The 57,671-nt window shown below is 46.0% G+C and carries 45 protein-coding genes and 1 other annotated feature (1 of these 46 running past the window's edge); of the genes, 30 read left to right on the top strand and 15 right to left on the bottom strand.

Features of this window, described 5'->3' with window-relative positions:
* From mtnN to gltB (KIT90_RS16520), 6 genes are all read right to left on the bottom strand, one after another.
* Positions 1-221, bottom strand: partial view of a 5'-methylthioadenosine/S-adenosylhomocysteine nucleosidase gene (mtnN, locus tag KIT90_RS16545; RefSeq protein WP_005436177.1) — the 5' portion only. The gene continues 475 nt to the left of window position 1, outside the view; the window shows 221 of its 696 coding nt (coding positions 1-221); its start codon is at positions 219-221; its stop codon lies off the left edge, out of view.
* Positions 222-286: 65 nt separating this feature from the next.
* Positions 287-715: a DUF1499 domain-containing protein gene (locus tag KIT90_RS16540; protein WP_285377608.1), complete on the bottom strand. Its 429-nt coding sequence runs from the start codon at positions 713-715 to the stop codon at positions 287-289.
* Between the two features lie 91 nt (positions 716-806).
* The gene (locus KIT90_RS16535) at positions 807-2,219 is read right to left on the bottom strand and encodes an FAD-dependent oxidoreductase (protein ID WP_020194019.1); all 1,413 of its coding nucleotides are present in this window, start codon (positions 2,217-2,219) and stop codon (positions 807-809) included.
* 20 nt (positions 2,220-2,239) lie between these two features.
* On the bottom strand, positions 2,240-6,703 hold the full coding sequence (gene gltB, locus KIT90_RS16530; RefSeq protein ID WP_285377606.1) for a glutamate synthase large subunit: 4,464 nt from the start codon (positions 6,701-6,703) through the stop codon (positions 2,240-2,242).
* A gap of 452 nt (positions 6,704-7,155) precedes the next feature.
* Complete coding sequence (locus KIT90_RS16525; protein ID WP_009703022.1) at positions 7,156-8,625, bottom strand: glutamate synthase subunit beta; 1,470 nt, start codon at positions 8,623-8,625, stop codon at positions 7,156-7,158.
* The gene (gene gltB / locus KIT90_RS16520) at positions 8,625-13,175 is read right to left on the bottom strand and encodes a glutamate synthase large subunit (RefSeq protein ID WP_005425388.1); all 4,551 of its coding nucleotides are present in this window, start codon (positions 13,173-13,175) and stop codon (positions 8,625-8,627) included. The genes KIT90_RS16525 and gltB (KIT90_RS16520) overlap by 1 nt, the downstream gene beginning before the upstream one ends.
* Positions 13,176-13,729: 554 nt before the next feature.
* Here gltB (KIT90_RS16520) and KIT90_RS16515 point away from each other — a divergent pair.
* The 4 genes from KIT90_RS16515 to KIT90_RS16500 all read left to right on the top strand — a co-directional run bounded on the left by KIT90_RS16515 (position 13,730) and on the right by KIT90_RS16500 (position 19,505).
* Entirely contained in the window at positions 13,730-14,674 is a 945-nt protein-coding gene (locus KIT90_RS16515) for a TIGR01212 family radical SAM protein (protein WP_005436190.1), read from the top strand.
* Positions 14,675-14,724: 50 nt separating this feature from the next.
* Positions 14,725-16,470: a diguanylate cyclase gene (locus KIT90_RS16510; RefSeq protein ID WP_285377603.1), complete on the top strand. Its 1,746-nt coding sequence runs from the start codon at positions 14,725-14,727 to the stop codon at positions 16,468-16,470.
* A 223-nt stretch (positions 16,471-16,693) separates the two neighbouring features.
* On the top strand, positions 16,694-19,054 hold the full coding sequence (gene arcB, locus KIT90_RS16505) for an aerobic respiration two-component sensor histidine kinase ArcB (protein ID WP_285377601.1): 2,361 nt from the start codon (positions 16,694-16,696) through the stop codon (positions 19,052-19,054).
* 1 nt (position 19,055) lies between these two features.
* Positions 19,056-19,505: a hypothetical protein gene (locus KIT90_RS16500; RefSeq protein WP_005436193.1), complete on the top strand. Its 450-nt coding sequence runs from the start codon at positions 19,056-19,058 to the stop codon at positions 19,503-19,505.
* A gap of 70 nt (positions 19,506-19,575) precedes the next feature.
* Here KIT90_RS16500 and arcA read toward each other — a convergent pair whose 3' ends face one another.
* Entirely contained in the window at positions 19,576-20,292 is a 717-nt protein-coding gene (gene arcA / locus KIT90_RS16495; protein ID WP_005436194.1) for a two-component system response regulator ArcA, read from the bottom strand.
* 361 nt (positions 20,293-20,653) lie between these two features.
* Between arcA and KIT90_RS16490 the strand changes: the two genes are divergently transcribed.
* Together KIT90_RS16490 and KIT90_RS16485 are read left to right on the top strand one after the other, a co-directional pair.
* The gene (locus KIT90_RS16490) at positions 20,654-21,061 is read left to right on the top strand and encodes a DUF3293 domain-containing protein (RefSeq protein WP_033005269.1); all 408 of its coding nucleotides are present in this window, start codon (positions 20,654-20,656) and stop codon (positions 21,059-21,061) included.
* 54 nt (positions 21,062-21,115) lie between these two features.
* Positions 21,116-21,598, top strand: coding sequence for a putative 4-hydroxy-4-methyl-2-oxoglutarate aldolase (locus KIT90_RS16485; protein ID WP_005436195.1), 483 nt, complete (start codon positions 21,116-21,118; stop codon positions 21,596-21,598).
* On the opposite strand, the gene KIT90_RS16480 is transcribed toward KIT90_RS16485, so the two are convergent.
* Positions 21,595-22,065: a hypothetical protein gene (locus tag KIT90_RS16480; protein ID WP_009707713.1), complete on the bottom strand. Its 471-nt coding sequence runs from the start codon at positions 22,063-22,065 to the stop codon at positions 21,595-21,597. The two genes, KIT90_RS16485 and KIT90_RS16480, sit on opposite strands and share 4 nt — an antisense overlap.
* Positions 22,066-22,507: 442 nt before the next feature.
* Positions 22,508-22,624 (top strand) — a sequence feature (Thr leader region).
* Positions 22,625-22,677: 53 nt separating this feature from the next.
* On the opposite strand from KIT90_RS16480, the gene thrA reads away from it, so the two are divergent.
* From thrA to KIT90_RS16460, 4 genes are all read left to right on the top strand, one after another.
* Positions 22,678-25,137 (top strand): bifunctional aspartate kinase/homoserine dehydrogenase I, encoded by a 2,460-nt coding sequence (gene thrA / locus KIT90_RS16475; RefSeq protein WP_078607835.1) that lies wholly within the window; start codon positions 22,678-22,680, stop codon positions 25,135-25,137.
* Positions 25,138-25,157: 20 nt separating this feature from the next.
* Positions 25,158-26,114, top strand: a complete 957-nt coding sequence (thrB, locus tag KIT90_RS16470; protein WP_010445935.1) for a homoserine kinase — start codon at positions 25,158-25,160, stop codon at positions 26,112-26,114.
* Positions 26,111-27,391, top strand: a complete 1,281-nt coding sequence (gene thrC / locus KIT90_RS16465; protein WP_061007749.1) for a threonine synthase — start codon at positions 26,111-26,113, stop codon at positions 27,389-27,391. The genes thrB and thrC overlap by 4 nt, the downstream gene beginning before the upstream one ends.
* A 140-nt stretch (positions 27,392-27,531) precedes the next feature.
* Positions 27,532-28,191, top strand: coding sequence for an NADPH-dependent FMN reductase (locus KIT90_RS16460; protein WP_285377597.1), 660 nt, complete (start codon positions 27,532-27,534; stop codon positions 28,189-28,191).
* Positions 28,192-28,301: 110 nt separating this feature from the next.
* Here the strand turns inward: KIT90_RS16460 and grcA are convergent, their stop codons facing one another.
* Positions 28,302-28,679, bottom strand: a complete 378-nt coding sequence (grcA, locus tag KIT90_RS16455) for an autonomous glycyl radical cofactor GrcA (RefSeq protein ID WP_005434930.1) — start codon at positions 28,677-28,679, stop codon at positions 28,302-28,304.
* Positions 28,680-29,005: 326 nt separating this feature from the next.
* Here grcA and nfo point away from each other — a divergent pair, with 326 nt between their 5' ends.
* The 3 genes from nfo to KIT90_RS16440 all read left to right on the top strand — a co-directional run bounded on the left by nfo (position 29,006) and on the right by KIT90_RS16440 (position 31,673).
* Positions 29,006-29,893 (top strand): deoxyribonuclease IV, encoded by an 888-nt coding sequence (gene nfo / locus KIT90_RS16450; protein ID WP_285377595.1) that lies wholly within the window; start codon positions 29,006-29,008, stop codon positions 29,891-29,893.
* A 404-nt stretch (positions 29,894-30,297) separates the two neighbouring features.
* Positions 30,298-30,978: a uracil-DNA glycosylase gene (ung, locus tag KIT90_RS16445; protein WP_009707708.1), complete on the top strand. Its 681-nt coding sequence runs from the start codon at positions 30,298-30,300 to the stop codon at positions 30,976-30,978.
* Between the two features lie 143 nt (positions 30,979-31,121).
* Complete coding sequence (locus KIT90_RS16440) at positions 31,122-31,673, top strand: hemerythrin domain-containing protein (protein WP_041057741.1); 552 nt, start codon at positions 31,122-31,124, stop codon at positions 31,671-31,673.
* A gap of 229 nt (positions 31,674-31,902) precedes the next feature.
* Here the strand turns inward: KIT90_RS16440 and KIT90_RS16435 are convergent, their stop codons facing one another.
* On the bottom strand, positions 31,903-32,088 hold the full coding sequence (locus KIT90_RS16435) for a DUF3545 family protein (RefSeq protein WP_009707706.1): 186 nt from the start codon (positions 32,086-32,088) through the stop codon (positions 31,903-31,905).
* 722 nt (positions 32,089-32,810) lie between these two features.
* Between KIT90_RS16435 and KIT90_RS16430 the strand changes: the two genes are divergently transcribed.
* The 3 genes from KIT90_RS16430 to KIT90_RS16420 all read left to right on the top strand — a co-directional run bounded on the left by KIT90_RS16430 (position 32,811) and on the right by KIT90_RS16420 (position 35,972).
* On the top strand, positions 32,811-34,247 hold the full coding sequence (locus KIT90_RS16430; protein ID WP_285377590.1) for a sodium:alanine symporter family protein: 1,437 nt from the start codon (positions 32,811-32,813) through the stop codon (positions 34,245-34,247).
* 110 nt (positions 34,248-34,357) lie between these two features.
* Positions 34,358-35,134, top strand: a complete 777-nt coding sequence (gene yaaA / locus KIT90_RS16425) for a peroxide stress protein YaaA (protein WP_009707704.1) — start codon at positions 34,358-34,360, stop codon at positions 35,132-35,134.
* A gap of 202 nt (positions 35,135-35,336) precedes the next feature.
* Complete coding sequence (locus tag KIT90_RS16420) at positions 35,337-35,972, top strand: alternative oxidase (protein ID WP_285377588.1); 636 nt, start codon at positions 35,337-35,339, stop codon at positions 35,970-35,972.
* A 60-nt stretch (positions 35,973-36,032) separates the two neighbouring features.
* On the opposite strand, the gene srmB is transcribed toward KIT90_RS16420, so the two are convergent.
* Both srmB and KIT90_RS16410 read right to left on the bottom strand, forming a co-directional pair.
* Positions 36,033-37,256, bottom strand: coding sequence for an ATP-dependent RNA helicase SrmB (gene srmB / locus KIT90_RS16415; RefSeq protein ID WP_005434916.1), 1,224 nt, complete (start codon positions 37,254-37,256; stop codon positions 36,033-36,035).
* Positions 37,257-37,363: 107 nt separating this feature from the next.
* Positions 37,364-38,083, bottom strand: coding sequence for a tRNA1(Val) (adenine(37)-N6)-methyltransferase (locus tag KIT90_RS16410; protein ID WP_285377586.1), 720 nt, complete (start codon positions 38,081-38,083; stop codon positions 37,364-37,366).
* 328 nt (positions 38,084-38,411) lie between these two features.
* Here KIT90_RS16410 and brnQ point away from each other — a divergent pair, with 328 nt between their 5' ends.
* Complete coding sequence (brnQ, locus tag KIT90_RS16405; RefSeq protein WP_009707702.1) at positions 38,412-39,725, top strand: branched-chain amino acid transport system II carrier protein; 1,314 nt, start codon at positions 38,412-38,414, stop codon at positions 39,723-39,725.
* 85 nt (positions 39,726-39,810) lie between these two features.
* On the opposite strand, the gene fldB is transcribed toward brnQ, so the two are convergent.
* Entirely contained in the window at positions 39,811-40,329 is a 519-nt protein-coding gene (fldB, locus tag KIT90_RS16400; RefSeq protein ID WP_033004989.1) for a flavodoxin FldB, read from the bottom strand.
* 158 nt (positions 40,330-40,487) lie between these two features.
* Between fldB and xerD the strand changes: the two genes are divergently transcribed.
* From xerD to KIT90_RS16365, 7 genes are all read left to right on the top strand, one after another.
* The gene (gene xerD, locus KIT90_RS16395; protein WP_285377583.1) at positions 40,488-41,405 is read left to right on the top strand and encodes a site-specific tyrosine recombinase XerD; all 918 of its coding nucleotides are present in this window, start codon (positions 40,488-40,490) and stop codon (positions 41,403-41,405) included.
* A 61-nt stretch (positions 41,406-41,466) separates the two neighbouring features.
* Complete coding sequence (dsbC, locus tag KIT90_RS16390) at positions 41,467-42,255, top strand: bifunctional protein-disulfide isomerase/oxidoreductase DsbC (RefSeq protein WP_009707701.1); 789 nt, start codon at positions 41,467-41,469, stop codon at positions 42,253-42,255.
* A 46-nt stretch (positions 42,256-42,301) separates the two neighbouring features.
* A complete protein-coding gene (gene recJ / locus KIT90_RS16385; protein WP_285377581.1) occupies positions 42,302-44,041 on the top strand; it encodes a single-stranded-DNA-specific exonuclease RecJ in 1,740 nt (579 codons plus the stop codon).
* A gap of 173 nt (positions 44,042-44,214) precedes the next feature.
* Positions 44,215-45,313, top strand: a protein-coding gene (gene prfB, locus KIT90_RS16380) for a peptide chain release factor 2 (RefSeq protein ID WP_096030938.1) whose coding sequence is annotated in 2 segments (ribosomal slippage) — positions 44,215-44,289 and positions 44,291-45,313 — 1,098 coding nt in all. Because the reading frame shifts where the segments join, the coding sequence is not laid out codon by codon here.
* A 35-nt stretch (positions 45,314-45,348) separates the two neighbouring features.
* Positions 45,349-46,881 carry a lysine--tRNA ligase gene (lysS, locus tag KIT90_RS16375; RefSeq protein WP_005434906.1) on the top strand — a complete coding sequence of 511 codons (1,533 nt, stop codon included), beginning with the start codon at positions 45,349-45,351 and terminating at the stop codon, positions 46,879-46,881.
* A gap of 246 nt (positions 46,882-47,127) precedes the next feature.
* Positions 47,128-48,462: a cyclic-di-GMP-binding transcriptional regulator VpsR gene (gene vpsR / locus KIT90_RS16370; protein ID WP_005434905.1), complete on the top strand. Its 1,335-nt coding sequence runs from the start codon at positions 47,128-47,130 to the stop codon at positions 48,460-48,462.
* Positions 48,463-48,966: 504 nt separating this feature from the next.
* On the top strand, positions 48,967-49,218 hold the full coding sequence (locus KIT90_RS16365) for a hypothetical protein (protein ID WP_005434903.1): 252 nt from the start codon (positions 48,967-48,969) through the stop codon (positions 49,216-49,218).
* 119 nt (positions 49,219-49,337) lie between these two features.
* On the opposite strand, the gene KIT90_RS16360 is transcribed toward KIT90_RS16365, so the two are convergent.
* The gene (locus KIT90_RS16360) at positions 49,338-50,372 is read right to left on the bottom strand and encodes an NADP(H)-dependent aldo-keto reductase (protein ID WP_285377579.1); all 1,035 of its coding nucleotides are present in this window, start codon (positions 50,370-50,372) and stop codon (positions 49,338-49,340) included.
* 154 nt (positions 50,373-50,526) lie between these two features.
* Here KIT90_RS16360 and KIT90_RS16355 point away from each other — a divergent pair, with 154 nt between their 5' ends.
* Entirely contained in the window at positions 50,527-50,838 is a 312-nt protein-coding gene (locus tag KIT90_RS16355; protein ID WP_285377577.1) for a DUF6482 family protein, read from the top strand.
* Here the strand turns inward: KIT90_RS16355 and mutH are convergent, their stop codons facing one another.
* On the bottom strand, positions 50,839-51,519 hold the full coding sequence (mutH, locus tag KIT90_RS16350; protein WP_045482319.1) for a DNA mismatch repair endonuclease MutH: 681 nt from the start codon (positions 51,517-51,519) through the stop codon (positions 50,839-50,841).
* 618 nt (positions 51,520-52,137) lie between these two features.
* Between mutH and rppH the strand changes: the two genes are divergently transcribed.
* Genes rppH through KIT90_RS16325 form a run of 5 tightly spaced genes read left to right on the top strand, consistent with a single transcriptional unit; the run spans position 52,138 to position 57,432 of the window.
* Positions 52,138-52,656, top strand: a complete 519-nt coding sequence (gene rppH, locus KIT90_RS16345) for an RNA pyrophosphohydrolase (protein WP_005434895.1) — start codon at positions 52,138-52,140, stop codon at positions 52,654-52,656.
* A gap of 9 nt (positions 52,657-52,665) precedes the next feature.
* Entirely contained in the window at positions 52,666-54,912 is a 2,247-nt protein-coding gene (ptsP, locus tag KIT90_RS16340) for a phosphoenolpyruvate--protein phosphotransferase (RefSeq protein ID WP_285377574.1), read from the top strand.
* 6 nt (positions 54,913-54,918) lie between these two features.
* Positions 54,919-55,710 (top strand): sulfite exporter TauE/SafE family protein, encoded by a 792-nt coding sequence (locus tag KIT90_RS16335; RefSeq protein WP_005434891.1) that lies wholly within the window; start codon positions 54,919-54,921, stop codon positions 55,708-55,710.
* Positions 55,711-55,749: 39 nt separating this feature from the next.
* Positions 55,750-56,571: a prolipoprotein diacylglyceryl transferase gene (gene lgt / locus KIT90_RS16330; protein ID WP_005434890.1), complete on the top strand. Its 822-nt coding sequence runs from the start codon at positions 55,750-55,752 to the stop codon at positions 56,569-56,571.
* A gap of 9 nt (positions 56,572-56,580) precedes the next feature.
* A complete protein-coding gene (locus tag KIT90_RS16325; protein WP_285377571.1) occupies positions 56,581-57,432 on the top strand; it encodes a thymidylate synthase in 852 nt (283 codons plus the stop codon).
* Positions 57,433-57,671 lie beyond the last annotated feature (239 nt).

Raw genomic sequence — 57,671 nt, 5'->3', positions numbered from 1 at the left:
GTGTTGATAACCACATCTGGTTGGTACTCGTCTAGCAGAATAGTTGTGCCTACTGCAGCCGCTACTTTACCGATGCCAGATTGAAGCAGTACCACATCAACGTCGTTAATCTGACCAGAGAAAAACGTACAACCTGCTTTGCTTACTGTTTGGCAGTTTGTCATTGCTTCTTTCAGGATGGTGACTTCTTGTTCCATCGCACCGATGATACCAACTTTCATAACACTCTCTTTCGATAAAAATTTAAGTTGGCGAGAGTATACCACTCTGCACCAATATGTGGTCGTTATTTGATTAACTCAGCATTCGCCAACAGTGAACGTAATTGTTCAGCACGCTTACGGTTCACGCCAAAGTCTGAATAGCCAACGCGAGATTCAGAACGAACAATAAGCTGGTCGCCTTCGATCTTAAGCTCTAAATCGTCCACAAAGCGCATTATTTTGGATGTGCATTCGATACGTAGGTAATTACCTTCTTTCACCGCTTTTTTCGCCCCCGGCAGTTCAAGCGCCACTTGCTCAATTGCATCGATGTTGGTGGATTCGGTTAGGGTGAATGGTGTTAGGTTGTATTCTTCACGCGTGTCTTGGGTGGAGACACAGTTTGGTTTGTCACCACAAGGTGATTGAGAACGATCAGTCATGGTTGTGACTCCTTGGCTACAAGCGGTTAAGCCGAGCAAAGTAATGGAAAGGAGAGCGGCTTTTTTCATTGGTTTTATCCCTTATCTTAGGAATTTAATTATATGTAATAAAAGAAAAAAGGATCCAATAGTAGGATCCTTTTTGAGACGTTAACAGTAATTAAACTTCAAGGTAATCGAGAATACCTTCTGCGGCTTTTCGACCTTCATCAATCGCGGTCACGACCAGATCTGAGCCTCGTACCGCATCGCCACCAGCAAAGATCTTTTTGTTGCTAGTCTGGAATTGGAACTCTTGTTTCGCAGGAGCTTTGATACGGCCCCATTGGTCCAACTCGACATCAAACGGCGCCAACCAATCCATTTTGTGTGGTTGGAAGCCAAACGCCATGATAACGACGTCTGCTGGTAGAACGTGCTCGCTGCCTTCTACTGGTTCTGGACGGCGACGACCCGCTTCATCAGGCTCACCAAGGGCAGTTTTCACCACTTTGACCCCTGAGACTTTGCCTGACGCATCCACTTCAATTCCTAAAGGCTGAAGGTTGAACATGAACTTCACGCCTTCTTCCTTAGCGTTTTTCACCTCGCGGCGAGAGCCTGGCATATTGGCTTCATCACGACGGTAAGCACATACAACGTTTGATGCGCCTTGGCGGATAGAGGTACGAACACAGTCCATTGCGGTATCACCACCACCGAGTACCACTACGCGTTGTTTTGCCATGTCGATAAAAGGTTTGTCGTGCTCCAAGCCCATGACCTTATACGTATTTGAAATCAAGAATGGCAGAGCATCGTAAACGCCCGGCGCACCCTCATTTTCTAGTCCCGCGCGCATGTACTTGTAAGTACCAACACCCAAAAAGACGGCATCGTACTCATCAAGTAGCTCTTGCATCTGCACATCTTTACCTACTTCGACATTCATCTGGAACTCTACGCCCATCTCGGTGAAGACGCGACGGCGGTTTTCCATCACGCCTTTTTCAAGCTTGAACGAAGGGATACCGAAGGTCAGTAGGCCTCCAATTTCAGGGTAGCGGTCAAATACGACAGGTTTCACACCATTTCGCACTAGGATATCGGCAGCAGCCAAGCCAGCTGGGCCTGCACCAATGATGGCAACCTTTTTATCGGTCCATTCCACCTTAGACATGTCAGGTTTCCAGCCCATTTCGAAGGCTTTGTCGGTAATGTATTTTTCAACGTTACCTATGGTGACAGCGCCAAAGTCCTCATTGAGAGTACAAGAGCCTTCACACAGACGATCTTGTGGACATACTCGGCCACAAACTTCAGGCAAGCTGTTAGTTTGGTGCGATAGCTCAACGGCCTCAAGGATACGACCTTCATTGGCTAACTTTAGCCATTGAGGAATGTAGTTGTGGACTGGGCACTTCCATTCACAATATGGGTTACCACAATCCAAGCAGCGATCCGCCTGCGCAGTCGCTTGTTGCTTGGTAAACGGTTCATAGATTTCAACGAATTCGATCTTACGAACTTTGATAGGCTTCTTCGCAGGGTCTACGCGTTGAACATCGATAAATTGATAAACGTTCTGACTCATGATTCAAACATCCTCCATGATTACTGGGCTTGAACGCGCAGTTCTGCGGTACTGCGACTCTGGTGACCAAGTAGCGTGCGCAAGTCCGCCGCTTGTGGTTTCACCAAGTAGAACTTTGGAATCCATTCATCAAAGTTCGCCAATATATCTTCTGCGTGGCTAGAGCCGGTTTCTTCAAGGTGCTCGGCAATCAGACCACGTAAGTGCTCTTGGTGGATGTAGAGATCCGACAGAGAAATCGCTTCAACCGATTCGTTGTTCACGCGACCTTGGAAGTCTTGATTCTCATCCAATACGTAAGCAAAACCGCCAGTCATGCCTGCGCCAAAGTTCACGCCTGTCGCGCCAAGAATGGCAACAATACCGCCTGTCATGTACTCACAAGCGTTGTCGCCAGCGCCTTCAATAACGGCAATCGTACCTGAGTTACGTACGCCGAAACGTTCACCGGCTTTACCTGCCGCAAATAGTTTACCGCCGGTCGCACCGTACAGGCAGGTGTTACCAATGATGGTCGCTTCATTACACTTAAATGCAGTGCCAAGGTGAGGTTTGATAACCACCTTACCGCCAGCCATGCCTTTACCTACGTAGTCGTTGGCATCACCAGTGAGGTAAAGCTCTACGCCCCCTGCGTTCCAAACGCCAAATGACTGGCCAGCAGTGCCATCCAAATGCAGTTTGATTGGCGTTGCCGCCATGCCTTGGTTGCCGTAGCGCTGAGCGATTTCACCTGATAGGCGAGCACCCACAGATCGGTCGGTGTTGATCACGTTGTAGAAGAAGCTAGCAGATTGACGTTTTTCAACCGCTTGTAGTGCGTCTTCGATAATCTTGTTGTTTAGCTCTGCTTTATCAAATGGTGTGTTTGGCTGCGTCCAGTAAAGAGGGTGTCCTTCTGGAGAGATTGGTGCTTCAAGGATATTCGACAAATCCAGCTTGGTTTGTTTTGCTGTCATACCTTCAACGGTTTCCAACAAATCGGTACGACCAATCAAGTCAGTTAGTTTTTCAACACCAAGTTCAGAGAGTAATCCGCGCACTTCGTCAGCCAGACCAATGAAATAGTTCATCACCATTTCTGGTAGACCTTTGAAGTACTCTTTACGTAGTGTCTCATCTTGAGTTGCAACGCCAGTCGCACAGTTGTTGAGGTGACAAATACGTAGGAACTTACAACCCATTGCCACCATCGGCGCAGTACCAAAACCGAAGCTTTCTGCACCGAGAATCGCCGCTTTCACCACGTCTAGGCCAGTCTTTAGACCGCCATCTACTTGCAGGCGAATCTTATGACGTAGACCATTAGCAACCAGTGCTTGTTGGGTTTCTGCCAGTCCCAATTCCCAAGGACTACCTGCGTATTTCACTGAGGTTAATGGGCTTGCTGCGGTACCGCCGTCGTAACCCGAGATGGTAATGAGATCAGCGTAAGCTTTCGCTACACCTGTTGCGATGGTGCCGACGCCTGGTTCAGAAACTAACTTCACCGAAACCAATGCGTTTGGATTGACTTGTTTTAGGTCGAAGATCAGCTGGGCTAAATCTTCAATCGAATAAATATCGTGGTGTGGAGGAGGGGAGATCAGAGTTACCCCCTGTACCGAATAACGCAGTTTTGCAATTTCTGCGGTGACTTTGTGTCCCGGTAACTGACCACCTTCGCCCGGCTTCGCACCCTGTGCGACCTTGATCTGCAGTACGTCAGCATTGGTTAGGTAGTGAGGGGTAACACCAAATCGCCCGGAAGCAATCTGCTTGATGCGCGAGTTACGCTCTGTACCGAAGCGACGAGGATCTTCACCGCCTTCACCTGAGTTGGAGTAACCACCAAGACGGTTCATCGCTGTTGCAAGTGCTTCGTGCGCTTCTGGACTAAGTGCGCCAATGGACATCGCCGCAGAATCAAAGCGTTTGAAGAGCTCAGTGCTAGGCTCAATTTGCTCTAAAGGTAGCGGTGAGTCTGATTTTTTCAGCGCCATTAAGTCACGCAGCATGGCAACAGGGCGTTGGTTCACCTGCTTAGCAAAGCTCTGATAATCGTTACTTTCGCCTGATTTAACCGCAGTTTGCAGTGTGCCAACCACGTCTGGGTTGTAGGCGTGATATTCACCACCGTGGACATATTTCAATAAACCACCATGCTCGATGGCCTTACGTTTTGCCCAAGCTTTACGAGAAAGGTTGTACAAATCTTGTTGGAAGTCGTCGAAGTTCGCGCCTTCAATACGAGTTGTAACACCTTTAAAGCACAAATCGACCACTTCTTGGCTCAAGCCAACCGCTTCAAACAGTTGCGAGCAGCGGTAAGAGGCGATGGTAGAAATACCCATTTTCGACATGATCTTGTACAGACCCTTGTTGATGCCGTATTGGTAGTTTTGCATCACATCGCGATAGTCTTTTTCTAGCGCTTTATCATCAATCAGCTTACCTAGTGCTTCATAAGCAAGGTATGGATAAACCGCAGTAGCACCAAAGCCAAGCAAGACAGCAAATTGGTGTGGGTCACGAGCTGTTGCGGTCTCAACAACAATGTTGGCATCACAACGTAAGTTGGCATCGATCAAGCAAGTTTGAACCGCACCGACTGCCATTGCTGCAGGAATTGGCAGTTTGCCTTTGACTAAAGCGCGATCTGAAAGCACGACTAGAACTGTGCCTTCACGTACGACCTGTTCTGCTTGTTCACACAGATCATCAATGGCTTGTTTGAGATCTTTCTGTTGTGGATCGTAGTTGATATCGAGAATGGTATTACGGTAGTGATCGTCACCAAGTTCAAGCAATTGCTGCATGTCTGAGTAAAGTAATACTGGCGAATCGAAGGTCACTCGGTAGGCGTGGCCATCGGTTTCACAGAAGACGTTCATCTCCTGACCAATACTGGTAGCCAGTGACATAACGTGTTTTTCACGCAATGGATCGATTGGCGGGTTGGTTACCTGAGCAAACTTTTGGCGGAAGTAATCAGTTACCAAGCGCTCTTTCGAGGACAGAACCGCCATCGGGGTGTCATCACCCATGGAGCCGACCGCTTCTTGTCCCATATCACCAAGGACACGCAGTACTTGATCGACTTCTTCATTACTCATGGCGAATTGCTTTTGATAAGTCTTAAGCAAGTCTTCATCAAAGCTGCGCTCACCCACTTGATCTTCAGGTAGTTGAGCAAAAGGTGTGAGTTTGCGAACGTTGTTTTCCATCCATTCGCGGTAAGGGTGGCGAGATTTCAGATCGTTATCGATCTCGCTAGACTGCCAAAGCTTACCTTTACGAGTATCGACAACCAGCAGTTCACCCGGACCAACACGGCCTTTCTCGGCAACTTCATCGGGAGCGTAATCCCAAATCCCTACTTCTGATGCTAGGGTGATAAATTTGTCTTTAGTAATCACATAACGTGCAGGGCGCAAACCATTACGATCTAGGTTACAGGCAGCGTAACGGCCATCGGACAGTACGATACCTGCCGGACCATCCCATGGCTCCATGTGCTTGGAGTTGAAGTCGTAAAACGCTCGCAGATCCGGGTCCATGTCTGGATGGTTTTGCCATGCAGGTGGCACAAGCATGCGCATGGCTCGGAAGATATCCATACCGCCAGAAAGGAATAGATCCAACATATTATCTAAGCTGGAAGAATCTGAACCTGTCTCGTTCACAAACGGTGCTGCGGTTTGTAGGTCTGGCAGCAGTGGTGACGAGAACTTGTAAGCTCGCGCTCGTGCCCATTGGCGGTTCCCTTCAATGGTGTTGATCTCACCATTATGAGCAAGGTAACGGAACGGCTGAGCTAATGGCCAACGCGGTTGAGTATTGGTAGAAAAACGCTGGTGGAACAGGCAGATAGCTGATTCCATGCGTAGATCAGCAAGATCAAGATAGAAGCGCGGTAAGTCCGCAGGCATGCACAAGCCTTTGTACACCAAAACTTGTGTCGACAAGCTACAGATGTAGAAATCAGGATCTTCAGTAATTTGTTTCTCGATGCGACGGCGTGCGATGTAGAGACGACGCTCAATGTCACGCTCGCGCCAACCTGCCGGAGCAGAGATAAAGACTTGTTGAATGTCTGGAAGTGAATCGGCGGCGATTGGGCCGAGTACTTCTGAATTGGTCGGTACTTCACGCCACCCTGCCACCGTCAGAGTCTCTTGTGCGAGCTCTTTGTTGATGATGTCTTTGGCGAGTTGAGCTTTCACCGGGTCTTGGTTGAAGAAAATCATTCCTATGGCGTATTGCTTGCCAAGGTTGAAGCCATTTTCTTCAGCGATAAGGCGTAAATAGGAATCGGGCTTTTGTAAAAGAAGACCACAACCATCACCGGTTTTACCATCGGCGGCGATACCACCACGGTGGGTCATGCGGTCAAGTGCAGAAATTGCTGTACGTACCAGCTTGTGACTTTGCTCGCCTTCCATGTGCGCGATCAAGCCAAATCCACAGTTGTCTTTCTCAAGACTTGGATCATAAAGAGCCATTGCAATTCTCCCTTTGCTTATCTGTCATCCCGACAGATATATCAACACTGCTCAAGTTGATAATGATGACTAACTATGCGTCACTTTCTAAGTTTTATGTATATCTATTCAATAAAATTCGTCAAATATATTAACAAAAATTGTGTGTTTTATTTTCACCAACTTCACAAGCTATAGCTTATTGTAAAAAAGGTCAAGTTATTAGTGAATCATCGCGTGAATATGCGATTTACCATTTAATTGGCTGAAATAGTTCAAGAAAAACAGTGAGATAGAAAAGTGATTGTTACAAAAAAGTAACATTTGATTCTGGCGGGAATAAAAAAGACCAGCACAAAATGCTGGTCAAAATAAAAAGATAGGAAGGAACTGTTTTCTTTCTTGACGACCAGCCATCGATAGTACTGATGGCTGGGTTTATGCCTCGAAAAGAGGAAGTGAGCGCACTCCCTTTAAGCAGAAAGCATCAGTGAATCTGCTTTTGCTTCTAGGTTTGTGCCACCCATTAGATAATCATCGATAGCACGGGCACATTCGCGGCCTTCATTGATACAACGAACCACCAAAGATTGGCCTGTTCGCATATCACCAGCAGCAAATACACCTTCTTGGTTAGTAGCAAAACCTTGAGTTGCTACGTTACCGCGGTCATCTAGCGCGATATCCAGTTGAGCAAGTACGCCTGTTGGTTCAGGGTGTAGGAAGCCCATCGCTAGAAATGCCATATCACATGGAATCACACGTTCGCTGCCTTCTACTTCTTTGAAGCTTGGACGCTCGCCTGGTTTCGCATCTTGCCAAACGATATCAGCTAAACGAAGGCCTGTAACTTCACCTTTGTCATTGCCGATGAACTCTTTGGTTAGGATGTTCCAGTGACGATCAACACCTTCTTCATGAGACGTCGAAGTACGCAGGATCATTGGGTACTGTGGCCATGGCATATTGGCAGGGCGTTTCTCTGGTGGAATCGGCATGATTTCAACCTGAGTGATGCTTGCTGCGCCATGTCGGTTTGAGGTACCTACACAGTCAGAACCCGTATCACCACCACCGATAACGACAACATGTTTACCCGCGGCGTGAAGTTCTTCACCTTTAAGATCCATGTCGTTGGCACGGCGGTTGTTTTGACCTAGGAATTCCATTGCGAAGTGAACGCCTTTTAGTTCACGACCCGGAACTGGCAAATCACGAGGAACGGTTGAACCACCAGTCAGTAGAACCACATCGAACTCTTGACGCAGCTGCTGAGCATTCACATCAACACCAACATGTTGGTTAACTTTGAATTCAATACCCGCTTCTGCCATCAGGTTGATCTTACGATCAATCACGTCCATACCCAGTTTGAAATCTGGGATACCAAAACGCAGCAGACCGCCTACTTTCTCGTCTCGCTCGAATACCGTCACAGTATGACCGGCGCTGTTTAGCTGCTCAGCAGCCGCAAGGCCAGCAGGGCCCGAACCGATGATCGCAACGGTTTTGCCAGTGCGAGAGCGTGGTGTTTTTGGCTTGGCGTACCCTTCACGATACGCCGTTTCTACGATGGTTTTCTCGATATTACAGATAGTGATTGGATCTTGGTTGATGCCAAGTACACAAGCACTTTCACACGGAGCAGGGCAAACACGACCAGTGAACTCTGGGAAGTTATTGGTTGAGCTTAGAATGTTCCATGCTTCTTCCCAGCTATCACGATAAACCGCATCGTTAAACTCTGGGATGATGTTACCGATAGGGCAGCCGTTATGACAAAACGGCACACCACAATCCATACAACGAGAAGCCTGAGTATTGATCTTGTCACCAAACTCCTCGTTCAGAACGAACTCTTTGTTGTTCTTGATGCGTTCAGCTGGGTCGATCTTTTGTGGTAGTTCACGACCATGCTCTAAAAATCCAGTAGGCTTACCCATTATACGGCCTCCACTTGAGTTTCGTTTCCTTGAGACTGTGCTTCAGCTTTACGCTTTTGAAGAACCGCTTTGTAGTCACGCGGCATTACCTTAACCATAGAGGCTAGGCTTGCTTCAAAGTTGTCTAGGAAAGACTGAGCGACTTCACTTCCTGTGAATTGAACATGCTTAGTTAGCATGTCGAGTAATAGATCTCTGTCTTCTTGCTCGATTGGATCTAGGTCTACTAGCTCTGGGTTCAGTTTGGACTCAAAGTCACCTGATTTATCCCATACGTAAGCCACGCCGCCACTCATACCTGCGGCAAAGTTACGACCTGTTGAACCAAGGATAATGGCTGCACCGCCCGTCATGTATTCACAACCGTGGTCACCGACGCCTTCTACTACGACTTTCGCACCTGAGTTACGAACACAGAAACGTTCACCAGCCATACCGCGAATGAAAGACTCACCCGAAGTGGCACCGTAGAAACACACGTTACCAACCACGATGTTGTCTTCCGCGACAATGCTTGATTTCGCATCTGGGTAAAGTACTAAGGTGCCGCCAGATAAGCCTTTACCCCAGTAGTCGTTCGCGTCGCCTTCCACTTCGAACTTCACGCCCTTAGCGAGGAATGCACCGAATGACTGACCCGCAGAACCTTTGAACTTCACGTTCATTGGCTGAGGTAAACCTGCATCTTTGTACACTTTCGAGATTTCGTTCGACAACATGGTACCTGCAGAGCGGTCCGTGTTGACGATAGGGAACTCGGCATTTACCGCTTCGCCTTTCTCGAGTGCCGGGATAGCTGCTTGAATCAGCTTGCGGTCTAGTACTTCTTCTAGGTTGTGGTTCTGCTGAGCTTGGTTGAATACGCCATCGGCTTCGCGTGGCTGTTCAACGTGGAGAACAGGAGACAGATCTAGGTTCTTGTATTTCCAGTGAGAAACGTCTTGGCGAATCTTCAGCTTCTGACCTTGACCGACCATCTCATCGATAGTGCGGAAGCCAAGTTCAGCCATGATTTCGCGTAGACCTTGTGCCATGTATTGGAAGAAGGTTACGACGTCTTCTACGCGACCATCAAAGCGCTCACGAAGTGTCTTGTTTTGAGTCGCGATACCGACAGGACAGGTGTTCTTATGACACTTACGCATCATGATACAACCTTCAACCACCAATGCTGCGGTTGCCACGCCCCATTCTTCTGCACCAAGTAGTGTTGCCACTGCAAGGTCGCGAGGTGTCTTCATCTGACCATCCGCTTGAACCACGATACGGTTACGTAGACCGTTCTTCAGTAGCGTTTGGTGCGTTTCTGCCAAGCCAAGTTCCCAAGGAAGACCGGTATGACGGATTGAAGACATTGGGGATGCACCTGTACCACCGTCGAAACCTGCGATAAGTACAACGTCCGCTTTCGCTTTCGCTACACCAGAAGCGATCGTACCTACGCCAGCTTCCGATACCAGTTTCACGTTTACACGTCCTGCGCGGTTCGCATTCTTCAAGTCGTAGATCAGCTGAGCCAAATCTTCGATTGAGTAGATATCGTGGTGTGGCGGTGGCGAGATAAGACCGACGCCCGGAGTTGAGTGACGTGTTGCACCGATCCAGTCGTCTACTTTATCGCCTGGTAGCTGACCACCTTCACCTGGTTTCGCACCTTGAGCCATTTTGATTTGCAGCTCTTCAGCGTTAGTTAGGTAGTAAGAGGTTACGCCGAAACGACCAGAAGCCACCTGCTTGATTGCAGAGCGTTCCCAATCGCCGTTCTCTTTGCGCTCGAAACGCATAGGGTCTTCACCACCTTCACCAGAGTTCGATTTCGCGCCAAGACGGTTCATCGCAACAGCTAGTGTGGAGTGTGCTTCGTAAGAAATAGAACCGAATGACATTGCACCCGTCGCGAAGCGTTTCACGATGCTTTCAATTGGCTCGACTTCGTCGATAGAGATAGAACCTGCTGGATTCTTAATAAACTCAAGTTGGCTACGCAGAGTTACCGCGTTGTCACCTTGTTTATCTACTGCTGTCGCGTACTGCTTGAACTGATCGTAGTTCTTGTTGCGTGTAGACTCTTGCAGTAGAGAAATGGTTTCTGGGTTGAATAGGTGCTTCTCACCACGCTGTTTCCATTGGTAAACACCACCAACATCCAGCATTTGAATTGGAATTTCGCGTTGTGGGTAACCGATGCGGTGACGGATCAGCACTTCTTTGGCGATATCATCAAGGGTTAGACCTTGGATACGAGAAACTGTACCTGTGAAGTATTTGTCGACCACTGATTTGTGGATGCCCAAGGCTTCGAAGATTTGCGCGCCGTGGTATGACTGTAGCGTAGAGATACCCATCTTCGAGAAGATCTTCAGAAGACCGCCATTGATCGCTTTACGATAGTTGTTGAACAGATCGCGAGGGTTCGCTTCTGGATCCAACTTCTTAGTACGTTGAAGCTCAATGATGGTTTCAATCACTAGGTATGGGTTAACTGCATTCGCACCGTAACCAAGTAGCGTTGCAAAGTGGTGTGTTTCACGCGCATCACCGGTTTCAACCACGATGTCACATTTCGCACGTAGACCTTTGCGGATCAAGTGGTGGTGCACTGCGCCAACTGCCAGCATTGCTGGGATCGCCGCGTGGTTTGAATTTACTGCACGGTCAGTTAATAGGATGATTGAGTAACCATCGATAACCGCGTCTTCTGCGTATTGGCAGATACGTTTTAGTGCACGCTCAAGCTTGCCTTGATCTTCATTAGCTTGGAACACGATATCCAGCGTCTTCGCTTGTAGGTGCTCGTTATCGATCGCACGCAATTTCTCAAGCTCAGAGTTCGCTAGAACAGGCGATTCCAATTCAACTTTCTGACAGTGAAGTGGTGTTTCAGTCAGAAGGTTTTGGTCTTTACCCAAGTAAGTGTTCAGTGACATAACCATACGCTCACGGATCGGGTCGATCGGTGGGTTGGTTACCTGTGCGAACAGTTGTTTGAAGTAGTTTGAAAGATGCTGAGATTGATGAGATAGAACCGCAAGAGGCCAATCGGCACCCATTGCTGACAATGGTTCTTTTGCGTCATTCGCCATTGGAACGATGATTTCGTTCACTTCTTCAGTGCTCACACCGAAAGCTTGCTGACGGTGCAACAAACGCTCTGGAGAAGGTTGGCTGAACTGGTTGCTCGCATCTGGCAGCTTCTTCAAGCTCAGTAGGTTTTCTTCTACCCACTTCTCGTAAGGCTGTGCCGTTGCGATGGTGTCTTTCACTTCTTCATCTGAGATGATGCGACCTTGCTCTAGGTCTGCAACGAAGATACGACCTGGTTGTAGACGACCGCGGAACTCTACGTTCTCTGGTTCAATATCCACAACACCAGATTCAGATGCCATCACTAGGAAGTTGTCTTTGGTTACTGTGTAGCGAGAAGGGCGCAAACCGTTACGGTCGAGTGTCGCACCAACTTGAACACCATCAGTAAAACATACTGAAGCTGGACCATCCCATGGTTCCATGATGTTTGCGTGGTACTGATAGAACGCGCGACGCTTAGGATCCATGTTTTTGTTTTCTTGCCATGCTTCCGGGATCATCATCATCAATGCGTGTGGCAGGCTGCGACCAGAAAGAACTAGGAGCTCAAGTGCCATGTCAAAGTTAGATGAATCCGAGCTGCCTTCCTGACAGATTGGAAGAAGCATGTCGATTTCAGCCTGAGTAAACAGGTCTGATTCTAGGATTGCTTCACGGGCTTTCATCCAGTTCAAGTTACCGCGAACTGTATTGATCTCACCGTTGTGGGCAATGTAACGGAAAGGCTGTGCAAGACGCCATTTCGGGAAGGTATTGGTAGAGAAACGAGAGTGTACCAGTGCTAGTGCAGTCACCATGGTCGGGTTTTGCAGATCAAGGAAGTACTGAGGTACTTGCTCGGTCGTTAACTGACCTTTGTACACCAATGTCTTGTAAGACATGGAGTTAATGTAGAAGTCGTCACCAATGTTCGAAACGCTTTCTAGGCAAACACGTACAGTGTAGTTACGAAGTACGTACAGTTTGCGCTCTAGCTCTTCAGGTGTGATGCCAGGGCCACCAGAGATAAACACATGCTCAAACTGAGGTTCTGTGCTTAGTGGGTCTGCACCGATCATCGAATTATCGGTTGGCAATACACGGTAGCCGATAACTTCAAGATCTAGACGCTGTGCGTTACGTTCTAGAATGTCACGACATTGTTCGCGTTTGTATTCGTCTTTCGGGAAAAGAACGACACCAACACCATACTTTTCAAACGAAGGCAATTTGATGCCTAACTTAACGGCTTCTTCTAATAGGAATTCATGAGGTTTTTGTAGCAAGATACCCGCACCGTCACCGCTGCATGGGTCACAACCTTGACCACCACGGTGTTCCATGCGAGCCAGCATATCCAATGCTTGAGTCACTACTTCATGAGATTTACGGTTTTTAAGGTGAGCAACAAAACCGATACCACAAGCGTCATGCTCCAGCTCCGGAGTGTACAGACCCTGTGAATTTTGCTCTCTATCTACCATAGATACATCCTTCCAGTTCAATGTCGACGCAAGAATCCCGGACAGATCTCGACTGCCTTAGGTGCGCTCTTTGCGTCTTGTCCTTTATATTTATGATTCGCCACTGGCCGAGGTTGACCAGTCTTGATTCCTTTCCGTATCTCGCAGGAAAAATTTTGCGAGAAAAACAATCCTTGGTGATATCCCTTTATTTATTGCCACAATTTAGTGACTTATATAGGTGGGAGCGGGGTATCGCCGACAATTCCCGCAGTTGATGTTGTAATAAAAGTCACAAAAACGACGGGGTTGTGTAAGTATCCTACAATTTTGTGACTTGAGAATGCAACGAAAAGTCGCTTTTGTGACCCAATTTTTTCGTTTAAATATTCACTTTTTGTTTAACATTTGCGCAACATTGCAGGTTTTAAGTTGGTTTTATGCAGTTTTATTGATTTCACACCGCTACCTGCTTGTTTGAATTGACTAGAATTATTTGTTTTTTCTTGCAGGGATGTAATTTAGTTACATGAATCGTAGTGAGATTTATTACGGTTTACTATTGGTGAGAATCTATGCAGTTACATGAGTTGGTCAACACATTAGGCCAAGACCTTCAGCGTCGTTACGGCGAAAAAGTCCATAAGCTGACTTTACATGGTGGCTTTAGTTGCCCAAACCGCGACGGCACGATTGGCCGAGGTGGTTGTACATTCTGTAATGTGGCTTCGTTTGCTGACGAAGAAGTACAGATCAAAAGCATCCACGATCAACTGAAAGATCGCGCGGGAGAGATCCATCGAGCGAAGAAGTATCTGGCATATTTTCAGGCGTACACCAGTACCTATGCAGAAGTACAAGTCCTAAAAAACATGTACGAGGAAGCTCTGAAGGCGGCAGACATTGTTGGCCTTTGTGTGGGCACTCGTCCAGATTGCGTTCCTGATGCAGTATTAGATCTGTTGTCGGACTATGTGAATCAAGGTTATGAGATTTGGCTAGAGCTCGGTCTTCAAACTGCCAACAATGACACCCTCAAGCGTATCAACCGTGGTCATGATTTTGAGTGCTATGCAGAAATCACCAAACGCGCTCGTGCTTTGGGTATTAAAGTTTGTACCCATCTGATCGTTGGTTTACCGAAAGAAACTCGCGACGACAACATTGAAACGATGCGTAAAGTACTCGAAGTTGGCACCGATGGCATTAAGCTGCACGGTTTGCACATTGTCGAAGGGAGCACCATGGCAAAAGCATGGCGTGCCGGAAGGTTGGAAGCGCCAGAGTTGGAAACTTACGTCGCAACTGCCAGTGAATTGATCCGCATGACACCAAAAGAGGTGATCTACCACCGTGTTTCTTCTGCTGCGCGTCGTCCAACCTTATTATCACCATTATGGTGTGAGAACCGCTGGTTGGCGATGACTGAAATTGGTCGTGCATTAGATAAAGATGGCGCACAAGGTAGCTTAACCGGCGATGCTTTCATCTATAGCAAACCAGAATTAAAAGCGGAATGATCGATTAAGAACTGTTATATTTCTTCCGATTTGCTTTAAAGGTCGGAAAAATGGATCAGTTACTCAATTGGCTCTGGGATGGGCAGGGCGACTACGGATTTGTGGTCCTGCTCTCTGTGGTATGTGTAATCGCTGTCACACTGATCTATATACGCTTCCAGTCCGGCTTGAAACAGCTGGTTACTGACTCTCCTTATCCCGTACTAGTGATCGATGCTAGTCACGGACAGTTATTGCTTTCTAATGACTCAGCCATGCAATTACTTGGCATTCGTTCATTAGGTTCTGGCTTTCTTTATCCTGCTTCCTTTCATACTGAAGAACTGGTAACACTACTTGATAGCTTTTCTAGTCGACACTTCCGTCAACAATTGTTCGGCTGGCGATTGTCCGAGACAGAGAGCATCAAAGTTGAGTTGTCGGGTCGAAAGAGTTTGCTTCGCGGTCACCGAGTTTGGATTGTGTATGCTCAGCCACATCAAGTGACTCATACAGAACACCAGCAAGAGCTTGAACAACTGGGCATAGCTCGCTCTGCTATCGACTCTCTGTCTGAGCTGATCTGTTTGCAAGATCAACAAGGTAAAGTATTAACGACCAACCGCGCATTTGATCTGTTTTGGGAAGGACGCAGAGAAGAGGCGTGTACGTCTAAAGCTCGCCCACTCGCGACTCGTAAAAGTGAACGCCGTTGGACAACCGATCCTCAGGGCCGAAGTTGTTTACTTGAAGTGAACCAAAGCTCGCTGGTTTCGCAAGCCGGTGAGATGATCGGCACGCTATCCATCAGCCATGACGTGACGGAATGGCACAAGATGCAACAAAACCTTCGTGATGAAATGGAGCGTCGCAAAGACACCGAAGTAGCGTTGGCACAGCGTGATACGATCCTACAAACGATTCTAGACGCGAGTCCTGATTCTATTGGTATCTTCAATGAGAACATGGTTTATCAAGCTTGTAATAAACCATTCGTTAATGCACTCGGGATTCCTGATGTGAGCGACCTTATTGGTAAGCGCCTACAAGACGTTATTCCTGAAGATATCTACATCCGCTTAGAAGCCAGTGATTTGCAAGCTTTGAAGCAAACTCAGCCTATACGCTACATCGATAAAGTGAGCAGCAGCGATGGCTACTACACATGGTTTGATGTGGTGAAGTCGCCATTCAAAGATAAAGCGTCCGGCACTAATGGTGTGCTGATCATGGCTCGTGATATCTCAGAGCGTTATCTTGCTGAGCAGAAACTCGAAGAGGCGAATCTTGAGCTAGAGAAACTGAGCTTCTCTGACAGTCTTACCAAAGTGGCCAACCGTCGTCGTTTTGATGAGCAGCTTCATACCCTTTGGTATCACCACATTCGTGAGAAGTTACCACTGACAATCATGTTATGTGATATCGATTTCTTCAAAGATTACAACGACTGTTATGGTCACCAGCAAGGTGATGAAGCCCTCGTCAAAGTGGCTGCGGTATTCCAACAAGTGGTGAGTCGCTCTTCCGATTGTGTGGCTCGATACGGCGGAGAAGAGTTTGCTTTTATCCTGCCAAATACAACCACGGAGGGGGCGCATAAAGTTGCTCAACGTATTCACGAACAAATTCACGAGCTGGCAATTGAGCATGGTTGTTCGAGTGTTTCAAATCGACTGACGGTCAGTATTGGCTTCGTTTCTTATGTCCCTCATCATGGTGATGAACCTGAAATGGGTGTCGCCATGGCCGACAGTGCTCTTTACCAAGCGAAAGCAGATGGTCGAGATCGGACCCATCTTCACCCAAGTTCTTACTAACGCTTTGTGACCGCTTGCTCTAAGTTGAGAGCAGGCGGTTTAAATCACCGTATTAAACACGCTAAACTGCAACTACATAGTATGAGGCGTTGAAGAGCCCTGAAGCATCGCTATTTCATCTGTGTGTATTTCAAACATTTAAACCGTGGAGACACCGTTTCTTTGCGGTTTTACTTTTCCAATCATCAGGGCTCGGTATCTAGCTTGTTCCATGGAGTAGTGAATGAAGCCCATGAAAAATCTCGCCCAGTATTACGTTGACCTTTTGGTTAAGCTGGGGATTGTCCGTTTTTCGATATTACTGGCGCTTGCGCTGGTCGCCTTAGCTGTCGTGGTGCAAGTGGGTATTACCCTCGCGCTCAAAGGCAATGTCGATGACATCGATATCGTTCGTTCGGTATTCTTTGGTCTTCTTATTACGCCGTGGGCGGTTTACTTCTTATCAGTGGTTGTCGATCAACTAGAAGAATCACGTCAAAGGTTGACGAAACTTGTCTCCAAACTGAAAGACATGCGTTCGCGTGACCAAGAGCTGAACTTTCAACTGCAGCAGAACATTGAAAAGCTCAACCAAGAGATTGAAGAGCGTATTAAAGCAGAAGAAGCACGCGAAGAAGCGATGCAAGACCTCGAGAATGAGGTGTTCCAACGTGAACGCACTCAGCTAGAGCTTGCCGAGCGTACCGCACTGTTACGTTCTTTTATTGATGCCTCTCCAGACTTGATTTATTACCGTAACGCTGACGGTGTTTTCTCTGGCTGTAACCGTGCAATGGAAGAGCTAACTGGTAAGAAAGAGCACCAGTTAGTCGGCTTGAGCCCGTGGGATGTCTATAGCAAAGAAGTGGCTGAACACATCGTCGATACCGACCAAAAAGTCTTTGCTGACAATCAAGCGATTACTTACGAGCAATGGCTGGAATACCCAGATGGACGTAAGCATTACTTTGAACTGCGTAAGGTGCCGTTCTACAGCAAGGATGGCCGCCACCTTGGTCTGGTTGGGTTCGGTCGTGATATCACTGAACGTAAACGCCATGAAGAGTCTCTAGAAAAAGCCAGCCGAGATAAAACCACGTTTATTTCTACAATCAGTCATGAACTTCGTACGCCATTAAATGGCATCGTTGGTCTGAGCCGTATGTTGCTTGATAGCCAGTTGACGGACGAGCAGCGCAAGCACATGCAAACCATCAACGTCAGTGCCATTACTTTGGGCAACATCTTCAACGACATCATCGACATGGACAAATTCGACCGTCGCAAATTGGAGCTGTTGCCTGCGCCGTTGAACTTTGAAGACTTCGTCGCTGAAATCGAAAGCATCTCAGCACTGATGGCAGAGCAAAAAGGCCTGCGCTTTGACCTAGAGCGTTTAAGTTCATTGCCTAAAGCGATTGAAGTCGATGCCACACGTCTGCGTCAGGTCATTTGGAACCTTGTCAGCAACGCTATGAAGTTCACCAAAGAAGGTGGTGTGGTGATGACGGTGAGCGCCGATGTTGAAGAAGATTACGCGACCATCATTATGGAAGTGGAAGACACCGGTATTGGTATTCCAGACGAAGAGCTCGATAAGATCTTTGCGATGTACTACCAAGTGAAATCAGGCAAAGACAACCTGCATGCGGTTGGTACAGGCATTGGTTTGGCGGTATCTAAGCAGTTGATCAATATGATGGATGGCGACATTACGGTAGCGAGTGAAGAAGGCTTTGGTAGTACCTTTACCGTATCGATTCATGTACCTATCGTTGAGTTAGAAGAGCCAATTATCGATGCTAAGCGCGATAAAGTGCACCTCAACATCTTTATGGTCGAAGACATCGAACTTAACGTGACTGTTGCTAAGTCCTTGCTTGAGAGCTTAGGTCATACCGTTACCGTAGCAATGACCGGTGAAGAGGCGCTAGTGAACTTTGTGCCGGATGAATATGACTTAGCACTGCTAGACATCCAATTGCCAGACATGACGGGCTTCGATGTAGCTAAGTACTACCGCGAACACTACGACAACTTACCGCCGCTGGTGGCTCTCACTGCGAATGTGATGAAAGATCGTCGCGAGTACCTAGATAACGGCATGGACGATGCCATCAGCAAGCCACTTGCAGTCCAAGCAATGCAAGCCGTGATTGATAAGTTCTTTGTTGAACGTATTGAGAGTGAGCAGGAAGTGGTTGCTGAACCTGAGGTGATCGAAGAAGTTACCCCAACGCCATCACCAGTGCTCAATACGCATTTGCTCGATTTAGATATGCTCGAATCTTACGTGGATATCGTTGGAGTGAAGCCTGTTTACGATAGCATCAAGATGTTTGAAGACATGATGCCAGATTACATTGAAGTGCTTGATTCAAATATGACGGCCAAAGACCAAGATGGCATTGTCTCTGAAGCACACAAAATCAAAGGTGCCGCAGGCTCAATTGGTCTTAAACACATTCAAAGCGTTGCACAGAAAGCGCAGTCTCCAGATATGCCCGCATGGTGGGAGAACATATCTGATTGGGTAGAAGAAATTAAAAACGAGTATCAAAACGATATACAAGTATTAAAAAGTTGGTTGGAACAGAGGAAATAACATGAAGAAATTTGCATCAGCAGCATTGGCAATTGCACTACTGGCAGGTTGTAGCTCTGCTCCTCAAGTGGATTGGCAAGAAGACAGTCAAATCACCATGAATAAGATGAATGTTGAGTTGAAAAGCAACTTATGGGTAAATCTGATGCCAACCATTGGTGAAGTTCAAGAACAGAATGTGCATGGCGCATTGTACTTGAAGGCCGATAAAGAACTTCCAGCAAACTTGACCGTTGATTCGTTGATCATTAAGCAAGGAGACTCTGAGTGGGAAATCGATGGAGACTTGCTAGAGCTGCGCACGCACAGTGAGAATCAGTGGGAAGTGGCATTCGTATGGCAAATTGAAGCGGATATGGAAAAGCGCGTTGATTTAGCACTGCTGCTTGATGATGCAGGCAAGAAAGGTTGGTTGGTCGAGAAAGGCATTAAGATCGACAAAGTTTACTAACATCGCTAAACGGTAGATAGAAAAAGGGCTTGCTCATAGAGCAAGCCCTTATTGTTTATGCTGAGGCGGATTAGTCTTCTAGATCGCCACAGAAGCGGTAACCTTCACCGTGAATTGTCGCGATGATTTCAGGTGTACCTGATACAGATTCAAAGTGCTTACGAATACGACGAATCGTTACGTCTACAGTACGGTCGTGTGGCTTAAGCTCACGGCCAGTCATCTTCTTAAGAAGATCAGCACGAGTTTGAATCTTGCCTGGGTTCTCACAGAAGTGCAGTAGTGCACGGAACTCAGAGCGAGGTAGTTTGTAGCTATCACCAGCAGGGCTCACTAGAGAGCGGCTGTTGATGTCTAGAACCCAACCGTTGAATTCGTATTTTTCTACCGAGCGTTTCTCTTCTTGTACTGCGTTAGTGCTCATAGAGCGGCTTAGCAGGTTACGAGCACGGATAGTCAATTCACGTGGGTTGAATGGTTTAGTGATGTAGTCATCAGCACCGATTTCAAGACCTAGGATCTTGTCTACTTCATTGTCACGACCAGTTAGGAACATCAGAGCGATGTTCGCCTGTTCGCGAAGTTCACGTGCTAGAAGAAGACCATTCTTGCCTGGAAGATTAATGTCCATAATTACCAAGTTGATTGAATTTTCAGACAACACTTGGTGCATCTCTTCACCGTCACTGGCTTCAAAAACAGCGTATCCCTCTGCTTCAAAAATACTCTTAAGAGTGTTACGAGTTACTTGCTCATCTTCTACGATAAGAATCTGCGGGGTTTGCATTGGCGGTACCTAAATTTGTGACAAAATTGTGCTAATAGAATAAATTCTAGGCAAAAATATAACATACAGGTAATGTGATTTTGATAATAAATCAAGTTGATCAAAAAAACACTTCTTTCAGTTATCCGCCTTCCTTGGAATTTTGCCAACTCACCAGTATCCGATGGCGACGTTTATTCTATAGGGCTTGTTTACCTTTCGATTCCCTGTATTTACGGGGCCTGAAACGTAAACACCCTAAGATATGGAGCGGATTTTATATTGTTAACAGCATGCTAACAATGCTCAAATGTTAATTCCATTCACTTTGTTGATTTACATCAATTGATGAAATGTAACTGTTATTAATCGTTTAAGAGTTATGATAGAAAAAAGTAATACGAACATAGACGCATCGTTATGGAATGCTTATTCAGAATCTTTCTTTCGTTTTCATGCCGAATGGAAGGTTACCAGCTACGCAGTGATAACTGCTTGGAACCCTTACAGTAATTTACGGTCAAAAGAAGAGAATTGCATAAGTAATCATAAGCTCGAAAAACAATTAAACCACGTTAAATACGTGCCTGTCACGGTAGGCGATCAAGCTTTTGAATGGTTTGAGGAGAGTTACGCAGCGGAGCTCACTCCAAAAGCAGCGATAGCATTGGCGAATCAGTACCAGCAAAATGCCATCTATTACGTCATTGATGACGAACTTTACCTGATTGCTTGTGCTAACCCAGAGGTGATGCACAAGCTAGGAGCGATAACACTGCGGCTCGTATAAAAGGATATTACTCACTTGAGCAACAGCTTGAGTGGGACAATTCACGGAGGAACTATGAGAGACATAACACCAGACATTTGTGACCAATTTGAAGACCAAGTCACCTTGCTAAATTTACCGTTGCAGAACTTCGGTCAACGTACCGCTTTCCATGGCGAAATTGTTACTGTGCGCTGCTACCACGATAATTCAAAAGTGCGCGAAGTTCTTAGCGAAGACGGTACCGGAAAAGTGTTGATAGTGGATGGCCACGGCTCTTGCCAAAAAGCGCTGCTTGGCGACCAACTGGCAATTCTAGGGATTGAAAATGGCTGGGAAGGCATCATTGTTTACGGCGCAATTCGTGATGTGGCGCAGATGTCACAAATGGATATTGGTGTTCAAGCGTTAGGGACTTGTCCGTTTAAAACGGAGAAACGCGATGTGGGTGAAGTCAATGTCACTCTGACAATGCAGAACCAGATCGTCCAGCCTAAGCATTACGTGTATGCGGATTGGAATGGGGTATTGATCTCGAAAGAGGCGTTGGATTTCTAGAAGCGGAAACCTAACCCAACTTCGAAGCCTTGTTGCCAATCTTGATAGTCAAGTGTGGCGTGAAGATCTAAATTTTCAGTGATTTTTACGCGGCTAGAGACTTCCGCAGCAAGGCTGCTTTCTTCTTCTCGGATACCTTCTGTTGTTTCGCCTTTATAAGAACGAACTGTACTCTTCACCGTTACACGATCATTAAAGTGGTAGCTGATACCACTAAGAAGACCACTTTGGTTTTGAGTGGGTGAGTTATTAACGCGAGCACCCACATAAAGATCAACGGAATCAAACAGCTCGTATGCGTAGCCGCCATCTATATTCCAAACATCAAAACTGTCGGCTTGGTAGTTTTCACTAGAGATGAAAAGTTTGTGTGGGGACGAAGATGTTTTGCCCGGAAGAGGCGGAAGATCAGTCGCTAGACAAACGCTAGGCACAGCGAACAGTAACAGAAAAATCCATTTTTTCATGTTGACCACTCCTTGTGTCTAACTTTGTTATTAGTATGTGCTAAAAGCTTCTCACTATTAAAGCATAGAATATGAAAGCTAGCTCACTTATTTTCCTTTTAATTCGATCCTAGGAACATTGATCACAGTTAAGTGTTTGTTAATTAGTGTCAGTAAAGATCGACACTTTGATCTTACGCGCAGCGTAGAGGATCAGATGAAAGATGGTTAGAAGACTCGGTTTTAAGTTAGATGAGTGGGTTGTAGAAAAAAGTCATCTTTAGTGTCACCTTGGTAAATCATTGTAATTACATTGAAATATCAATGACATTGCGTAGCATAAATCTCTACAAGGCCGGAAAATAAACAATTTTTTGTTGACTCTGTTTACGAAACTCGGTAAACGTAGAGTTAAGCAAACACATAATTATCGTTGAATATTTATTTATGACATCTCACAGCCAAGTAGTAATGACCACAACCATTATTATTACCGACACGACCAATGTTGGGACAGGCTGCTGAGCGAAAGAAATTCACAAAAAAGGCCTGTATCCAACAAGATACAGGCCTTTTTTTATGCTTTTTTATACAGAATTTAGACAGATCTAAGAAGATACATCGGAGGAAGGGATGCGAGTATTAAAGTTTGGCGGTTCATCATTAGCAGATGCAGATCGCTTTTTGAGAGCGGCGGATATCATCGCCAATAATGCGCAACAAGAAGAAGTCGCAGTCGTACTTTCTGCACCAGGTAAAACGACCAATAAGCTGGTGGCGGTGATTGAAGGCGCACTCCGTAATGGTGAAGCTGAGCTGCAAATCAATGAGCTAGAAGCTTCTTTTAAAGCTCTGTTTGGTGATATTCAAGCAGTGTTGCCAAACATTGATGGCGCAGCGTTTGACAACCAAGTTAAAACGTCGCTTTCTCAGCTACGCCAGTTCGTTCATGGCATCAACCTTCTTGGCATGTGCCCAAATAACGTCAATGCACGCATCATCAGCAAAGGCGAACGCGTTTCGATTCAATTGATGAAGGCAGTGCTTGAAGCGAAAGGCCAACCTGCGCATCTTATCGACCCAGTCGAATACCTCTACGCTAAAGGCGATCACCTAGAAGCCATGGTCGATGTTGAAGTTTCTACTCAGAACTTCCGCCAGAATCCTCTTCCTCAAGGTCATGTGAACATCATGCCTGGTTTTACTGCCGGTAACGAGAAAGGTGAACTAGTTACACTAGGTCGTAATGGTTCAGACTACTCAGCGGCGGTTCTTGCGGCGTGTCTGCGCGCAGATTGCTGTGAGATCTGGACAGACGTAGATGGTGTGTACAACTGTGACCCTCGTTTAGTCGAAGATGCTCGCCTGCTTAAATCGCTTAGCTACCAAGAAGCGATGGAGCTTTCTTACTTCGGTGCTTCCGTTCTGCACCCGAAAACCATCGCTCCAATCGCACAATTCCATATCCCATGTCTGATCAAAAACAGCTTTAACCCACAAGGCGCGGGTACGCTGATTGGTCAAGACACAGGCGAAGATAACCTAGCCATCAAAGGCATCACGACACTAAACGATCTGACAATGGTTAACGTGTCTGGCCCTGGTATGAAGGGCATGGTTGGCATGGCAAGCCGAGTATTCGGTGCAATGTCATCAGCGGGCGTGTCTATTGTACTTATCACTCAGTCTTCTTCTGAATACAGCATCAGTTTCTGTATCGAAGCTCAAGACAAGGCAAAAGCGCAGCAAGTGTTAGCGGATGCATTTGAGTTGGAACTGAAAGACGGCCTTCTTGAACCCGTCGATTTTATTGATGATGTTTCTATCGTGACGCTAGTGGGTGATGGTATGCGTACCTCTCGTGGTGTTGCATCTCGCTTCTTCTCATCTCTTGCTGAAGTGAACGTAAACATTGTCGCTATTGCTCAAGGTTCATCTGAGCGTGCTATCTCAGCTGTGATTCCTGAAGACAAAATCTCTGAAGCAATCAAAGCGTGTCACGAGAACCTATTCAACTCTAAGCACTTCCTAGATGTCTTCGTGGTTGGTATTGGTGGCGTTGGTGGTGAGCTTGTGGATCAGATCGAGCGTCAACAAGCGAAGCTTGCAGAGAAAGGCATCGTGATCCGCGTGTGTGGCTTGGCAAACAGCAAAGGTCTTCTGCTTGATAGTGAAGGTCTGCCGCTAGAGCATTGGCGTGACCGTATGTCGGCTTCAACTGAAGAATTCAGCCTAGCGCGCCTGATTTCACTGGTGCAACGTAATCACATCATTAACCCAGTGTTAGTTGACTGTACTTCAAGTGAGAGCATTGCGAATCAATACGCTGACTTCCTAGCTGCAGGCTTCCACGTCGTAACACCAAACAAGAAAGCAAACACAGCCAGCATGGCTTACTACCATCAACTTCGCGATGTAGCGCGCAGCTCTCGTCGTAAATTGATGTACGAAACAACCGTAGGCGCAGGTCTACCAGTTATCGAAAACCTACAAAACCTAATTTCAGCGGGTGATGAATTAGAGCGATTCAGTGGCATCCTTTCAGGCTCTCTGTCATACATCTTCGGTAAGTTAGATGAAGGTATGAGCCTGAGTGAAGCGACAAACATCGCGAAACAAAACGGCTTTACGGAACCAGATCCGCGTGACGATCTATCGGGTATGGATGTGGCGCGTAAGCTTCTGATCCTTGCTCGTGAAGCTGGCATGTCTCTAGAACTAGAAGACGTTGTGGTTGATCAAGCTCTGCCACCAGGTTTTGATGACTCAGGCAGTGTTGAAGAATTCATGGAACGCCTGCCAGAGGCGGATGCATACTTTAAAGAGCTGTCAGCTAAAGCAGCGGAAGAAGGCAAAGTACTGCGCTACGTGGGTGAAATCGTTGACGGTAAATGCACAGTAAGCATTGCTGCAGTCGATGAAAACGACCCGATGTTTAAGATTAAAGACGGTGAAAACGCACTGGCATTCTACAGCCGCTACTACCAACCAATTCCACTGGTATTGCGTGGTTACGGTGCGGGTACAGAGGTTACGGCTGCTGGCGTATTCTCGGATGTGATGCGTACTTTAGGTTGGAAGCTAGGGGTATAACAACAATGAGTTCAAGTGATATGGATGTAGTGGTTTATGCCCCAGCATCAATTGGTAATGTAAGCGTTGGTTTTGATGTTCTGGGGGCGGCGGTGTCCCCAGTTGATGGCACTCTTTTGGGAGACCGAGTGTTGGTTAAGTCTGGGGCTGAGCCGTTCAGTCTAAAGACGGCGGGTGACTTTGTTGAGAAACTGCCAACCGAGCCGAAAGAGAACATCGTTTACGATTGTTGGGTGGTGTTTGCTCGTGAGCTAGACAAAAAAGGTGTCGAGCTAAAACCACTTGAGATGACGCTAGAAAAGAACATGCCAATTGGCTCTGGTTTAGGCTCAAGCGCATGTTCTATCGTTGCGGCATTAGATGCATTGAACCGATTCCATGGGCAGCCACTTAACGAGACAGAGTTACTGGCACTGATGGGAGAAATGGAAGGCAAGATCTCTGGTGGTATTCACTACGACAACGTCGCACCGTGTTACCTTGGCGGTGTGCAGTTGATGCTTGAAGAGTTGGGTATCATCAGCCAAGAAGTGCCTTGCTTTGATGATTGGTACTGGGTGATGGCGTATCCGGGTATCAAAGTATCCACAGCAGAAGCGCGTGAGATCCTACCATCTCAATACCGTCGACAAGATATCATTGCTCATGGTCGCCACCTTGCAGGCTTTATTCATGCGTGTCATTCTGGTCAGCCAGAACTTGCTGCAAAAATGATCAAAGACGTGATCGCAGAACCGTATCGTGAGAAACTGCTTCCGGGTTTTGCGAATGCACGTCAATACGCAGCGTCTGCGGGTGCATTGGCTACCGGTATTTCTGGCAGTGGGCCGACACTGTTCAGTATTTGCAAAGAGAAAGATGTCGCTGAGCGAGTTGCTCGCTGGTTAGAACAGAACTACGTACAAAACGAAGAAGGATTCGTCCACGTTTGTCGTCTAGATAAGCAGGGTTCGAAAGTAACAGGAAGTGAGCTATGAAGCTTTACAATATAAAAGAAAATGATGAACAAGTTTCCTTTGGCCAAGCCGTTCGCCAAGGGTTAGGTCGCAATCAAGGCCTATTTTTCCCATCGGAATTACCAAAATTTGAAGATATCGATGCGCTGCTTGCAGAAGACTTTGTCTCTCGTAGCACTAAGATTCTATCAGCGTTAATTGGCGATGAACTTGCAGAAGAGCAAGTGAATGCTCTTGTTGATGCTGCATTCCAATTCCCTGCGCCTATCAACCAAGTAAAAGACGGTGTTTACGCACTGGAACTGTTCCATGGTCCAACGCTTGCGTTTAAAGACTTTGGTGGTCGCTTTATGGCGCAATCTCTTGCTGCGGTTTCGGACGGCGGCAAGATCACCATTCTGACGGCAACGTCTGGCGATACTGGCGCAGCCGTTGCGCATGCTTTCTACGGTATGGAAGACATCAACGTTGTGATTCTTTATCCGAAAGGCAAAATCAGCCCGCTGCAAGAGAAGCTATTCTGTACGCTTGGTAAAAACATTCACACTGTTGCGATCGATGGTGACTTCGATGCGTGTCAGGCTCTGGTTAAGCAAGCTTTTGATGATTCTGCACTGCGTGAAGAGATCGGTCTGAACTCTGCAAACTCGATCAACATCAGCCGTTTGATGGCGCAAATCTGTTACTACTTTGAAGCAGCTGCGCAAATGAGCAAACAAGAGCGTGAAAACCTAGTCGTGTCTGTACCAAGTGGTAACTTTGGTAACCTAACTGCTGGTCTACTGGCAAAAGCGCTGGGCTTGCCTATCAAACGCTTTATCGCTGCAACGAATGCCAATGACACGGTTCCTCGCTACCTAGAAACAGGTAAGTGGGAGCCAAAACCAACAGTCGCAACAACATCGAACGCGATGGACGTGAGCCAACCAAACAACTGGCCTCGTATTGAAGAGCTGTGTCGCGTGAAAGAGTGGGGCTTGGAGACGCTAGGTAAAGGTGCAGTATCTGATGAGCAAAGCGCACAGTCAGTAAAAGATCTATACAGCATGGGTTACCTGTGTGAACCGCACGGTGCGATTGCTTACCGCGTTCTTGAAGAACAATTGCAAGACGGTGAAACCGGTCTGTTCCTATGTACTGCTCACCCTGCGAAGTTCAAAGAAGTGGTGGATGATATTCTAGAATCAGACATCGACCTTCCTGCGCCACTAGCGAAGCACGCTGCGATGGAGCTGCTATCGGAAGATCTCGACGCAGACTTTGACGCACTGAAGCAAGTACTGCGCCGCGTGCAGTAAGCTTCAAAAATACAGTCAGTATCAAAAACACAAATAACGAGAGGTGAATGAGCAATCATTCACCTTTTTTATTGCCGGTAAGTTTTAACTCTCTTTATGATTGAGAAACGAACTTAACTAAATGAGATGGAAAGAGAAGCATGCATTTTTTGATTTTTCTAGGTTCGGTGAGAGACAGCACGCCACCACGACCAGCCCGTTTAGGAATGCGAGTCAGTAGAGCGTGTGAAAAACTCATCGTGAGTCAGCATTCGCAACATACTGTCGAAATTATTGACCCATTGGACTATGACTTTGGCGATGTGTTTAAGCCCGAGTTTGCTTATCACCGCTCTAAAGTGCCGGAGCACCTAAGCGAGCTGGCAAACAAAATCAAACATGCCGATGGTTATGTGATGGTTAGCCCGGAATACAACCATTCGATGAGTCCTGCCTTGGCAAACATGCTTAACCATTTTGGCAGTTCACTGTTTTCCTATAAGCCAAGTGCTATCGTGACCTACTCTGCAGGGCAATGGGGTGGCGCTCGTGCTGCAGTGTCGATGCGTACTTTCTTATCCGAGTTGGGGTGCTTGCCAGTGTCGGCAATGATCCACATTCCGAAAGCACAAGAGGTGTTTGATGAACAGGGTGTGGCTGCGGATGAGTCGGAGCAGGCGCAGTGGGACAGCTATATGAATCGCACTATGTATCAACTGATTTGGTGGGCAGAAGGGGCGTCACTGCAAAGAGATAGGCTTGATCCAACCTCCTTAGCACAAGCGTTTCAGAAAGATCCTTCGCAAAGAAATGCACCTTAGAGGCGAGTTGTTTCTACTGTCGGAAGGGTTTAGAAGGATCCAGAAACAAAAAAAGCTTGGTCATTGTTGACCAAGCTTTTTAAATTCTAGCAAGCTAGTTTACTGAGAGATTATAGAGACTCAGTAAAAGTACGAGCGATTACGTCACGTTGCTGTTCTGGAGTTAGCGAGTTGAAACGTACTGCGTAACCAGAAACACGGATAGTTAGCTGTGGGTAGTTCTCTGGGTGTGCAACTGCGTCTTCTAGAGTTTCACGCTTAAGAACGTTCACGTTTAGGTGTTGACCACCTTCGATGCGAGGAGCAGTTTCGATTGCTACTTCACGGCTTTCGTATTCACCTAGGTCGCTGATTGCGATAACTTGGTCAGCTTCGTAAGTTGATGCTGCTGCAACACAACGCGCTTCGTTCTTCTCGCTATCTAGTAGCCAGATTGAGTTTAGTAGTTCGTCGTTAGCTGCTTTAGTAATTTGGATACCTTGGATCATCACTATCTCCTAGACCACTTACGTGGTGATTATTGGTGTTAATTTTCGAATTTTTGTCGAGCTAAGTATTATATAGCCAATATCCATTATTTTAATATTGATTTAAGTCAAAAAACAACCAAAAACCTTAATTTTTTGAAGGTGATTTTCTTGAGTTAAATCAATAAAACGTTTGAAAACATACTATTTACAATTTATTTGATAATATAAAAAATATTTAAAAGTTAATTTTGTTGTAAATTTACTACAAAATGAGTTCAAAACTTAACCTTGTTTACGCAACTGCCTGTATTTAGGTAGCCATACTGAAAGTCTAAAGTGATTAAATGACAAACATGAAAAACAAGTTTAGAAACAAATTTATTGGTGCTCACGTATCTGCGGCTGGAGGGGTCGATCAAGCGCCTCTTCGTGCTCGTGAAATTGGTGCGAATGCGTTTGCTCTGTTTACTAAGAACCAACGCCAATGGGTTGCAAAACCACTCGAAGAAAAAACCATTAGTGCGTTCAAAGCAAACTGCAGAATGCTTGGTTTCGGCGCCAAACACATTCTTCCCCATGACTCTTATCTGATTAACTTGGGCGCTCCAGAAGAAGAAAAGCTGAATAAATCCCGCGCGGCATTTATTGATGAGATGGAGCGTTGTAATCAACTTGGGTTAACGCTGCTGAATTTCCATCCTGGTAGTCATCTAAAGAAAGTTTCGGAACAAGAGTGTTTGGCGACGATCGCCGAGTCGATCAACCTCGCGCACAAAGCAGTGCCGAATGTGATCGCTGTGATTGAGAATACGGCAGGTCAAGGCACTAACTTAGGTTGGAAGTTTGAGCATTTGGCTGAAATCATCGATCAAGTGGAAGACAAAGAACGTGTTGGCGTATGTCTCGATACTTGCCACACGTTTACCGCAGGTTACGATCTGCGTACCAAAGAGGATTGCGAGCATACCTTTGCTGAGTTCGACCGTATCGTAGGCATGCACTATTTAAGAGCAATGCATCTAAATGATTCAAAAGTCGAATTCGCTAGCAAGGTTGACCGTCACCACTCATTAGGCAAAGGCGAGATCGGCTGGAGCTGTTTTGAGTACATCGTTAAAGATCCACGTTTTGATGGTATCCCTCTGATTTTAGAAACAATTGACCCAGATATTTGGCAGCAAGAAATCGACACCTTACGCCAATTCCACATGGAAGAAATGGTTAATTCCTAACGGGATGGCAAAGTTGGCATCCTTCTTTCTTAGCTAAAACCATTGAGCGGTTATGCGCTTGTTTTAAACGCCTGAACTCAACGTTGTAGTTAGGCGAAGCTAGTTAGGAGGATGACAATATGTCTCGACCAGTTTCTTTTATCCCAGCGACACACTCTCGACGAGTATTACGTTTACCTACTCCAAACCGCCATATATCAGGACAAGGACACTTTCGAACGCCGCAGCGTAATTAGCGTCATCATTATTAGTATTGGTTACTTTGGTTTTAGCCAAACCAGCAAGGTCAATGCGGATTGTCTGTTCATCAGTTTTTGAGAAGCCGTCTCAAGCTGGTGGTAAGTTTTTGTTTGTTTGAGTTTCGCTCGTTAGAATAGAGGGAAACATTAGGACAGGAACTTTCCATGAATCAGTTACCCACTTGGCACGATGTGATCGGCGAAGAGAAAGAGCAGAGCTACTTTGTCGATACTTTGAATTTTGTTGAAGCAGAACGAGCGGCGGGCAAAGCCATTTATCCGCCAGCGAAAGACGTATTTAATGCGTTTCGTTTTACCGAGTTCAAAGACGTTAAAGTAGTGATTCTGGGGCAAGACCCTTACCACGGTCCTAATCAAGCGCATGGTTTGTGTTTCTCTGTGCTGCCTGGCATTAAAACGCCACCGTCTTTGGTGAATATGTACAAAGAACTGGCGCAGGATATTGAGGGTTTCCAAATTCCTCAACATGGCTTTCTACAAAGCTGGGCTGAACAAGGGGTGTTGCTACTCAATACCGTGTTAACAGTAGAGCAGGGCAAAGCACACTCACATTCGAAAACCGGCTGGGAAACTTTTACTGACCGTGTTATTGAGGCCATTAACCAGCATCAAGAAGGTGTGGTGTTCCTGCTGTGGGGCTCACATGCGCAGAAGAAAGGTCGTTTTATCGATCGCAATAAACACCATGTCTTGGCAGCGCCGCATCCATCGCCGTTATCGGCGCATCGTGGATTCTTTGGTAGTAAGCCATTCTCGCAAGCGAACCAGATTCTGCTTCAGCAAGGTAAAGAAGCCATCAATTGGCATTTACCTATGACGGTGTAAATCTCAATTTCCTTCTTATATATAGAGAAATAAATCAGTACAGCGATCGTGGGAAGACGATCGCTGTTTTTTTGAACACCGTCGAGTCAGGTATTGGGTTTCTCATATACACTTATAAAAAGTAGGTGTTAAGGAGAGACGCTATGATGATCGAAAGAATTCGACGCGAACACGGCTATATGGTCCGTCTGCTGGCGATATTGCGCCACAAATTAAATGAGATTAAACAAGAACGCGCCATCAACTATGCGTTGGTGAGTGAGATCGTGGATTACCTCTCTAACCATTCTGAAAAAATTCACCACCCTAAAGAAGATATCCTCTATCACTATTTCCTCGAACACTATGGTCAGCAAAAGACCATGGAAGACTTGGAGTTAGAACACCAAGTGCTGGCGAGCAAAACCAAAGAGTTCTCACTGTTGATAGAGATGATCTTGCAGGATGCGGTTGTCCCTCAAGAAATGTTCATAAACCAGCTAGAAGACTTTATTGTGACGCAAAAACGCCACCTTGAGTTGGAAGAGCGCCAGGTTTTACCTTTGATTGAAGAGTTATTTACTTCCCAAGATTGGCAATACGTTGAAAGCTTGTGGCATGAGAATGAAGATGACCCAGTCTTTGGTAACACCATCGCGGATCGATATAAACAACTTGCCGCTCGAGTGCATCAAAACGATGTTGAGTTCGTCTAAACCAGAAAAATGGCAAAGTAAACGATTGCGTTTGTGTGGTTTATTTTGCCGCTTTCTTATTTGGTGAGAATTGTTTGGAAATTACTTCGTTACAAATATGAGTGAAAACAGAGGGAAATTCTCAATAGGTAAGAATGGGTGACATGCTTATGAAACTCGCATAAAAGTCACCCAATTTTGCTGTATCTATAAAAGACAAAAGGCACCATTGAGGTGCCTTTTGCGCAAATTATAGTTTGATGTCATCCAGAGTGATGTCGTGACAGACGTCCAGTTCACGCAGCTCCTTGAGCAAGTTGCGTCTATCGTTCATTTCTTCAATTTCTCGCCACTTACGCTTCACTGGTTTCGCGCGAGATTTGCTTGTTGAGGTAGTATCCAGACCAAACAGGTCGTCGAGTTGAAAGCCTTCCATAAGCCACCTTTACCTTTTTCTATCTAAACTGTTGTAACCAGTCCTTGTGGAGCTTTTTTAGTACCACAATAGGCGTGAGGATAACCATGATATATTTCGCATTTGTGTCGGTAACATGACATTTTCGTGCAAAAATACTTACAGAATCACATTTTGCATGCGTTGAAAATGCACAAAAAATAAGCGAACGATCTCACGAAAACGATTAAATGAAGAGATTTGGTATGTTAATTCGAACGGCTTATTTTACTCAATTTTTGAATACTAAGGTTGCATAGCATCGCTTTGATGAAAATGTATCCAATGGTAACAAACCAACACAGGAAATTTTTATCAGATACCTTGTGATTACTAGCCTCATCAAAAATAAATGGTATGTCATTTTGTTAACGGTGTTGGTGCTTTTTATGTTGAGTTTTGATAAACAAGATGTTGCTGTTTGTGAGCGTTAAGTTTTCCTTTTATGTTAACTTTTGGTGACTTTATAGTGAAAAATAACAAGGTTATTTTACTGGTTGCATATTGATTTTTGCTTGTTGAGGCTGCATTATCCGCCCGTCAAAAAATACGCTGGTACGTAAAATGGATGCATGAAGCGACGTTTACGATTCTAGATTGCGCAATAAACATTATTCAAAAAGCTAAGCAGACTTTGACACTTAGCATGCAATCTGGTGGATGGCTCGGAAGCAAAGACCGGCGCAACTCACTTTGAGGTACACATGACAGACTTAATCAATTTGATGAACGACCTCCTTTGGGGCTCGATTCTTGTTTATCTTCTTGTTGGTGTAGGAATCTACTTCACCGTTCGATTGGGATTCATTCAATTCCGCCATTTCGGCCACATGTTCTCTGTTCTAAAGAACAGTCGTAAAGCAGACAAAGCTGGTATCTCTTCTTTCCAAGCGCTTTGTACTAGTCTTGCTGCACGTGTTGGTACGGGTAACATGGCGGGTGTTGCAGTTGCACTGACTGCGGGTGGCCCTGGTGCAATCTTCTGGATGTGGTTGATTGCGATGCTTGGTATGGCGACGTCGTTTGCAGAAAGCACACTGGCGCAGCTATACAAAACCAAAGATGATGATGGCAACTACCGCGGTGGTCCTGCTTACTACATGGAAAAAGGCTTGGGCATGCGCTGGATGGGCGTGTTGTTCTCAATTTTCCTAATCATCGCTTTTGGTTTGGTATTTAACGCCGTTCAAGCAAACTCTATCGCGAATGCAATGAGCAACGCATTTGGTTGGGATGACCTTTACGTAGGTATCGCAGTTGTTGCTTTGTCCGCTGTCGTTATCTTTGGTGGTATTAAGCGTATCGCGAAAGTTGCTGAGTTGGTTGTTCCTGTAATGGCTCTGGCTTACCTCGTTCTTGCGATGTTCGTGATGCTTTCTAACTTAGAGAAACTACCAGACGTTCTAATGCTTATCTTCAAGAGCGCATTCGGCCTGCAAGAAGCAGCTGCTGGTGGTCTTGGCTATGCCATCGCACAGGCGATGATCAACGGTATCAAACGCGGTCTGTTCTCGAACGAAGCTGGTATGGGTTCTGCACCAAATGCAGCAGCATCTGCAACCCCTTATCCACCGCACCCTGCATCTCAAGGTTACGTTCAGATGCTAGGCGTATTCATGGATACGATTGTTATCTGTTCTGCGACAGTGGCTATCATCCTTATGTCAGGTGAGTACGTTGGTCAAGCAACGGAAGTGACCGGTATTGAGCTAACTCAGCGTGCATTGAGCTCACAAGTTGGTGATTGGGGCAGCATCTTTGTTGCTGTTGCGATCTTCTTCTTCGCATTTACTTCGATTATTGCGAACTACTCGTACGCTGAAACAAACCTAATCTTCCTAGAGCACAACCACAAAGCGGGTCTAGGTATCTTCCGTATCGTTGTACTAGGTATGGTTATGTTTGGTGCGCTAGCTTCTCTACCTGTGGTTTGGTCACTTGCTGACGTCTCTATGGGGCTGATGGCGATTGTGAACTTGGTGGCGATCATCTTGCTATCTGGCATCGTGATTAAACTGGCGAAAGACTACAACCGTCAGTTAAGCGAAGGCAAAGTACCAACGTTTGATCCGAATGATTTCCCTGAGCTGAAATCTCAGCTAGAGGAAGGTATCTGGGATAACAACAAGAAAGATAGCTAAGTGATGTCCAATCATCGTTGAAAGCTATCAACACGATTCAAAAAGCCATGCAGACAATGCATGGCTTTTTTTGTACCCTAATGGAAAACAAAATTAGGGAAGTTAAAGTCATGCTTATCGTCGTTTCTCCAGCTAAAACGCTTGATTACGAGTCTCCACTTGCAACCGAGAAGTTTACTCAACCAGACTTGGTTAGCTATTCAAAAGAGCTGATCGAGGTATGCCGTAAATTAACACCTGCCGATGTTTCATCACTGATGAAAGTGAGCGACAAAATCGCTGATTTGAACGTTGGTCGTTTCCAAGAGTGGAGTGAAACCTTCACTACCGACAACGCGCGCCAAGCGATTCTTGCGTTTAAAGGTGATGTGTACACTGGTCTTGAAGCGGAAACTCTTTCTGATGCCGATTTCGATTACGCGCAAGATCATCTACGAATGCTATCTGGCCTTTACGGTCTGCTTAAGCCGCTTGATTTGATGCAGCCATACCGTCTTGAAATGGGCACTAAGCTAGCAAACGACAAGGGTACTAACCTTTACCAGTTCTGGGGTAATGTCATTACCGATAAGCTGAATGAAGCGATTGCTGCGCAAGGCGACAACGTACTGATCAACCTAGCATCGAACGAATACTTCAAAGCGGTGAAGCCAAAGAACTTGGATGCACAAGTGATCACGCCAATCTTCAAAGATTGTAAGAATGGTCAATACAAGGTGATCAGCTTCTACGCGAAGAAAGCGCGCGGCATGATGGCTCGCTACATCATCGAAAACCGTATCGAAAGCGTTGCTGACCTCACTAAGTTTGATGTTGCGGGTTACTACTTCGTTGAAGAAGAGTCGACCCCAACTGATTTGGTGTTCAAACGAGAAGAGCAAAACTGATTTAAGTAAGTTAATCGCGAGTGGATGACTCAGCGAAGTAAAGTACGCCAAAAAGCCGGATAGTTATCCGGCTTTTTTATGCCTGTTCGATCTGATCTTAATCGAAGTTTTTACATAAAAAGTTTATATCTTAAAAAATAGTTGAGTAATAAGGTTTGAAGTTGTATTTTAAATGCAACTTTAAAAATAAAGGAGTTCTCCTATGTCAGACTTCAAGCTCACACATAAAAAAGCCTCTAAGTTATCGGAGTACATTGCACTGCGTATTACCAAGTTGCTGAAATTCACTCTGAACATCTTTTATGGCAAGAAATACGCGAAGCGCGCTGTGATTCTCGAAACGATCGCTGCTGTGCCAGGTATGGTGGCTGGGATGTTCAATCACCTTAAAGCGCTACGTCGAATGAAAGACGATGAAGGTTGGATCCGAGAACTCCTCGACGAGGCCGAAAACGAGCGCATGCACCTAATGATTTTCCTCGATATTGCCAAGCCAAGTTTGGTTGAGCGTTTGTTGGTGTTGCTGGGACAAGGTGTTTTCATTGTTGTGTACAGCGTCATCTATCTGCTGTCTTCTAAAATCGCGCACCGTGTTGTGGGGTACTTCGAAGAAGAAGCGTGTAATAGCTACACTGAGTACCTAGAGAAAATTGATAGCGGGGAAGTGGAGAACGTACCAGCTCCGACTCTGGCGATCGATTACTACAAGCTGCCTGCCGATGCGATGCTAAGAGATGTGATTTTGCGGATTCGAGAAGATGAAGCGGGGCACCGTGATCGCAACCATGGCTTCGCTGATGCCTATGAAGACAAAACTCTTCCAGCTCATCAGCTATAGATGAAAAACAAAAAGAGCCGCGATTGCGGCTCTTTTAGATTTGGAATCAATCAGACGTGATTACTTCTTCTTCGCGGTTTTCTTTTTCGCTACTTTCTTCTTGTCGTCTTTTTTCTTTTTCTTCTTAAACACTGGTTTTTTGTGTTTAGGGCGCATTTCTTTCACGAAACGCTCTTTGATGTCTTCTTTCACGTAACGTGCAACGCGATCCATCATTGGTTGGTCGTGCGCTTCTACGATTGAGATAGCATTACCTTTCTTACCTGCACGAGCCGTACGGCCGATACGGTGAAGGTACACGTCCGCCGTGCGTGGCATGTCGTAGTTGATTACGTGTGATACATCTGGAAGGTCGATACCACGTGCAGCTACGTCTGTCGCTAGTAGCACGTTTACAGTACCTTCACGGAAACGAGCAATGGCGTTGTTACGACGATCTTGAGGCATTTCACCTTGAATCCAAGAACATGGAATTTGTGCGCTTTCTAGTTGAGCACGAAGCTCTGCTAAACGCTCACGAGTCTTCAAGAACACGATAGTGCGTTCTGCTTGCTCTGTGATGATGTGTTTTAGCAGGGCAAGTTTATGCTCAGCGTCATCAGCACGGTGGTACCACTGTGCAATCTTCTTACGCTCACGCAGCGGTGATTTTGCGTCGATCTCTGCTGGTTCGTTCAGTAGGTCTGCTGTGAAACCTTCTACGCCTTTGCCTTCTAGTGTTGCAGAAAACAGAAGGGTTTGTTTACGCCAGCGACATTCGTTAGACAGACGGTCAACCGTTGGCGCAAAGCCCATGTCTAGCATGCGGTCTGCTTCATCAAGGATTAACCATTCAATCGCACGACAATCAAAACGCTCTGCGTCAATGTATTCGCGTAGACGACCTGGTGTTGCTACCACGATATCTTGTGTGGTTGCTAGGATGTCTGCGTGCTCTTGGTATTGAACGCCACCAGTGATGGTGAAGATGTTTAGCTTGGTGTTTTTCGCCAGAGCGCGAGCTTGATCCGCTACCTGCATCGCAAGTTCACGAGTTGGCGTTAGGATCAGAATACGTGCAGGCCCAGGTTTACGACGTGGGAAATCTTGCAGGTATTGCAGTGCTGGCAGGACGAACGCTGCCGTTTTACCAGTACCAGTTGGTGCTGACGCTAGAATGTCACGACCATCTAACGCTTGTGGAATCGCTTCTGCCTGAATTTTAGTTGGGCGTTCGTAGCCCATCTCTTCGATGGCTTCTAGTAGGTTTTGGTCTAGATCAAGTTCAGCAAAGGTTCTGATCACAATGAGTTCTCCACAAGCAAAGCTTGGTTAATGGTTCGCCACAGCAGCATAGAATATAAAAAGGTCGCACATTATAAAGTGATTGGTGACAAGGATCACATGTTATTTCACATCTTAAGATAAAACTCGCGAGTTAGCTGAGTAAAGTCGTCGCTATAACCCTCGCTTGAATGGATGATCAAATGCGTTTCCTGAGTATCACAAGCTTGTTTGGCTAATTCAAACAGTAAACGGTGCACGGGCTTTTTCTGTGATGGTTGCACGCGACAGATACGCGATAAGTGCCACCCTTGTTGTTGCGCCATAGCAATAAATTGTTCGCCCTCGGTAATTGGTAGAACGAAACTGGCGCTACCATCTTGTTCAAGTAACTCATAACAGCGTTTGAGTAATGCGGCGTGTTGCAAGGTATCAGTGTGTCTTGCCGTTGCTCGTTGGCTTTGTTTCGATTGCTCGCCACTGTTGAAGTAAGGCGGGTTGCAGATGATGTGTTCAAAGCGCTGTTTCGATTCAAACTGCAACACATCGGTGTGGCGAACGCAGAGTCTGTCTGACCACGGAGATTGGGCGAAGTTTTTCTGTGCTGCTTCGACCGCCGAGATTTCAATATCAAGGGCAGTGATCTGTGCGTTAGGAAACCGCTGAGCGCACATTAATGCCAACAACCCTGTGCCAGTACCAATATCCAAAATTTTACTCTGTGGTGGACAGTTTGCCCAAGCGCCGAGCATCACGCCATCGGTACTGACGGGCATGCCGCTCTCGCCACCGTGAATGGAAAATTGCTTGAACTTGAAGCCCTTAGTCTGGAATCTTTCGCTCTTCATGATTGTTTTATATTTACTCAATAATGGAGATAAATGCTCTATTGTTTCTTAATTGTATGGATTGTTATCTTGTTGGTTATTAAATTGTATTCTCAATTGATCGAGACAAAGAACTAGTCATAAAACTCAAGCTAGTGATTTCCACTGCTTTTAAGTTGGTGAACTAAATTAATATGGTGTTTTTTTCTTAAAGGTTGCCAAATGATGGTTACTTCGTCATTATGCGGCGGAAATTTATAGATTGAACCACAGGTACTCATTAACCTTGGGTATACAAAAAGTGGTCGATGCATACACAACATTCATCAATTCAGAAAAAGGGTTATCTGTGAAGCAGACGTTAAAACTAACAGATATTATCGCAGTAGGCTTTATGCTATTTGCGTTCTTTTTGGGTGCCGGCAACATCATTTTCCCACCACTAGCGGGTCAGCTAGCGGGTGATCATCTGATGCCAGCAATGTTCGGTTTCTTGCTAACAGCGGTAGGTCTACCTCTTATTACTATTGTTGCTATTGCTGTAGCGGGCGGCTCTTGGGATCACTTGACTCAAGATCTTCCTAAGAAAGCAGCGGTTCTGATGGCGGCGTTGATCTTCATCATCATCGGTCCTGCATTTGCTGCGCCTCGTACTGGCCTTGTGGCTTACGAGATGGCAGTGAAACCATTCTTCCTAGATGCTTCTCAAGCGCATCTGACGTCATTCTCAATCTTGTTCTTCGCGGTAGCAATGACTTTCGCTTGGTTCCAAGGTCGTTTGATTGACTTGATTGGTAAAGTGCTAACGCCTGTGCTTTTCCTTGGCCTTATTGTTCTAGCAATTGCGGTATTCGTTGACCCGCAAGGCGAGATGATGGGTGCACACGGCGAGTACCTAACTCAGCCGCTGACCAAAGGCTTCCTTGAAGGCTACAACACCATGGATACGTTCGCATCGTTGATGTTCGGTATGCTAATGGTAGACGCACTTCGTAGCAAAGGCATCACTGAGCGTGCAGCAACGACAAAATACCTAATCTGCGCAGGTTGTATTGCAGCAGCAGGTCTTGCGTTCGTTTACATCTCATTGTTCTACCTAGGTGCGACGAGTGCAACTATCGCAGCAGGTGCAGACAACGGTGGTGCAGTACTAAGCCAGTACGTTCAAGCGTTATTTGGCCCTTATGGCCAGATCGTACTTTCAATCATCGTATTGCTTGCATGTTTGACGACGGCTATCGGCCTTATCTCTGCATGTTCAGATTTCTTCAGCTCTAAGACGAAACTGACATACAAGCAGTGGGTTATCATCAACGGTGCTGCTTGTGCACTGATTGCAAACGTAGGTCTGTCTCAGCTAATTTCACTATCAGTTCCTGTACTGTTTGCGTTGTACCCAGTTGCAGTAGCCTTGGTTGCGCTAACATTCGTACGCAGCAAGCTACCAAACCCGCGTGTAGCGTACCGCTCTGTATTGCTAGTATCACTGCTGTTTGCATTGATTGATGCAGCGAAAGTAGCAGGTCTAGACGTTTCAGCATTTAACATGCTGCCACTGTTCGAAGTGGGCATGGGTTGGGTTCTACCAACGTTTGCAGCGATTGTTTGCATGTTCTTTGTTGCTAAATCTTCTCAACCTGAGTTGACAGAAGAAGCGGCATAATTGCTGACTCGCAAGATTAAAAAAGCCCGGTGAAGCGATTCACCGGGCTTTTTGTTTGTCGGTCGTTCAGTAAGTTGATACCGACTTATAGCGTGTCGTGAAACTCAACCAACACTTGCTCACACCATTTCTCGATGCGTTCGTCACTCAGTTCGTATTGGGAATCTTCATCCAGCGCTAAGCCGACAAATTGGCTGCCATCTTCAGTCAGTGCTTTCGATGCTTCGAACTCATAACCTTCATTTGGCCAGTAACCGATAAATTGCGCGCCTGTTGCTTTTAGCTCGTCATGCAGTAGACCCATCGCATCAAGGTACCATTCGCCGTAGCCTTCTTGGTCACCCAAGCCAAACAGGGCAACCACTTTGCCTTTTAGTGGCGTAGTTGCAATGTTTTCCCAAATGGCACTCCAGTCCTCTTGGATTTCACCGAAGTCCCAAGTCGAGATACCAATCAGCAGTAAATCGTAGTCTGCCATCAGTGACAGCGGTGTCTCTTTCACGTTGTGAATGTCGACAAGGTCTTCACCAATGATATTGCGAATTTTCTCTGCTGCCATTTCTGTGTAGCAGGTTGTTGAGCCGTAAAAGAGTCCGATTTTCATTATATTCGTCGTTTTTTGTGTTGCTGTTGTGGCAGATTCTAACCATAAAACGGGGAAGATTGCAGCGAATATCCCGAGGGAGATGATTTTTTTATGGTATTGGTTGGGCACTTGCCTTACTCTCAATACTGTAAATATAAACAGATAAGGAAGCGTTCATGACGGCACAACAGCCTGTCAATCAACAAGATTTTGGTCTTGTTGAGCAATTCTTAGATGCGATGTGGATGGAGCGTGGTCTATCGGAGAACACGTTGGCTTCCTACCGAAATGATTTAATGAAACTGCTCACGTGGATGGAGCAACACAGCTACCGACTTGATTTCATCAGCCTGTCTGGCTTGCAAGAGTACCAAAGCTACCTAGTTGATTTAGATTATAAGCAGACATCCCGCGCGCGCATGCTGTCGGCGATTCGCCGTTTGTTCCAATACATTCACCGTGAAAAAGTACGCGTAGATGATCCGAGTGCATTGCTAGTAAGCCCAAAGTTGCCACAGCGCCTACCTAAAGACATCAGTGAAGAACAAGTGGACGCACTGCTTGATGCGCCAGACCCAAACGATCCGGTCGAACTGCGTGATAAAGCCATGTTAGAGCTGCTTTATGCTACGGGTTTGCGTGTGACAGAGTTGGTCAGTCTGACAATGGAAAACGTCAGTTTACGCCAAGGGGTAGTGCGCGTGACCGGTAAAGGTGGTAAAGAACGCCTGGTTCCTATGGGAGAAAACGCGGTCGACTGGATTGAAACTTTTATCCAGCAAGGTCGGTCTGCTCTATTGGGAGAGACTACGTCGGACGTGGTATTCCCAAGCAAACGTGCAAGACAAATGACCCGCCAAACCTTTTGGCACCGTATTAAGTACTACGCTGTGATTGCGGGTATTGATACTGACCAATTGTCACCGCACGTATTGCGCCATGCTTTTGCAACGCACTTATTGAACTATGGCGCAGATCTCAGGGTCGTACAGATGCTGTTGGGGCATAGTGACTTATCGACCACGCAAATTTATACTCACGTGGCGACTGAGCGATTGAAACAGATCCACAGTCAACACCACCCAAGAGCATAATGATGGTTTGGTTCATCCATTATCTCATTGGATGAAAGGATTTTATTTTAAGGTGAATTTAATGAGCGTATTACGCCGACTAACTCTGCTGACTTTACCGTTTTTCGTTGCCGCTTGTGGTGCTGAAGAAAGTCAGGCAAAAACGGAAACTCCTGCACAACAAGTCGCGCCAGCGGCAAAACAGAACTTTGATGAAGCAGCGCTAAAAGCGAAGTTTTCTAAGTTGGGTGTGTCTATTCTTGATATCCAACCATCAGACGTTGCTGGTCTTTTAGAAATTCAAACCAATGGTGGTGTGCTGTTCGCATCAAACGATGGTAACCACTTTATTGCCGGTACACTTTACGCTATCGATGATAACGGCGGTTACAAAGACGTAATTGCTGAACGTCAAGCACCTTTGAATGCAGCAAAAATCGCGAAGTTCTCTGACAGCGTGATCGAATACAAAGCGGACAACGAGAAATACGTTGTGACGGTATTCACTGACATCACTTGTGGCTACTGTGTGCGCCTACACAGCCAAATGCAAGGTTACAATGACTTAGGCATTACGGTTCGCTACATGGCTTACCCTCGCCAAGGTGCAACAGGTCCAGTTGCTGAACAGATGGCGACAATTTGGTGTGCAGAAGATCCGAAATCAGCAATGCACAACGCAAAAGTAGATCGCACGTTTGATAATCCAGCGAAAGATCTTAAGCAGTGTAAAGAGACAATCCAAGCGCATTACAACCTAGGTCGTGAGCTTGGTATTTCTGGTACACCAGCGATCTTCCTACCAAACGGTGAGCTAGTAGGTGGTTACCTTCCACCGGCAGATCTGCTAAAACGTTTAGAGCAACAATAATCCTTTAAGGAGCAGAGCCAGTGATATTCGCTGGCTCTTTTCAAACATGATAGAAATTCAACGACGTCCCGAACCGGATCTTTCTCTTCTTCCCGATTCTATTCCTGCCATTCTTAAGCGTATTTACATCAACCGTGGCATTACGGATGTAGCACAGCTAGAGACCTCTGCGCGTGGCTTGCACTCTTACCAACAACTTGGCGGTATTGATAAAGCGGTCGAGCTCTTATTCCAAGCGATTGATAAGAAAAAACGCATTATTGTTGTAGGCGACTTTGACGCTGATGGCGCAACCAGCTCGGCTCTGTCTGTTCTCGCATTGCGTATGCTTGGCAGTAATAATGTCGATTACCTAGTGCCAAACCGCTTTGAAGATGGCTACGGCCTCAGTCCGGAAGTAGTAGATCAAGCATTAGAGCTTGGTGCTGAGATGATCATGACGGTGGACAACGGTGTATCGTCAATTGAAGGTGTCCGCTACGCCAAAGAAAACGGCATTACTGTACTGGTGACTGACCACCACTTACCGGGGCAAGTGCTACCGGATGTGGATGCCATGGTGAACCCGAACCTCGACAGTTGTGCTTTCCCATCGAAAGCGTTGGCAGGGGTTGGCGTTGCTTTCTATCTGATGATGGCGCTGTGTGTGTATATGCGCAAACAGAATTGGTTCGCGCAGCAAGGCATGCAAGAGCCTAAATTGATGGAACTGATTGACCTTGTTGCACTTGGTACGGTCGCCGACGTTGTTCCACTCGATGAGAATAACCGTATCCTTGTACACCAAGGCTTGCAGCGGATTCGTGCGGGCAAAGCGCGTCCGGGGATTCAAGCGTTGATCGAAGTGGCGAAGCGCGATGCTCGTCGTTTAGTTGCATCAGATTTTGGTTTTGCCTTAGGCCCACGTATTAACGCCGCAGGTCGCCTTGATGACATGTCATTCGGTGTTGAACTGCTGATGTGTAACAACATCCATGCTGCTCGTCGCATGGCGAGTGAGTTAGACGGTTTGAACCAAACTCGCAAAGAGATTGAGGAAGGCATGAAGCAAGAAGCGATGGCTTTTTGTGAGCGTCTTCAGTTTGGTGAAAATAGTGAACTGCCTTACGGCTTAGCTTTATTCCAACGCGATTGGCACCAAGGTGTGATTGGGATTCTCGCTTCACGCATCAAAGAGAAGTTCCACCGTCCTGTTATTGCTTTTGCTGATGGTGGAGAAGGGACGATCAAAGGTTCTTGTCGTTCGATTCCTGGCTTACACATGCGTGACGCGTTGGACTTTATCGATACGCAAAACCCAGGTTTGATCATCAAATTTGGTGGTCACGCAATGGCGGCAGGTTTAACCATCAAAGAGCAAGACTTTGAGCGTTTCAGTCGTTTGTTTGATGACGTCGTGAAGAAAGAGTTGGATGAAGCGGCGCTAAAAGGCGTGATCATGTCCGATGGTGAGCTTAAGCCTGAAGAATTTTCAATGCACGTTGCGGAGCAATTGCGCTCTGGTGGTCCTTTTGGTCAAGCGTTCCCAGAACCCATCTTTGATGGCGAATTTAAAGTGCTGCATCAAAAGCTCGTGGGTGAGAAGCACCTTAAGCTGATGCTAGAACCGCTTTACAAAGGTCATCCAACCAATGTGATGATTGATGGGATTGCGTTTAACGTTGATTTGCGTCGTTGGCCGGATGCATCGGTGAAAACAGTACGTCTCGCGTATAAGTTGGATGTGAATGAATTCCGTGGTAATCAATCATTACAGCTAATGATTGATTACATCGAAGCCAAGTAATACCGAGAAAATCACTTCTTATAGAGTACGGTCGCCTTTAAGTGGGGCAAAAATTTCATGACCGTGCTCTCTCTAATTGCAATCTGATTTCCCAGCCGAAATTTTCCTGTATCTCCGTCACATTTTTGAGTAGAATTTCTCGGTTAAATTCTATTCTAAAATGTTGAGCCAACATGTTTGAAATCAATCCAATTAAAAACCGTCTGCAGGACGTGTCTGAGCGCACGAATGTCCTGAGGGGGTATCTTTGACTATGACGCTAAGAAAGAGCGTCTAGAAGAAGTCAACGCAGAACTTGAACAGCCGGATGTATGGAACGAGCCAGAACGTGCACAAGCACTGGGCAAAGAGCGTGCATCACTAGAAGCGGTTGTTGAAACTATCGTTCAACTAGAACAAGGTGTAGAAGACGTTGATGGTCTTCTAGAGCTTGCGGTTGAAGAAGAAGATCAAGAAACGTTTGACGAAATCGAACCAGAACTTGCTGAGTTGGAACAGAAGCTAGAACAGCTTGAATTCCGTCGTATGTTCTCTGGCGACCACGACAGCTCTGATTGCTACATTGACTTGCAAGCAGGCTCTGGTGGTACCGAGGCACAAGACTGGACCAACATGATGCTACGTATGTACCTGCGTTGGGCTGAAGCAAAAGGCTTCAAGGCAGAGGTTATCGAAGTATCTGAAGGTGAAGTTGCCGGCCTTAAAGGCGCGACAGTTAAGATTTCTGGTGAGTACGCTTACGGTTGGCTACGTACAGAAACAGGCGTTCACCGTCTAGTACGTAAATCGCCATTCGATTCAGGCGGCCGTCGTCACACGTCATTTGCTTCTGCGTTTATCTACCCAGAGATTGATGAAAACATCGCTATCGACATTAACCCTTCTGACCTACGTATCGACGTTTACCGTGCGTCAGGTGCTGGTGGTCAGCACGTTAACACCACTGAATCTGCGGTACGTATTACGCACGTTCCAACGAACACAGTAGTGCAATGTCAGAACGACCGTTCTCAACATAAGAACAAAGATCAGGCAATGAAACAGCTTCGAGCGAAGCTATTTGAGCTTGAATTGCAAAAGCAAAACGCGGAAAAACAAGCTAATGAAGATGCTAAGTCTGACATTGGCTGGGGTAGCCAGATCCGTTCTTACGTATTGGATGACTCACGCATTAAAGACCTCCGTACGGGCGTTGAAAACCGCAATACTCAAGCGGTTCTTGATGGCGATCTGGACAAATTTATTGAAGCTAGCCTGAAATCAGGTCTATAAAGCTTTTCACCGACAAAAAACAGGATACATCGAAAATGACTGATGCTGTTCAAAACGAAACTGTACAAGAAGCCTCTGCACAAGAAGAGAACAAGCTAATTGCTGAACGCCGCGCTAAACTGGATGCAATCCGAAAGAGCTGCAAAGCGAACGGCCATCCAAACGACTTCCGTCGTGACGCACTAGCGGGCGACCTTCAGAAAGAGTTCGGTGAAAAGACGAAGGAAGAGCTAGAAGAGCTTAACCACGTAGTAGCAATCGCTGGCCGTATCATGGCTAAACGTGGTCCATTCTTGGTAATCCAAGAAACTTCTGGCCGTATCCAAGCTTACGCTGACAAAGCGGTACAAAAAGTACTGAAAGACCAATACCAAGGCCTAGATATCGGTGACATCATCGGTGTGAAAGGTGCACTTCACAAGTCTGGTAAAGGTGACCTATACGTGAACATGGAAGAGTACGAGTTGCTAACTAAAGCACTACGTCCACTTCCAGAGAAATTCCACGGTCTAACTGACCAAGAGATGCGTTACCGTCAACGTTACGTTGACCTAATCGTTAACGAAGATTCTCGTCAAGCGTTCGTAGTACGTTCTAAAGTAATGTCTGCAATCCGTAACTTCATGATCTCTAAACAGTTCATGGAAGTTGAAACGCCAATGATGCACGTTATCCCTGGTGGTGCGAGTGCGCGTCCATTTATCACGCACCACAACGCACTAGACATGCCTATGTACCTGCGTATCGCGCCAGAGCTTTACCTGAAGCGTCTAGTTGTTGGTGGTTTCGATCGCGTATTCGAAATCAACCGTAACTTCCGTAACGAAGGTCTTTCTCCACGTCACAACCCAGAATTCACAATGATGGAATTCTACATGGCGTACGCAGACTACAAAGATCTGATGGACCTAACTGAAGAACTACTAAGCTCTGTTGCTCTAGAAGTTCTAGGTTCAACGTCAATGCCTTACGGTGAAGACACGGTTGAGTTTGGTGGCACTTACACTCGTATGAGCATGTTCGAAGCTATCAAGCACTACAACCCAGACCACGCGCAAATCCAAGCGCTAACAGAAGAAGACATTCAAAACCGTGACCTAATGGTTTCTATCGCGAAATCTGTTCACGTTGAAGTAGAACCTTTCTGGACATGTGGTCAGCTTCTTGAAGAGATCTTTGGTGAAACAGCTGAACCTAAGCTAATGCAGCCAACGTTCATCACTGGCTACCCAGCAGATATCTCTCCACTGGCTCGTCGTAGCGATGACAACCCATTCTTCACAGACCGCTTTGAATTCTTCATCGGTGGCCGTGAAGTAGCAAACGGCTTCTCAGAGCTTAACGATGCAGAAGACCAAGATGCACGCTTTAAAGCACAGGTTGAAGCGAAAGAGTCTGGTGACGATGAAGCAATGTTCTACGATGCAGACTACATCACTGCTCTAGAGCACGGCCTACCGCCAACAGCAGGTCAAGGTATCGGTATCGACCGCCTAGTTATGCTACTGACTAACACGCACACTATCCGTGACGTGATCCTATTCCCAGCGATGCGCCCACAAGCGTAATCTCCTCGCTGAGTAATGAAAAAACCACCTGCGGGTGGTTTTTTTGTATCTTTAATTTGAACTAATTCAACTATTTGCATTTAAGTTTGGATAGGAAAGGTAAATAAGCATTCGCCAAATCTCAATCTGTTGCATAGTCTTAATATTGAGACAGACTTCATCAGTCGTAGTCTCGATAATGTTACCCGTTCGCAAAGATGGGTTTGTGGAGCGAAATTTCTATCAACAATCAATAAGGGTTAGAGAATGGCTGGGCAGTTTAAGATGGATTCCATTCCGGGATCGCTAGTCGTAGTTGGCGGTACTTATGAACCTTGGTTATCAGTACTAGAACAAGTGGGATGGAAGTGTCACCAAGTGGGTGACTTACGTAAAGCCAACACATTGTTAGAAGATATTGGACCATGCATCGGTATAGTTGACCTCAGCCATGATGAGTTCAGCCTTAATGGTTTAGCTAATTTAGTGAGTTCTCATAAACACGTGCGTTGGTTAGCGTTCATCCGAGAATCTCAACTCGGAACTGATACCATCTGTCAGTTCATCGTGAACTTCTGTATCGACTTCTTTACTGCGCCAATCCCAGATGCGCAGCTACTCAGCACCATTGGCCACCAATTGGGCATGCTGAAATTGGAGAAGAAAGTATGGCCGAGCTTTGGTAACAGCCTAGATATGGGGCTGATTGGCGAATCTATCCCAATGAAACGCCTGCGTGACCAAGTAAAGCGTATCGGTCCAACGGATGTGAGTATCCTTATCTATGGCGAGAGTGGCACAGGAAAAGAAGCTGTCGCTCGCGCAATTCACAAAGTGTCGTCACGTTCGCATAAGCCATTCTTGTCGATCAATTGTCGTGCGCTTAATGAACAACGTTTCCAAGCGGAAGTGTTTGGTATTCAAGCCGATGAGGACATGGGCCAAAGCCTGCTTGAGCAAGCGGATGGCGGTACGGTTCTTTTCAATGACATCCTAACCATTTCAAAAGAACAGCAGATGAACCTGCTACGTTTCTTGCAAGAAGGCACAATTGAAACTCGTGATGGTGCGAAGAACGTTAATGTTCGTGTTCTTGCTGCTAACTCTTCAGACGTTGAAAAGGCGCTGATTGATGGTGACTTTAACGAAGAGCTTTACCATTACATCAATGTGCTGCGCATTAACGTACCGAGCCTAAAAGAAAGAGCAAGCGACATCGGTATGCTGGCACGTTTCTATCTTCAAGAGTTTTCAAAAGAGTACAACTCGCAAGCTAAGAGCTTTTCTGAAGACGCTTTGAAATCGCTGACTCGTTACTTCTGGCCAGGCAACGTACGAGAGTTGATGAACCAAGTGAAACGTGCGGTTTTGATGTCTGATAGCGTACTGATTGAAGAGCATCATTTAGATCTTCCTCAACGAAATGACTCGAAACGTAGCTTGAAGTCTATTCGTGAAAAGAGCGAACGAGATGCGTTGCTGGTGGTATTAGAGTCGCACTCTGGTCAGGTCTCTAACGCAGCAAAAGAGCTGGGTGTATCACGTGCAACCATGTATCGACTGCTGAATAAACACAATTTGATTTCAGATCAAACGGTTTAATCGATAACAAGCTTAAGAGAAAGGGAGTGCTGATGCGCTCCTTTTTTGTACTCAACGACCTGATATTTATAAAACTCGATATTTTATATATTCCTTAGTTGAATATGTTATTCAAAAAACTATATGCAACCTAATTTTAGCCTATTGGTTTGTTTTTAATCGAAAGGATAAAAATTGTTTGATAAATATCCTCTGTTGCTTACAATTTAGCCGTAACTCAAAGAGTTATACCACATCAATCACGGATTAATTTTTAGCTAGGAGGCGCAAGATGAAACATTACGTTGTTAACACTACTGCTTGCGCTGATCGTATGTCTGATGCTCGCTCAACCTTTGATGCGACCAAACCAGATTTTACTGGCTCATTAGATTAAATTAATCCGTAACCTTTCTATTTTACTAGGCTGCGGAAAAGTAGCGGCTTAGTCTCAACAGAATCTCTCTGTTTAATTACCCCACTATTTTTCCCAGTCGATTATCTATCGCTATTTGGAGAAAAATCATGCGTCACTCTATCTATCTAAAATTGGCCACGGTGCTTTTGAAAGCCGATCTGAAACGTGAAGAAAAGCAATGGCAACGTATGGTTCGTCGCAGTTCTCATGATATTCCATGGACTAACGAGCACTTACTAAAAGACATTGGCCTGGATAAAGATGGCCGTTCAACACAAGCTAGCGTACCTGACGCGGTAAAAGTTGAACGTCGAGTTCGTCACCTTCGTCGTGTGTTAACTTCGCGAATACTGACGTAATCGAAAGCCCAAGTTGAAACTCCCACACACATTCGATTCAATTTGGGCTAAGAAAAAAGGCTGACCCTCATGGTCAGCCTTTTTCGTTATTACGTTTGGTATTGTTTGCCCGGCGCCCACTATGGGCAGGGGTTCGAGTAAGTCGTACCAATCGCTTGGATGTCATTAAGCAATTCTTCACTTAGATGAACATGGATGCTGTCGATATTGGACTTCAGTTGTTCTAGGTTAGTCGCACCAATGATGTTAGAGCCAACAAATGGACGCTGATTCACGAAGGCAAGCGCCATTTGCGAAGGGTCTAAACCGTGGTCACGAGCTAGGTTGACGTATGCTTCTGTCGCTTTAACGCCTTGTGGTGTGAAGTAGCGAGCAAAGCGTTCCCAAATCGTGCAACGCGCACCTTCTGGTTTTGCTCCGTTGAGGTATTTACCACTTAAGCAGCCAAATGCCAGCGGTGAGTATGCGAGTAGCTGAACGCCTTCGTAATGGCTAATTTCAGATAAGCCGACTTCGAAGCTGCGGTTTAATAAGTTATATGGGTTCTGAATGGAGACGATTCTCGGTAAATCATGTTTTTCTGCCAAACGTAGCAGTGACATCACGCCCCATGGCGTTTCGTTTGAAACACCGATGTAACGCACTTTACCTGCGTTGACTAACTCTGTGAGAGCTTCAAGGGTCTCGATCAGCGTGACCTCTTCTTGCTTATCTGGGTAAGGGTAGTTGAGCTGGCCAAAGCAGTTGGTCTGACGCTGTGGCCAATGCAATTGGTATAGATCGACATAATCGGTTTGCAGGCGTTTTAAGCTATCGTCGATCGCAGTGTGAATATGGCGACGGTTAAGGCTCATGTTTTCACGAATGTATGGGACGTTGCGCGGACCAGCGACTTTCGTTGCTAAAACCACTTTCTCGCGTTTACCGTTTTTCGCTAACCAATTGCCAATGTACTGCTCGGTGAGTCCTTGTGTTTCTGCTTTCGGTGGTACGGGATACATCTCGGCAGTATCGATGAAGTTCACCCCATGATCGAGGGCAAAGTCGAGCTGTTGAAAAGCTTCTTGTTCGGTATTTTGCTCACCAAACGTCATTGTGCCAAGGCAGATCTTACTGATCTCGAGTGATGAGTGCGGTAGTTTTGTATATTGCATTTCACATCCTTGAAGAGTTACCGACTGAATAAGTCATTCCAATATAGGGGATTTTTAGTTGCTGTCGCAAATGATTTAAGTTTCGCTTTGTAGTTAACTCGAAACTTATCAATACGGTAACTAGACTTAAAGGATATTGTGAAGGAGGTGCATTATGCAGAAGCATCAACTCGACATGTGGTTGCATGGCCACCACAAAGACTCCTATAAAACTCCGAAGGTCTTTGTGATAGGTTGTTCTGATGTCTCTGACTATCTGTTAGCAGTGGAGTACAAACACCAACTAGAGCCAATCAAAGACGGCGAAGATCCGATTCATTTTGGATCGTTAGATTTGGTGAAAGAAGAGCTGCTGAGGTTGGGGGTTGATAAAGCGTATTTGAGACTGCACAACGCATACGATGAGTTCGGTAGCGAGGGTACAGCCTCTTACTGCGATATTGAATTGTCACTCGTAACGCATTGATCACTCTGATTGAGCGTTGATGTAGTGCTTCAATAGTATCTGTTCGGTGAATTGTGTCCTGAGGTAGAAACCGCGGGGCAGGGTTTTTATCGGCTTGCCATTTGAACTGTAAGCTTCCGTCAGTGCTTTTGCGTTCGCGGCTTTAGGGCGCAGATGAAGCGCTTCGCCGTGTCTGGCGGAAATTTGATCAAACTTACCCAAAACGATCAATTCCATCAATTCTTCCCAGTCGTTTTTCAGAATTAACTCTTCTTCTTGATCCGGTGACCAAATCAGAGGGCTACCGACGCGGCGCTCAGCCAATGGAATCTCACGTTCTCCTTCAACTGGAACCCAAAGTACACGAGATAGCTTGTTACGCACGTGACTGGTTTCCCATGTTAAGCCTTGCACACCAGTCAGTGGTGCAACAGAGACAAAGGTTGTTTCTAATGGTTTGCCAGAATAACTGATCGGAATGCTCTTTAGCTCGATCCCAAGCTTAGCGAAATCTTGTTGCGGTTTACTGCCAGCTGGTGCACCTAAGTGCCATTCCAGTAATTGCCCAACCCAGCCTTTATCGCGTTTCAAGTTATCAGGAACAGTCATGCCTGCCTCTTCGGCAAGCTCTGTAAAGCTTAAGCCCGCAATGTCGTGCGCGCGTTCCATCAGTTCTGCTTCGGATTGTGGTTCTGGTTTCATAATGACAAGGTGGTGTTGGAAAACATCTAGTCTAACAAATTTGAATAAAATCCTCTGTCGAAGATTTCATCGAGCTGGATTAAGAATGATCAATCCATAACTTATCCACAGATTAGGAAGTGACCAATAGGATCTCTAGCTGAGCTGGATGAATAAACAGGGGTTTGGGACGTGATTGAGACTTGATTTTATTAAGATATCATGAAGTCTTACCTGTCCAATGTGGATAAATAACCGATTGTGCGATCTTTGACCGATCTGTATTTGGTGAAAAGATCATCAGGAAAAATAAGATCAATAAATCATCAATTTTACATTTAAATCTTTATTAATCATATTCTTATGTATTTTTATTTGAGTCTTTATAAATGTTGTCAATAATGGTTTTGAACAAAATTCTTTGTTGATAGCGTTTTCTTCACAAAGTTATTCACAGAAAAGGTGAATAAATGTGGGCTATGTCTCAGTCTTGTGTTGATAAAATAATATTTGTTCAAAAGATATCCAAAACTGACCGAAAGGTAATAAATCTTGCTCATATCACATCAGTAAGTTTGCTAGTAATGGGGATATGTGGAAAAATCACGGTAATAAAAAATTATTCATAGAGGTTAGCCAGTGATAGATGGCGATGGTTACCGACTCAATGTTGGTATTGTGATATGTAATAACCATGGTCAGGTCTTCTGGGCTAAACGATACGGGCAACACTCATGGCAATTTCCACAAGGTGGGATTGACGAAGGTGAAACACCTGAACAAGCCATGTTCAGGGAGTTATATGAAGAAGTCGGTCTGACGAAAAAAGACGTTAAGATCATCGCAACAAGTCGTCATTGGTTAAGATATAAGCTACCAAAGCGATTGGTGCGTTGGGACTCCAAGCCTGTTTGTATCGGCCAAAAACAGAAATGGTTTCTGCTGCGATTGGAATGCGACGAATCCCGCATCAATATGCAGCGTGGGAAATCCCCTGAATTTGATGGTTGGCGCTGGGTAAGTTACTGGTATCCAGTTAGGCAAGTTGTTTCTTTCAAGCGAGATGTTTACCGTCGCGCAATGAAAGAGTTTGCATCTTTAGCCATGCCTTTTCGAGAGCGTAAGACGAAAGGGAAAAGAAAAAAGCAACGTAGATAGAGGATCAACATGCTCAGTCAGCTAAGGGAAATAGTTGAGAAAGTCTCCAGAGTCGATGACGTCCATCTGGCGCTCGACATATTAGTAAAAGAGACTTGCGCAGCCCTATGCACTGAATGTTGCACTATCTATCTTGCTAACGACGAAATGCAGCGCCTTGAGTTAATGGCAACTCAAGGCCTGATTTTTGAAGGCGATAGCATCCATATCAACTTCAATGAAGGCTTAGTCGGTTTGGTAAAGCGCAGTGCTGAGCCATTAAACCTTGCTGAGGCTTCTACTCACCCTGATTTTAAATTTTTCCCTCAGTTGGGTGAGCAGGTGTACCACTCCTTCCTTGGTACGCCGATCATTCACCGTAAACAAGTGCTTGGCGTTTTGGTTATCCAGCAGAAAACTCCACGTTTGTTTAGTGAGATGGAAGAGTCTTTCCTTGTGACCTTATCTGCGCAGCTTGCTGTGTTGATTGCGCATGCCCAAAACTTAGGTCACTGGCAGCTTGCCTCTAAACCCACTGTCATCAAAGGGCTTCCAGCTTCGACTGGCGTCGCAATCGGCGAGTTTTGGTTTGATGATACGCAGCCAAACCTAAACGACGTATTTCCAACATCGACATTAGATAAAGAACGTGAACATGAATTGCTTGCGGTTGCCGTCGAGCGAGCGTTGGGTGATTTTCGCCGCATGCGGAAGAAGTTCGATAGTGAAATAAACAAAGACGCGTTAGCGATCTTCGATCTCTTCACTCACTTGCTAAACGATCCTATGTTGCGTGGTGATCTTAAGAAGCAGATCGAGAAAGGTGATCGTGCGGATTGGGCACTGCGTCAGGTTGTCGAAACCTATTCCAACCGTTTTGCTCGAATGTCTGATGTTTACCTGCGTGAACGTGCGCAAGACATTCGTGAACTCGGGCAACGTCTGTTGTACTTCTTGCACAACAGTGAACAAGAACATGCTTCCATTGACCGTCCGGTTATCTTGGTTGCTAATGAGCTCACCGCCACATTACTTGCTTCGATTCCAAAGCAGCACCTACTCGCTGTTGTCTCACTTGAAGGTGCGGCAAACTCTCACGCCGCAATTCTGTCTCGTGCGTTAGGTGTTCCTGCAATCATGGGCGCGAACATCAACACCAGCGTTGTCAATGGCAAGAAAGGGATTGTAGATGGCTACACTGGTGAGATTTATCTTGAGCCAAACAGGCAACTTCTGCGCGAGTATCGCAGCTTAGTTAGTGAAGAGTCCGAATTGTTCGCCATGGTGAACAAAGATTTGGCCCTGCCAGCGATCACTCAAGATGATTACCACATTGAAGTCATGCTCAATGCGGGCTTGAGTGCGGATAGCAATATCGCCATCAACTCTGGTGTGGATGGTGTGGGTTTGTACCGAACTGAAATCGCTTTTTTACTTCAACATCACTTTCCATCAGAAGATGAGCAGTATCATCAGTATCAAGCCATCCTCAATAGCTACGCGAATCAGCGCGTGGTTATGCGTACTTTGGATATTGGCGGCGATAAGCCATTGCCTTACCTGCCAATTGATGAAGACAACCCATTCTTAGGCTGGCGTGGTATTCGCTTTACGTTGGATCATCCGGACATCTTTTTGATCCAATTGCGTGCGATGCTTAGGGCGAGTGCTGAAAGTGGCAATCTGAGTATTCTGTTGCCGATGGTGTCTGGTATTAAAGAACTCGATGATGCGATTACGCTTATCAATCAAGCCTACAGTGAAGTTGTACTGTTGGATGAACGTATTCAAGCACCAAAAGTTGGGGTAATGATCGAAGTGCCTTCAATGGTGTACTTGCTACCCGCTATTGCGCACCGTGTGGACTTCGTTTCTGTCGGTACCAACGACTTAACGCAATATTTGTTGGCTGTCGATCGGAACAATTCACGTGTTGCGGATGTCTATGAATCCATGCATCCTGCGGTGTTGTTGGCGTTAAAACAAATTCATGATGTTTGCCACCAGTATCAAGTACCTGTGTGTATTTGTGGTGAGCTAGCAGGTGACCCATTTGGTGCGCTCTTATTGTTGGGCTTAGGTTACAACAGTTTAAGTATGAACACCTCAAACGTGGCTAAGGTGAAATATTTGATTCGCCATAGCCGGAAGAAAGAATTAGAAAAACTCGTCGAAAAAGCCATGTCATGCTCTTACGGGCAAGAAATCCATCAAATGATGCATGATTTCTTTATTCAACAAGGTTTTGCCGGCTTTATTCGTGCAGGTAAGAAGTAGGTAATTGTGACCATCTCTTTATTCATATTATTGCTCGCGCTGGGCGCTTTTGTAGGCGTGATGGCTGGGCTTCTTGGTATCGGAGGCGGGCTAATTGTTGTACCTGCACTACTTTATCTTCTTCCTCTTGCTGGTATCTCTCCAGAGATGAGCATGCACATGGCGTTAGCAACGTCATTAGCGAGCATCATCGTCACTTCTGGCTCATCGGCGCTTAATCACCTCAAGCTTGGTAACGTCGATATGTTCGTTGTCAAATGGCTGATGCCTGGCGTGGTGATTGGCGGTTTTGTTGGTGCCAATATTGCCGAGTGGATCCCAACTCATTACTTGCCGAAAGTGTTCGGTGTGATTGTGTTGTGTTTGGCAATACAGATGTTTCGCTCCATCAAGACGAAAAGTGAGAAGCCAATGCCGAGTAGTCCGGTCACTGTAATGTACGGAACAGGCATTGGTGTGGTTTCAAGTCTTGCTGGTATTGGCGGTGGTTCGCTGTCGGTGCCTTTCTTAAACAAGCATGGTATTGAAATGCGTAAAGCGGTTGGCTCCTCTTCGGTGTGCGGCTGCGTGATTGCCATTTCAGGCATGATTGGATTCATCTTACATGGCTACAAGGTAGAAGGCTTACCTGACTACAGTGTGGGTTATGTTTACCTGCCAGCTTTAGCGGCGATTGCTATGACGTCGATGCTCACGACGAAAGTCGGCGCGAAGATGGCAACCAACCTTCCAACAGCGGTCTTGAAGAAGATTTTTGCTGTGTTCTTGATGTTTGTTGCAGCGACCATGCTGCTGTAAAGTCCACCTGTTTTATTAGTAATAAGAAGAGAATGATTTATGTCTCAGGGATACTTTGAATTTCCCAATATTGATCCGGTTTTAGTCTCTATTGGTCCTGTTTCTGTTCGTTGGTACGGTTTGATGTACCTAGTCGGCTTCATGTTCGCACTATGGTTGGCAAATCGTCGTGCAGATAAGCCGGGTAGTGGTTGGACGCGTGAGCAAGTTTCTGACTTGTTGTTTGCGGGTTTCCTTGGGGTAGTGATTGGTGGCCGTGTTGGCTATGTGATTTTCTACAACTTTGATTTGTTCTTAGCAGACCCGTTATACCTATTCAAAGTCTGGACTGGTGGTATGTCGTTCCACGGCGGTCTGTTAGGTGTAATCACTGCTATGTTCTGGTATGCACATAAGAATGGTCGCACTTTCTTTGGTGTAGCAGACTTCGTGGCGCCACTGGTTCCATTTGGCCTTGGCATGGGCCGTATGGGTAACTTCATGAATAGCGAGCTATGGGGACGCGTAACAGACGTACCATGGGCGATCATCTTCCCGAATGGCGGTCCATTGCCTCGTCACCCATCTCAGCTTTATGAGATGTTCCTAGAGGGCATTGTGCTGTTCTTCATTCTGAACTGGTTCATCAAAAAGCCTCGTCCTTTAGGTGCGGTATCAGGGCTATTTTTAGCTGGATATGGTACATTCCGTTTCCTAGTTGAGTTTGTCCGCGAACCGGATGCACAGCTTGGTCTATTTGGTGGTTACATTTCGATGGGACAAATCCTATCCTCACCGATGATCATTCTGGGTGTTCTAATGATGGTTTGGGCGTACAAACGTGGTCTTTACCAAGACAAAGTCCAAGCAGAAACGAAGTAAGGAATTGGTGTGAAACAGTATTTAGATTTGTGTCAGCGTATCGTTGACCAAGGCACTTGGGTTGAAAACGAACGCACAGGCAAACGCTGCCTAACGGTGATCAACGCAGACTTGACCTACGATGTTGCTAACAACCAATTCCCATTAGTAACGACACGTAAGAGCTTTTGGAAAGCGGCAGTTGCTGAGCTACTTGGTTATATCCGTGGCTACGACAACGCTGAAGATTTCCGTAAGCTAGGTACGAAAACATGGGATGCGAATGCAAACTTAAATGAAGCATGGTTGAACAACCCATTCCGTAAGGGTGAAGACGACATGGGACGCGTATACGGCGTTCAAGGTCGTTCATGGGCGAAGCCAGATGGCGGTCAAATCGACCAGCTGCGTAAGATTGTGGATGATTTGACTCGCGGTGTTGATGACCGTGGTGAAATTCTAAACTTCTACAACCCTGGCGAATTCCACATGGGCTGTTTGCGTCCATGTATGTACAGCCACCACTTCTCACTGTTAGGTGACACGCTGTACCTAAACAGCACACAGCGCTCTTGTGACGTTCCGTTGGGGTTGAACTTCAATATGGTTCAAGTGTATGTGTTCTTGGCAATCATGGCGCAAATCACGGGTAAGAAACCTGGTCAGGCGTACCACAAGATTGTTAACGCACATATCTACGAAGATCAGCTTGCACCAATGCGTGACATCCAGTTGAAGCGTGAGCCATTAAAAGCTGCAACTTTCCACATCAACCCAGAAATCAAATCGTTAGAAGATTTGGAAACATGGGTAACCCTAGATGACTTCTGGGTGGAAGGTTACGAGCACCACGACCCAATTCAGTACCCGTTCTCAGTTTAACGAGTATATTGAGTTTCTAAGCCGCCTTTATGGGCGGCTTTTTTACGCCCGAAGGGCAGGGATAGGAGGGAACGGGCTTCGCCCTGTGGAACGCTGCGCTTTGAGATGTGAGATACGAGATTCGAGAGTGCTTCGCTCTAGGAGTCGAGAGGTGAATGCTGAAGGGTTCATGAAAGCCGTTTGGCTCCGAAAGGTGTTGACGGGACTTGTCCCCAGAAAAACAAAATAAGCTCGCTTCT

The sequence above is a fragment of the Vibrio sp. B172a genome (genome assembly GCF_030248355.1).
In the GTDB taxonomy this organism is placed as follows: Bacteria; Pseudomonadota; Gammaproteobacteria; order Enterobacterales; family Vibrionaceae; genus Vibrio; species Vibrio owensii.
Note: the sequence above shows the minus strand (reverse complement) of the source record. Positions and strands in the feature narration are given on the sequence as shown.

Coding starts and splice junctions, on each gene's coding strand:
- KIT90_RS16540 (WP_285377608.1), bottom strand. CDS start 715: ATGAAAAAAGCCGCTCTCCTTTCCATTACTTTGCTCGGCTTAACCGCT.
- KIT90_RS16535 (WP_020194019.1), bottom strand. CDS start 2,219: ATGAGTCAGAACGTTTATCAATTTATCGATGTTCAACGCGTAGACCCT.
- gltB (WP_285377606.1), bottom strand. CDS start 6,703: ATGGCTCTTTATGATCCAAGTCTTGAGAAAGACAACTGTGGATTTGGC.
- KIT90_RS16525 (WP_009703022.1), bottom strand. CDS start 8,625: ATGGGTAAGCCTACTGGATTTTTAGAGCATGGTCGTGAACTACCACAA.
- gltB (WP_005425388.1), bottom strand. CDS start 13,175: ATGGTAGATAGAGAGCAAAATTCACAGGGTCTGTACACTCCGGAGCTG.
- KIT90_RS16515 (WP_005436190.1), top strand. CDS start 13,730: ATGCAGTTACATGAGTTGGTCAACACATTAGGCCAAGACCTTCAGCGT.
- KIT90_RS16510 (WP_285377603.1), top strand. CDS start 14,725: ATGGATCAGTTACTCAATTGGCTCTGGGATGGGCAGGGCGACTACGGA.
- arcB (WP_285377601.1), top strand. CDS start 16,694: ATGAAGCCCATGAAAAATCTCGCCCAGTATTACGTTGACCTTTTGGTT.
- KIT90_RS16500 (WP_005436193.1), top strand. CDS start 19,056: ATGAAGAAATTTGCATCAGCAGCATTGGCAATTGCACTACTGGCAGGT.
- arcA (WP_005436194.1), bottom strand. CDS start 20,292: ATGCAAACCCCGCAGATTCTTATCGTAGAAGATGAGCAAGTAACTCGT.
- KIT90_RS16490 (WP_033005269.1), top strand. CDS start 20,654: ATGATAGAAAAAAGTAATACGAACATAGACGCATCGTTATGGAATGCT.
- KIT90_RS16485 (WP_005436195.1), top strand. CDS start 21,116: ATGAGAGACATAACACCAGACATTTGTGACCAATTTGAAGACCAAGTC.
- KIT90_RS16480 (WP_009707713.1), bottom strand. CDS start 22,065: ATGAAAAAATGGATTTTTCTGTTACTGTTCGCTGTGCCTAGCGTTTGT.
- thrA (WP_078607835.1), top strand. CDS start 22,678: ATGCGAGTATTAAAGTTTGGCGGTTCATCATTAGCAGATGCAGATCGC.
- thrB (WP_010445935.1), top strand. CDS start 25,158: ATGGATGTAGTGGTTTATGCCCCAGCATCAATTGGTAATGTAAGCGTT.
- thrC (WP_061007749.1), top strand. CDS start 26,111: ATGAAGCTTTACAATATAAAAGAAAATGATGAACAAGTTTCCTTTGGC.
- KIT90_RS16460 (WP_285377597.1), top strand. CDS start 27,532: ATGCATTTTTTGATTTTTCTAGGTTCGGTGAGAGACAGCACGCCACCA.
- grcA (WP_005434930.1), bottom strand. CDS start 28,679: ATGATCCAAGGTATCCAAATTACTAAAGCAGCTAACGACGAACTACTA.
- nfo (WP_285377595.1), top strand. CDS start 29,006: ATGACAAACATGAAAAACAAGTTTAGAAACAAATTTATTGGTGCTCAC.
- ung (WP_009707708.1), top strand. CDS start 30,298: ATGAATCAGTTACCCACTTGGCACGATGTGATCGGCGAAGAGAAAGAG.
- KIT90_RS16440 (WP_041057741.1), top strand. CDS start 31,122: ATGATGATCGAAAGAATTCGACGCGAACACGGCTATATGGTCCGTCTG.
- KIT90_RS16435 (WP_009707706.1), bottom strand. CDS start 32,088: ATGGAAGGCTTTCAACTCGACGACCTGTTTGGTCTGGATACTACCTCA.
- KIT90_RS16430 (WP_285377590.1), top strand. CDS start 32,811: ATGACAGACTTAATCAATTTGATGAACGACCTCCTTTGGGGCTCGATT.
- yaaA (WP_009707704.1), top strand. CDS start 34,358: ATGCTTATCGTCGTTTCTCCAGCTAAAACGCTTGATTACGAGTCTCCA.
- KIT90_RS16420 (WP_285377588.1), top strand. CDS start 35,337: ATGTCAGACTTCAAGCTCACACATAAAAAAGCCTCTAAGTTATCGGAG.
- KIT90_RS16410 (WP_285377586.1), bottom strand. CDS start 38,083: ATGAAGAGCGAAAGATTCCAGACTAAGGGCTTCAAGTTCAAGCAATTT.
- fldB (WP_033004989.1), bottom strand. CDS start 40,329: ATGAAAATCGGACTCTTTTACGGCTCAACAACCTGCTACACAGAAATG.
- xerD (WP_285377583.1), top strand. CDS start 40,488: ATGACGGCACAACAGCCTGTCAATCAACAAGATTTTGGTCTTGTTGAG.
- dsbC (WP_009707701.1), top strand. CDS start 41,467: ATGAGCGTATTACGCCGACTAACTCTGCTGACTTTACCGTTTTTCGTT.
- recJ (WP_285377581.1), top strand. CDS start 42,302: ATGATAGAAATTCAACGACGTCCCGAACCGGATCTTTCTCTTCTTCCC.
- lysS (WP_005434906.1), top strand. CDS start 45,349: ATGACTGATGCTGTTCAAAACGAAACTGTACAAGAAGCCTCTGCACAA.
- vpsR (WP_005434905.1), top strand. CDS start 47,128: ATGGCTGGGCAGTTTAAGATGGATTCCATTCCGGGATCGCTAGTCGTA.
- KIT90_RS16365 (WP_005434903.1), top strand. CDS start 48,967: ATGCGTCACTCTATCTATCTAAAATTGGCCACGGTGCTTTTGAAAGCC.
- KIT90_RS16360 (WP_285377579.1), bottom strand. CDS start 50,372: ATGCAATATACAAAACTACCGCACTCATCACTCGAGATCAGTAAGATC.
- KIT90_RS16355 (WP_285377577.1), top strand. CDS start 50,527: ATGCAGAAGCATCAACTCGACATGTGGTTGCATGGCCACCACAAAGAC.
- mutH (WP_045482319.1), bottom strand. CDS start 51,519: ATGAAACCAGAACCACAATCCGAAGCAGAACTGATGGAACGCGCGCAC.
- ptsP (WP_285377574.1), top strand. CDS start 52,666: ATGCTCAGTCAGCTAAGGGAAATAGTTGAGAAAGTCTCCAGAGTCGAT.
- lgt (WP_005434890.1), top strand. CDS start 55,750: ATGTCTCAGGGATACTTTGAATTTCCCAATATTGATCCGGTTTTAGTC.